This window comes from Alicyclobacillus sp. SO9 (assembly GCF_016406125.1).
GTDB lineage: Bacteria > Bacillota > Bacilli > Alicyclobacillales > Alicyclobacillaceae > SO9.
Window position 1 is genome coordinate 4,152,114 of sequence record NZ_CP066339.1, and the last position, 57,671, is coordinate 4,209,784.

A 57,671-nucleotide genomic window follows, 5' to 3' on the forward strand; every position below is an offset into this window, starting at 1 on the left:
GGGTCTAGAGATGTGAGAGGCAGTCTGCAGTTGGAGAACACTGCAGAGAACAAAAAAAGGGTGGGGATGTTCCCCACCACAAATTGGCTCGAATAGCATGTAGTTGTTACAGAGATTAGAGTGTGAGTCTAGAGCGAGCGATACAACAGTCTTACAGATAGGTAGTTAATGTTACGAATGAACCGGTTGCTGGGTCTTGGTAGATTCCTGCAGTTCCTGTACGACATAACCCCCAGTTAAGTTGTACACATTCTGGAATCCCAGACCCTGAAGCATTTTTGTTGCAAAGTAGCTCCGATGTCCACTTCTGCAATACACCACCCAGTGCGCTGCCTTATCCAGTTTCTCCGCATGATCACGAAGCTGGTCAAGCGGGATGTTCACCGCATTTTCAATCATACCACCGTCCAGCTCATTCGCGTTGCGAACATCCAGCACCCGAACGTTTTCTGCCTGCACGTCACTAACGCGGGCTACTGTTTGGATTTCGCCGCGTTGCCGATTTTCTGCAGCCATGCCGGCCATAATAACGGGATCTTTGGCGGAAGAAAAAGGCGGTGCGTAGGCCAAGTCCAGAGATGCGAGATCTTCCACCGTCATGTTGCCGTAGATAGCTGTGGCGAGCACGTCAATACGCTTATCTACACCAGTACCTCCCACCACTTGAGCACCTAGAAGCCTTCCGTCTTCTGGGTCTACCACGAGTTTTATCGTAAGGTCCTCAGCTCCAGGATAGTATCCCGCATGATGTCCCACTGTGTTATAAGAAACAAAGTACGGTTGACCGGCCTGCTTCGCCGATTTCTCGGTAAAACCAGTTAACCCAAGTGTGACCTTGCCAACGCGAACGATAGAGGTGCCCTGCGCTCCACGGAACTTCTCTTTAGCGCCAAACAGGTTTTTGCCGATGATGCGCCCCTGCTTGTTTGCAGCACCAGCTAACGGGATCCAACGCTTCTCCCCATTCACCAAATAAGGCAATTCAGCCAAGTCCCCGCCGCTGTATATGTCAGCATCGCTTGTTTGCAGGTATTCATTGACACGCAGCGCGCCTGCAAACCCTGTTTCCAAACCAGCTTCCTGTGCAATGGATGTGTCAGGACGAACACCCAGTCCCATAATCACCATGTCGGCTTTAATATCTTTCCCGCTCTCCAGCGTCAGGCCGCTCACTCTGTCGACACCGCTGAAGCTCGCAATGCCGTCGCCGACAATGACATTCACGCCCATCCTATTCAGCTCTTTCAGGACTGGCGTTGTAATTTCTGCGTCAAAAGGCGGCAAGACTTGCGGAGCCTTTTCCACCAAGGTCACGTTGAGCCCCAAGTGTACCAGGTTTTCTACTGCTTCTAGTCCAATGAATCCCGCACCAATTACAGCTACGTCTTTCACGCTTCCTGCTTCAATCCAGGTCTTCATCCGATCAACATCGGGAACGGTTCTCATGTTGAAGATACCATCCAATTCTTTGCCGGGCAGGTTTGGAAAGATAGGACGAGCACCCATGGCCAGAACGAGCTTGTCATAGCTTTCCTCGTACTCTTCCCCCGTGTCGACGAGACGAACAGTGACCACTTTCTTATCACGGTCTATCTTCGTCACTTCCTGCTTCACACGCACATCAATATCAAACCTGGATTTCAAAGACTCCGGTGTATGGAGTAACAGCTTGCTCCGGTCTTTAATCACTCCACCCAAATAATAGGGCAGTCCACAATTGGCAAAGGATACATACGGGCCTCGTTCAATAAGAACGATTTCCGCCTGTTCACTCATTCTCCTCGACTTTGCAGCAACTCCCGCACCTAATGCGACACCGCCGACAACCACAACTTTCTTCGCGGCTTCTGAAGGATTCATGATGATCCTCTCCTTTAGCGCTACATTTTCTCAGTTCGGAGCCCTGTACTATTATGTCGCACAAATCTGTTTTATAACACGCCTATGCAGCGACTGGACAGGTCCTCTTGCTGTAGCATTAGTTTGTTTTTATACCCTGTAGGGTATCTCTACACTCAGGATTATAACACAGTATTTTTTGGTTCAATCCCCTAAACGTGTCCATTATGTGTCGATTAACAAGTAAAACTAATATGTGTTATAAGCAATTTCTATATATAGACTATAGTAAGCTCGCGAACTCCTTGCCCTGACTGGATTGGCAGGCTCTCACGAACCGCTTTACAGATACTGAACTGACTGTTTGACTGAACTTTGACAATTGAGACAAAGACGACCGGGCAGCCGCCTCGCGGAATACCCGGCATTTCCTATTTGACTCTCTAGTTACCCTGCTTACTTGGCTGGTTGCTGTTTTGTTGAAGCTGTGGATTGTATCCTGCATCATGGGTGCTCATATAATTCTCGATGTTGTGCCAGTGTTTCAGAAACAACTGTGCTCTTTCTGTATTGGTGACAATATCAAAATAATTGTCTTCCTTACTGGCGGTTTCACTAAAATTCCAAGAACCTGCCAAAACAGATTCTCCGTCAATTACAGCAAACTTGTGATGCATAATCTCATCCTCTTGACTAGTACCTTCTATGACTGGGATGCCTGCTGCTCGCAGTTTCTTTATTTCCGGGTGTTCGTATCTGCCGTGTGCCTCCCGGTGATCGATGACCATCCTTACCTCGAGTCCTTCTTTGTGTTTTTCCAACAGTATTTTCATGGCCAAAGGCAAATGGAAGGCAAAAATAGCAATATGGATGGTTTTTTTGGCTGATTGAAGAAAATTAAGAAACGCTTGCGTCGTATCATCTTCCGGTGAAAAATACGTTTTCATCGTCAATCCACTTTCAAATGCCATAGTTTCATTCCCTCTTTCAAGTTATTACGACTCTCACTGATTCACATATGAATTTTGATTCTGTTGTGAGACGGCTCTGTGATGGGCAACGGAAAGCAACCTCAGACCGCTAGAGCAGGACATGAAAGGGTCAAAGCGCAGTTTTGTGTGGTCTCGTAGATCGTATTGCGAAGATGTACAAACATGAGCAGCGTCTTGCTCAACCTGAACATACTCTATCTACATGACAAACAGATGACGTAATACTTGATTTCTCGTAAAGGATTTAGCAACTTGAAAAGCCTGTAAATGAGCAAAACTCGAATAGTCTGTTCCATAAAATCTATATTTTGGCTGTGAATTTGTAACATGAGCAGGATTTTGAGGTTATTTTGAGGAAATAGTTCCCTGCATTACATGCAATCACATTTCAGACCGTCGGAGTCACTCGAATTAGGACCTGTCTTTGTGACATAGTGTCTGAAAGGTAGAAAAGGAGGAGTTTCATGAAGGTAGCATCTATGGTTTTAGGAATTGTAGGGTCGGTCTTCGGAATCATCGCAGCCATTATGGCAATGATAGCCGGCGGAATTGGCGGTGCATTCGGCGCAAGTGGAGCCAGTACAGTCACCGGTTTGGGATGGGGCGCCTTAGCAGCTTCGGTCGTTGGTCTTATCGGTTCAATACTGGTTAGTGGAAAGCCAAAAGCTGCAGCTGTATTGATGCTAATCGGGGGTATCGCAGGTATCATCTTTGTGTCCTATTTCTACATACTGCCTGGCATTCTCCTGATTATCCCTGGAATCATGAGTTTCTTTATCAAACCGAAAACAGACAAATCTTCTCAGTCCGTTTCCATGTAACGGCCCTGTACCAGAATCATAATGGCCGGATACCAAAGTCGGCTGTGCCGAAGGAGCCCTGCGAGGCTCCTTTTTCAATTTATCCATTGATAGAGGAGGCTGGCCGAATCCGCAATGAACACAACAGCCCTCCTTCAGATCAAGGGTCTCGGGTTTTTCAGACACTTCGCATCTCTGCAAATTAAGAGAGCCCGCTGCAACGGAGTTCCAAATGCACAGCATTCCTTAGTGTTTCAGTTCAAAATCTGTCTTCCACTGGTTTTGTTTGATCCATTGGAAAAGCTCCTGTGATTTCAGATAAACCAGGTGTTGCTTATCGCCATAGGCAACAACGTTCTTCACATACTGTGTAGAAATTTGGTTTTTCGATTTGCTCACAATGAAGTATGCTGGTCGAATCAGTAATGGGTTCTTGCTATTGCTCAGATTTAGATATAAGAGCGGCGGGCCGAGATGCGCATGGAGTGTTCCACGAAATAAGTTTTTTGGCGCCTTGACTTGAGTCTGTTTCGCCGATTGCAGCCATTTCAACAGATTGGAAATGACTTGTTGTTGGTCTTGCTTGTTTTTTGAAACGTACAACAGGCTGGCTGGTCCACTAACAACTGTTACCGATGAAACATCACTTGCCTTCGGAAATCGGAGTTCTGGATGAGTACTGTGGCCAGGGACTGAAGTCGTGTTCGTCACAGCAGCCTGTGTAGCAGCACCGCAACCGCTCATTGCAACGAGCAGTACACCTGTCGCCAGACAGTACGAAGCAAAACGATGCATTGTGATCCCTCCTTCACATGTAGACGTTTCTTACTTAATTTTGTTAACACGCAATTGGGAATCACTTGATCGTCTGATTACCCATCGACTTCCAGCATCCACTAGATTTTGAACAACACACCGGTTAGTCCAATCCAAGTGTCGCAATAACACTCCGACCCCGACGGTATATTGCACCAATGCTGCAACCTGAAGCGGACACTTACTGAAAGCTCCGTGTTAATACGGTAAATTGCCATGCCTGCGAGAACGGGTTCGATTCTTTTTCATTTTCGCGAGAAGAGCTGCTGACAAATCCAGGTTATCCGCGGCACATTCGTCTAAGATTCGAATAATGACATCCGCCAACTCCTCAGCTATGACCTCACTTCCATAACTTTTTCTATGAGCTTCCAGTCCCATCATACCTGTTCTCTCGTACTTACAATAGTAACGGTAAGCCAGTCTCATGACTTCGGCCTAGCGAGCCAATATGCCGTGCTAAGTACGAAATGACAAGTGTGTTGCGTTTGGATTTTCTCGATCGGCACACGGTACCTTCTCCATCTATCCCTTCTGCATCACAGGTGGTTCATAAATCCACTTTGGGCCTGCCCAAGTTTGAATTTCATACCAGTTACCAGTACCTTTTAAAACGTTCACTGACTGCGGGCTAATCGTGCCGTAGGTTACGGAGGAACGATCCGCACTGCCATACAATGTCGTTCGTGATGTGACGGTTAGTTCATTGCGCAACTGCGGTAAGAATAGCCACTTCGGCCCCAACCATGTCTGAATCTCTACCCAGTCGATATCGCTCTTTATGACATGAACAGTCTGGGGGCTCACCCCGCCTCCGACTGCTGATAATAAGGTAGGGTTAGTATACAATTGAGAATAATGACTCAGTGTTAAGGTGTGATTCACATACGGAGTTTGAATCCACCGCGGACCCAACGTTGTTTGAATCTGATACCAGTTTCCGGTTTGCCGGTAGACATTCACCCATTGCGGATCGATGTACTGGTGAGAACCGTCGTTCCACTTATGTGTATGTAAGGTCACTTTGTGGTCAACGTACACCAAATGCGTTTTCATAACTTGAAAAGTGCCCTGTGCTACCACTACGCCTGTTTGGCTATAAGCTGTAATTGTGATTGGCTGTGTTGGACTGACCTGTGTAAAATCAATCTGTAAATTCCAAGGGGGCTCTGTTGTCGACGCAAGAACAGAGCCGTTTTGAGTAAATACAACCTTGGCAGGTGGCTGCATCTCCTTGGTTGTGATATATGGACTCACAGTATGTACACCGCTGGTGATTCCTGACTTACTTAGGGGAATGAAAGACCGACCGTTTGGCGCACTGTTGTCCTTCGCATTTATAGTAGACAGGTAATCACTGTCTGAGATTGAGTTTTTAAAGGCCGCCATTGTATTCTTGTGTTCATTTACGTTGTAAGTGATGTTTTTATCATTGGGCGAAGCATCTGCCAAGACAGTGCTTTCATTAAAATAAGTAACGGCCTTTACTAATGGCATTGCCTTCGGAATGATATTCATCATATTGCTAATTTGCATTGTTGCCCAGTCGCTATAATTCTTTTGAGGCAAAAGTATCGATCCGCCCGGTTTCCAAGGATCCGGCATTGCCGAAACAGCGGCTCCCTCACTAATCATGAATGGCTTTTTGTGAGACCGAAATAGGTCATAGACCCCTTCCGCCTGATAAACAATGTTATCCCCCAAGGTTTCAGACTGAATTGCAGGGTTATAAGGAAATGTGTAAACTGACTCCCCAATCCAGTCGACATATTTATCACCAGGATAGAACTTCATAATTTCTTGATTTCGACTTGGTCCACTCACAATAGAGGTTGGCGAAAATACCATTACGACGTTGCTAGCTTTTTGGGCTTGAATTTCATTCCACACTTCCACCCAAGCTTTTTTAAACAATGTGTAGTCCGGCGAACCATCCGCTGCTTTGGAGTGCCATGGCGTCCAGGGCCCGTTCATCTCCGAAGCAAAACGGAGAAATACAGGTACCCCTGATGCCTTAGCATCAGCTATAAATTGACGAATATAGCTTTTCGTTTGTTTTGGGTTCTGAGTAAACAAATAATCCAAGCTTTTCGTCTGTCCATTGATTTGTATTTCTGGTTGCCATCCGATTTGTACCGCTCCATGCAGAGATTTCACCTCGTTTGCAAATTGCGTCGGAAATGATTCATAGAAGTTCCGATACGTCAGATAAATAGCCGGCTTCTTCCCATAGGCTTGTCCCGCGTACGCCAAACGCGCATCTCGACTTGTATCTCCATCCTGAGCCGCGAGCTTCTTCGTTAAGCTATCTTTGACAAACATTCCAAGATAGACGCCGGATGACGGTTCGTATTTTTCTGTAACGGGTGACTGATGTGATACAGACACGAAAGCCTGATAAATGGGACTAAATCTCGTTGCTGCATGCGCTATAGGTGTGGACATTGAAGCTGCAAGCCACCCGCATAAAAGTCCTATTGAGATAATTCGCTTCTTCATATGCATAACTTGATAACCCCGCTCTATGTACTGCTACAAATTAGGTATACTAAACATCCTAATACATGTCAATTCAGTGGACTACGGGGCACCCCACTGAATCGCATGGAAGTACGCTCGAAAATCGCGTCCGGTGGCGCAATGAGTCTATCCAGATTGTCGTGATTCCGATGACCAATTCAGACTGGCGTTGATCTTAAGCAAGTGAGTCAGCGCCTTGGTCATTCTTCTATTACAGTTACTGTCTATGTCTATGGTCATGTCACTCAGAGAATGACTTTTGCATCTGTCTACGGGTCATTGCGTCGACTGGACGTCGTCTCGTCCAACCACTGTAGCGTGGCCTCGCGCATGGTCTGACTGGTACTCTCCATGACATTGTGTGGGGCGCCGGCAACAGTTCTGTCGCCACCTTCATCGGTTGCAGCCCACCAACGGGTTGCAATGCGGTACCCGCTTTTGTCATTCTCGTACCGATTCTTGACGTTTTGGTCACTGGTAAGTTATAGACATGACCAAAGTTTTCTTGGTACCAGGGACTTTCAATCAGGCGCCGGCACTTGAGACTGTCACGGGTTGGACAGCGTTGCAGCGTACGACGAATACAGCCAGCGCATATGTGGATTCGTGATCCATTGATACCCTAGTCTCTAATGTGATGGTCGCACAAACCGAAGAACTGATATCTAAACAATAAAATGAAAGCCTATAAATATCGAAGTGATTCGCGCACCATGGAGGGCGCGGCATTCGGTCGCTCCGGAGTCGATAGTTCCCGCAGGGTTCACCGCGTCCACTTGCGCGATCTGGATCTCCATCATGTGCCCTCTATGATGAGCAAACAAAAAAGACCCGATAATACGGATCTTCATATGTAAAGTATTTACTTGAAAAATAAATGGGTGTAAAAGACCAACCTCATCCACAGATAGAACATCCCAAGCGCCAGTACGCCGTATATGAATCCTCGTAACCCCCGCAGTCTCTGAGGAACAACCAGAGTCACAGGAATTGCAGGTGCGGCCAAAAATACAATCAGAAGTATCAACGGCATGATCGGTATTCCCCAGTTAAGATGGGATGGGATAACTTTCATAGATGTCCTCCTAACCAGAAGGAAATACGACAGTGATGAAGATGATTCCTCCATCGGTAATTCAATACTTGCAATCGTTGTCTATTGACTGTCCGTCTCATCACACTAGGCTTGAAGAGTCTCCAAGTTCTAGTTCATCCATACAGTGTCATGTGCCCAGCCTTCGACCGCGGCAAGCTTCGGCTCAACATGCGAATAATACTTGCCTCGGGCCTATGCTCACCTCGTTTGTGTACAAATAAAAAAACCGCCTTAGCGGGTGTGGGAAAGAAGTTCAAGAAGATTAGCCGCCAATTGCTGAGCGGCAAGTTCATTGAGTGACTCCTCGTTGATGTCTGGCAGTCCCAGTAGTTCTCCGGCCACACTCAGCGCAAGCCGTCCTGACAGCCACTTCAGTACATCTTTGAAAGACATATCCTGTTCCGCTGCATATTCCTGAATCATTGATTCAAAGGCAATGCGGCCATCACCAAAGTGTTGCATTTTTAAAGTAATCACCTCTTCCTCAGTCGAAGTAGTTCAATGCGTTCCGCAGCGTCTTTTAGCTTCCTGAAATCTTCCGATTCACCGCCTGCATGCGGATGCATCTGTTTTGCCTGCGTCCTATATCTGTCTCGAACATCTGCATCTGCTGTCAAAATTTAAGTGAAGAAAACCTCTTAAGAGCTTGATCTATCTGTGTAAAGCCTCCTAAGCTCTTTTTGCTCAGGAAGGGAGGGGATTTCATGCATGCCATTATTGTCACCGGTCTAATTTCCGGCAGTACCGAGTTTGTGCTACACATTGCCGTCCAGTCTCTAATACGGTGCAGACGGAGGTAGATAGCGTTACAGGGGGATAGCTCCCCCTCATACATAGAGCAATGTTTGACTTGAGACTGCGGCCTCATGCTTGGCTTTCGCCGCATCCGGTCCGCCTTCTGCGTTCCATGTGCTTAAGACCCTGCGCATGTATTTGAGCGATCGCTTGTTGTACTCGACTGCTTCCGTCATCGCTTGTCTGACCCAGGCGTAGGAATAGGTTGTCACTAGGTCGTCCAACTGCTCTTCGATGATTTGGGACAGCTGACCAAAACCATTCGCCTCGAATTCGTCGCACAACTTTGCGAGCTGCTTCACCTCGTCTCCCCCGCGCTGGGATGAAGAGGAAGATGGGTTAGTTTCGCTTACTCTAGTTTCTTTTAAATAATATGCTACCACTGTGCCTACTTTTTAACACTCACAAGGGATAAGGCGGTATTGACCTGCTTGGTACCCGCTGCCCTTCTTGTAGCTGATGCGTCCTGTTTGACTGAGCTTAAGTCTGGCGCGATCCAGCCCTTGGCGAGACAATCCTATCATGAGTTGAAGCGTTTGATTGGCCATAGTAAACTCATCAACCCAGCCGGCCATGGTGTCTACGGACATAAATGAGTACCATAACGCAACTTCGCCAGTTGACGGACGATTTAGGAGCGACTAATCACGGAACGCGTTCAACTCCAGGATGTAATTCATAAGGTCCACTCTCCAATAGACTCTGATTCACCGGTCGCCTGACTCATCAGTTCATGTGACCTGCGTGCAGTAAAGGCGCATCAAATGTATTTCCTGCACCCGCGACAGCGTCCTTCCCCTCCTTTTTGTCCCGAATTGTTCTATATCTGCCACTGTGTCCCGCTGTACATTAAAAGCAATGTAAGTACTGCCCCACCGGATTGTTCTTCGGGCATCCCCGCAAGTGGCCGTCATCCTCGGCGGCCCTTTTGTCTGTTAGGCGAAGATGTTAATGGCTTCGATCCCGACAATCACGATGTATGCAACAAGAAGCGCTGCAGCTATCGACAGCCACCCGACCGGTGGTATTTGCTTCACGACATCACCTCCCACTATAAATTAATGTTTTCTCCTATTTACTCTCTTATTCTCACGATTACGCACCTTGACTATTTGAGAGAGATTACCAGAATGCTAGATGAGCGAATTTTCAAACGGGTACTCCGTAGCAGGAACAGAGATTGGTGCTGTTTTACCAATACATGGAACATAAATCTGTTCGCACATTTGGATGTCCACACGTTCCCTTGCGGTTTACCCTCCCATGTCACACTGGGTCTATGCCCTCACATTCCTTCGTACTACCTCTCAAGGGGTGGATGCCGTTTCTTGCTCCTTTACTGGGTCGTTGCCCTTATGGTGTGGATACTACGGCTTATCCGTGCTTCTGTTTGTCTTGGCGATTCATCGTGTACAAGCGAGTAAATCGAACTGACGAGTTTGATTCAAATCGGTTAAGCTGCCACCTGTAGTTGGGACCTCCGAAGTGGCCCCAGTAAATCCTCAGCGTTGTACTGAACTTGCTTTGTCCCCAATGTGTGTAGAACACGAATGAGTTTTCCACATAGTGCAATGAGCGACTGTTTCTTCTTCAAGGGATTATGTGCCCGTGTCGTGTAATACTCGTGCAGTGCCTTGAATTCAGCGTTCTTAGCTACCATCGGTAATATTGCCCGAAATAGTAATGCCCTCAGCCGAGAACGACCTCGTTTGGTAATGCCTGTTTTTCCTTTTCTTACCCCAGAACTGTTCTCTTTGAGATTCAGTCCAGCAAGCCGAATGATCTGTTGTCCATGCTCATATCCCTGTAGCTCACCGACTTCAGCCAAGAATCCAGCAAGTGTCGTAAAACCCATTCCTGGCACACTGAGCATTTCTTCTGTGCCTGGAATTTGGTTCAGTAGTTGCTCTACCTGAGCCATGATTTCATCACGCTGCCGTGTGAACATGTCGTACTGTTCCAGCAAAGCTTTCATCTCTATCCTGGCAGCTGTGAGCCCCTCTTTCAGACCAATGGACCTTTCAGCGGTACTGACAAGCCGTATGGCTCGCTTCATACCGACAGCCCGCTTCACACCATCCTTTTTCCACTGCCTCACAACCTCACTGGCGCCTAGCGAGAGTATGTCCTGCGGAAACGGAGACGTACGCAGTGTAATGAGTGACGCCTTGCCTTCCCAGTCCTTAAACACCTGGGTGTATTCCGGAAAGAAGCGATCAAGCCAGTTCTGAATCCGCATTTGCACTTGCCCCAAATTCACCATGACCTTCTCTCTGAGGTTCATGAGGATTCTTAAATCCGCATAAACACCAGTCGGGAGTTTGGGCTCGGTGTACTTGCCGTCTTTCACGAGATTGGCAATGACCTTAGCATCCTTGTAGTCGTTTTTCGTCGGTGAGTTATCCTCTAAATCTTTGCTCTTGTTGACGTGATGTGGGTTCACAAGCACGAATCGAACATTCAAGTCTTGTATGAAGGCACCTAACGGGAACCAGTAGTGTCCGGTCGGCTCGACGCCAAACACAACATCGGTTTTGCTGTGCAGTTGTTGCAACTCCTTCATCCACGTTACAAGTTTCGTTAGGCCCTCATCATCGTTACTGAACACACATTCTTTACCAAGCTCAATTCCACGAAAGTCAATGGCTCTTGCAACATGGGTGTGCTTTGCAATATCAGCACCCACAATGATGGTACAATCGGTAATTTGTTGAATTCGTTGATTTTGTTTCTGCTGCATCTTATACTTCATGTTGAGCGTCCTCCTCAATTAGGGAATGAATGTCCTGCATTCGGAACCCAGCATACAGGAGGCGCTCTTTTTTGTTCAAACCCGAAATTAATTCATTACAGGAATAGCTCCTTAACTAATTGAAAGGATGTTTCCAATGACTGTTCGTGCAGAAAACCTCATTGAGTTCTTACAGGAAGTCATCACCGACCTGGCTGATGAACTGGTTCGTCAATATGTCAGTGTCACGATTGCTGTCACCATCAAAGCTGAATAGCTTACACGGCCTGTCGTTCAAGCCAATCCAGAAAGTCCTCACGTCGAATCCGGTATCGTCTCGGACTAATGACTGTGACCTTAAAATCTTCGCGGGCCATAATGCGCCTCGCTTGGCTCTCGGCAATTCCCAATAGTTCGGCCAGCTTCTCTGCACCGAACAGCATCGGAATGTCGTCCGGGTTGTAGACTGGCGCTGTTATCGCGCGAATCAGCTCATTTCATGTCGCTTCATTACAAGGAATTCCTTCTTCTTCCGTGGAAGTTATTCGGTTCCAACCATCAAACTACAGAAGGAGGTGAAGGAGATTGAATGTGCTTATCGTTGCGTATGACTTACATGAGAAACCAGAATCGGCCTACGAAACTCTCATCTCAGGAATTAGACAGTACTCAAATACTTTCGAATTCCAGAAATCTGTTTGGATAATTGCAACAGAACGTGAGCGTGCAAATGTCCGCGACTACTTGAAACAATTTATCCAGTCAGATGACAAACTCTTTGTCGGCACATTGACCAATGGCTCATGGACAGGTGGTCAAACAGAATTAACCAACTTCTTGTCCAACTACTGGACAATAGAATAGTTATCACGGAGCTCCACCTGGATCTCCGGAGACTCCATCACGTTCCAAGTGCTCGGTAGCCGTTGTCGGATCAGCGGCTTCCTGCAGCCCTACAAAACCGCGACGCTCCATAGCCAAGGCAGTCGTGCTTCTAAATCTCCGGGAGGACAGCCAACTCCTCAACAGAGCACCTATCTTCAACCTTTGAGCGAATCCATTTAAGAAGACTGGAAAGTGTTGTATCGAATACCGTCATGTCCATCACCTCCATCGACTTGAAATATCACGCAGATTCTGGATCTGTGGTAAAATCATGAACAGAAAGGTCGTCTATTGTAACGCCAGAATAGCGGCCAATTCAAACGCTTTTTCTAATCTGGGACTGCGGTCGCCGCTCTCGTAGTGCCGGAACGCACGCACGGTAATACCGAGTCGTTCTGCGACTTGTTATTGAGTCAAGCCACTCTGCTTTCGGAAGGCCTTGAGCTTGGCTCCAATCGGATTCAACTTTTATCACCACCTTTCAGTAAACGTCGTTGTCAGAGGCCCTTTTACGGAGCAATCCGTAAATGAGCATCGGGTGAACTCAAGGAACCCTAAATCCCTTCGGGACATGGGAATCTTGAGCCAAGCCGAGGGAAATCGGCCACTGTACCTCGGAAGGTGCAACGCACAGGCGGTGAGGACGATTACCAATAAACCGCCCACGAGCGCCCGACATCCCTCGTGGATGATGAAATGTGCTGATCTGTGGAGAAATCCACAGATGCAAGAGATAGAAAACTCTTGCGATAACAATTAGCTCGATTCGTCTGCTCTCAAGTCGGTTGCGGATCTAAACAAATCACTGGGTGGTGTTACCGAATCCATGAACAAATCTGTTGGAAAAGCCACCAGCCAGCTCGCAGGAATTAACGGATCACTTGCCTTGAAGTCACTAGCAGACGGAATGCCAAAGTCACTTGGTTTCGGTGAGAACGACGACGCATACATCCTTTGTAGCCGGCGAACAAACGAGCTCAAGAAGCAACTCAAGTTTCATTTGCATAGGAGTGACGCTTCGTTGAAAAGTAATGTGCCTCTTCACCTAATTACAGTTGTGAAGGAAACTCAGTTAGAACGAGAAGCAAACAGTCTTCTGTCCGATGGGTGGATTCTCATTGGAACTTTTACGAGTACCTATGATCCCATGGTGGCTCCACAACATCAGGCGATGAATTACGTACTCGGGAAACTGAAATCCGATGAAGATACGTGATTAAATTTATATTTACCACCTCACTCATATGTGAACTATGAGGGCATGTCAAGCGTAAGGAGTATAACTATGGCCAATTTTCCTGAACGCCTGTCTACCTTGATCAAATCGAAAGGCGTACAGAAGAAGGAACTTGCCGAGAAGCTTGGCATTTCATATAGAAACTTGAGACATTACGAACTTGGAGAGCGCAAGCCGGACTTTGATGGTCTGACTAAATTAGCCGATTTTTTCGACGTGTCTGTAGATTATCTTGTTGGTCGATCTGACGATCCGAACCCAGATAAAGAGACGGACCCAGAGCAAGCCGAGTTCCTTCGATGGGTCGAAGAGAACCTGGAGGGCAGCTTTTACTACGACTTCAAGAGCTCACCTGACGATGCCAAGCGGCACATGATGGAGACATTACGACTTGTGTGGGAACGAGAGAAAGGGCGTAAGCCTAGGCAGAAGCAGGGGGAGTGAGACAGTGGAAGGTTACGAAGTCGCCAAGAAGTGGGTTGATGAGCTCCTTCCGTTTGGACGAGGCCTTTTAGGGGGCGAGACCGAAATTCAGATGAAACTGGATTATCTCCGGTCTGAGAACGCATCACCGCAGGAATGCATTTGGTATATGCAGTCTAGTGTACCAGTCCGCGAGATTGATTTGTCGACAGGACGCTTCTTTTTGGTTTGGCTTTTCCCTCAGTCTCTCCATATGAGCGCGCAACCTTAATGGATGACCTTATTGCGAATCGAGGTAATATGTGCGAACAAGATTGGGGGGTCGCTGCCCTTGCGTAAGTTAGAGGAACTCATTGAAGTAGCGACTTCGGTTGTAGATGACATTGCTGTGAACTGTGAACGAAATGGGCATTTATACCGGGAACAGAGGGACCATGCTCCCCTTCTCAGTCAACTCATTGGATTCCTTCGCATATCATCCGATAGTACGCATCTGGAAAAATATCTTGACCTCTACATAAAATACGGAAATGAGCGTCCATATGAGAAAAGAATGCGCTACTTAAGGCAGTCTGTTTTTAATGAGGTATCACACAGTCCAGGAATTAAACAAACGGATTTGTACAAGCTTCTGCCAGATTATGAACAATGGGAGATTCGCGAAACCATTGCATCGTATAGTCAAATCCAGCGCGAGAAAGCCGGCCGAACGTACGCTTTACGCTTGAGGGCCGAGGAAGTTTGAAGATTACTGGGAACGAGACAAAGACAGTAAGCCTGGGCAGAAACAAGGAGAATGATACATAGATGTGCCTAAATGCGGCGAATTATATTCTGTGGAATATAATCCCTTGTAGAAATATCACAAAAAGAGAAGGATTTTGATGTTCCTTTGAGGAAATGTTTGGCTGTAGTACAGACAAACAAACTTCAGGGGGTAAGGACGATGAAAACAAAGCTAGTTCTTCTATCCGTTGCACTGCCGGTTTTACTAGTTGCGGGTTGTGGAACGGCCAAAAATGCCGCAACGACAGGGAGCACCAAAACAACGACTAATTCTGCAAAGAAAAAAACAACGGAGCCGAAAAAGACAGCGGTGAAGATGGGGCAGTGGGCAACTGCTGGCAAGCTCACATTTAAGGTAAATTCAATGAAGTACGAATCAAAGCTGCCTGAATCCTCCATGGGCGCTCCGAGCGCGAACGGCGGAAAATGGCTCATCTTGAACGTGAGTATTAAAAACAAGGATTCCAAAACACGTACCATCGACACAACCATGTTTAAACTATTTAAAGGGAAGACAAGTTATAACGCTAGTTCCGAAGCTGATATCTTTATAAATAAAAATAGTTCGTTCTTTCTCAAACAATTGAACTCGGGTCTGTCTGCAAAAGGGAACATAGCGTTTAACGTCCCCAAAAAGGAGACATACCAACTGCAGGTAGGAAGTGGCATGTTTGAAAGCACGACCAAGATGATTGAATTAAAGAAATAAGGCACTTCGTGTATCAACGGGTAAAGGAGGACCTACATGAAAGTCGCATCAATGGTCTTGGGAATTGTTGGGTCCGTATTTGGAGTGATTGCAGCAATTACCGCAATGTTTATTGGAGGAGTCGGAGGCGCGTTCGGAGCCAATGGCGCCAGTACAATCACAAGTCTAGGATGGGGTGCCTTATTTGCTTCAATTGTAGGCCTTATAGGTTCAATTCTAGTTAGTGGAAAGCCTAAAGTTGCTGCTGTCTTAATGCTCATTGGAGGAATTGCAGGGATTATCTCTGTGTCCTACTTCTACATACTCCCTGGCATACTCCTGATTATTCCCGGAATCATGAGCTTCTTTGTGAAACCAAAGACAAGCAAATCTTCTCAGTCAGCCTCGATGTAAAGTTGACTCATTTTAAGGGGCCTTCAGAGGCTCCTTCTTAATTTAGTTTATTTTGAACGCTGACTTAAATGGAAAAAGGCAGGAAGCCTGGGCAGAAGCAAGGGGAGTGAATTAGAGGCTTTGTTCAGAAGTGATTGGGTTGCTATTATAACTATCTTTCTTATCTTAATCCTAGTACTTCTAGTGGCCGTTGGGCGGCGAAATCCTCAATGGGTACTGCCTTCTAGGTTCAGGAGAGCGCAGTCTGTAGTGTATTTTTGGTATGGCGGACTAATCCTTACGTTTGTGTTTGTACTACTCGTCGATATCCGAAATGCTATCGCGACAAAATTGGGCATTTCCTTTCTATCTCTAGTTCTTCCTGGTGTGTCTTTGGGCATATTCTCCGCTCTTCCCCAGACTGCAAATGTCCCGTATCTGCTTGAAACCGGGAAGCAGACTAACCAACGAGTTGAGTGTGGATTCACAAATCCTTACATATCTACAAAAGACATAAATCATTATAGGAAAGTATTTGTAGACATGAGTTTCCAACAGCGATGCAACAACGAAGTTTTTCTCCAATCCAATCTGAAATTTGCATCTCATATTAGCGGTACTTCTTTTGCAATTGCTGCGTCTGTCTTCGGAGCTATCGTGGCATTTATGCTGGGAAACATAAGAGCAGGCATTAACACTTTTACTTTCACGGTAGAATTGTACATTTTGATGCTTATGATTGGTATAGCAGTTATATTTATCCTGCGAAAAATCTTCCCTATATCAATACGTGTTGCCCACTGGGCAGCAATGCTGAGAATCATTGAAGAAGTTGCAAGAAGCGAAGAGCTAGATGCCGAAAGATAGAACCATATCTCTAGAATATTTGTAGAAAATAACGAATGCAGGAGGGAATTGTAAGATTACAACGAACAGATAGTACGGGAGAATATTTTTCTAATTTATACAGAAACAAAGACTTAGAGCGTTTGTTGCCGGTCGCGGATGGCGGCATTGAGAAAATTAAAGCAGGGATCCCAAAAGACGTCGCGGTTCGTATCGGAGAGAGAACGGGCGTATACCTGGGCACAAACAAGGGGGACTGACTAATTGCCTATTGATGTGGAAGTTCTGCCAATATTATTTTGGCGTTGTCCGCTATGCCATGTAACAGACAACCTTCGTCCGGAGCGGCGATTATTTAAAAAAGATCGCTTGCAAATGTGAATGTCGTTGACGTATCTCAAAGCCTATTACACATTGCCAGTGGACAAAGAATGCATCTATTCGGTGACCTGAGGAACAGCCTATTTAAATGGGAAACGTATGTGAATTCCCTCGTCACAGGTGAATCTTGAGGCAAACAAAAAGGAAATACGCACGAGTAGATAGTGCCTTCCATTGTTAAACATACACGGCAGGGGGTCGAATTGATGCAGTTGACTATACCAGATAGTATCAAAGAAAACATATTTAAGTACCGATTCGTGGAATTACTAAGGCGTCACAAGAAACCATTCAGCGGGAAGCCAAGTATATGGGAACGTCTAGAACAGGCCGTTAACGACGATGATAACTTTTACGGAGCGTTACAGCAATTCATTGTGGACGAGATTAGTAACGGTAAGAATCGTCAAGTGTTTTGGTGTGATATTTCTATAGAAAGTTTAAACATTCTGAGCAACTATAGTATGCTTCAGTCCAATCTCGCTGCACAGAATTTACCACTTGAAAATTTCAATTCTTTTCTATCTTCCAACACTCCAACGGGGAATATGGTTTATCTGAATATTGAGCGGGACAGTTCCAATACAAATAAGGTGCACCAAATATCATTCTGCTACCTCCAAGACTCCGTAGCTCAAATCAATGATGATGATGGAGTAGAGATGACTGTACCAGGTTATGTTTGGATAGACATATTTCCTGATGCTCGCTACCTTCAGATCAAAGTTCGACCGTACTCCTATAACTACATTGTAAATTTGGAAGAGTCGAAAAAAGTGTTTGATCACTACTGGGAGTTTCTACGAAAGACCTTTGAGATTGTGTACACTGACATGTCAGATACTAAACTTACACTCTACGAAATTTTTAAAGAACTCACTGAAAAAGCTGAGGCACCCTTTAGACGGGCTGTAGAAGAAAAGGAGCCCAGGATCTCTGCGGCAATGCTAGACATCGCAAAAGAATTGGAACTTGAGAATATTTCCACTCCAGTAGACTTAACAAATCGAGTTTCTCGATTGTTTGAAAGGGCGCTCATCCTTAATGATCTCAAGCAGTATAAGGGGTATAATCAAGGGAAGCTAGGGATTGTAGACCGTATTGACTTCTCCGATCAATCTGGAGCTCGGGTAAACGCTCTTTCTGGAGAGCAGGGTATGGAAGTGGCGGATATTTACTTCGATACACGGGAAACTTTAGACGAGTTAAAGATGCTCAACAAGCTATGGGTCACATGGTTTAGACCGACTAAAGACGAAGAGGGCTATGATGACATCGACCGGATTGAAACTCGACTAGAAGTTTACGACAACAGAATAGTGTTTTATTTCTTGAATACCCAACACGCACCAAAGGAGGTGCAAGACTATGTACTTTCCGTGTTTAGAAAATTTAAGGAAGGTGAAATTCCCTCAACAATCGATTGAATTGTTGGACTGGTGGTTAGGTACTCGTCGTCCAAATACTTTAAAGTCCCTAAACCCCCTACAATTTTCTATTGATTGCGACTTGAACGTGTCACATTCGGTAAAGATGTTTGCACATTGTTCCTTTGATGACGATATAAAGCTACTTAAAAGACACTATACAATACATTGCCCTAACTGTATGCATCGGGTACAGGCGTTTGAAGATAAACTCGACTACAGGCGGTTACACTGCTCGAATTGCGGTACAGAGATAACGAGAAGAATTTTGGAGGATTGTACAGAAGTCGCTTTTGAATTATTAGCTTCTCCTAATCAATCGGACGACCCTAGAGCGCCAAGGTCGCTACCGCGAGGGGGATCCCCGGGAAAAGTATCAAGCCTTCGAATGTCAGATCTTGATGGATATAAGAATGAAGATGACCACATTCGAAGGCTTTTCGATTGTTTCTAGACGGAGGTACAAATTTGCACAATGAGGATTAATATATCTCTAAAAACCCTGCTTTTACTTCTGGCTGCTGGGGTAATACTTGGTCTCCTAATCTCCATCACGGGACGGCTAATCGACGTCTTAGCATCGACACGCGTTGATTATATTAAATCACTAATACCTACCCTAGGGAGCCTCATCGGCAGCGTAATCGGCTTGATGGGAGCTGTCCTCGTAGCGACGTTTCAAATCCGAAAGACCTTTGAGTTAGAAAGAGGCAAAGGAGTAGCCAGTAACTCGGCCATTTTACGATTAATCAAGACTGAGTTGCAAACAAACCTTCGAATAGTTCAACAGTTTCGTGATGACTATTTGAACGGAGATAATTCATTTGTAGTACACATAGGAACTGATAATTGGGACAAATGTCTCCTAAATATAGGGTTAGAGATCAGTGATGAAACCCTCTCTCATACAACTTCCTCGTACAATAAACTTAAACTCTTAAAATCTGATACGAGATTAAACGAAACAACTTACGATATGCTAGTTTCAGATATATCGAATACCATCCAAAAGGTACAGACTGATTTAAACAATTTAGTGTCGAGTACATAACCATTTGAAAATACATATTTCTGCCTATTCACATCGGTGGTGATGTGTTCTGCAATACGAACATACGTTCTCTTCCCTGGAGGTAATCAGTATGTTCAAACTGCTCAGCACCTATATCCCAACTCCGCTTGAAGATGCTGTCGTTCAATTTTACCGACGCCATCTTATTAAGTCACCACAGGACATTGACCTTGAGATGTTCGCCTACGAGGCGAGCATCTGGGTGCATTACGTCCCTCATCCATCGAACAACTTTCATTTCCGCGATAGTATCTACACCATTGCTGTAGACAATCGCATTCCCTGGGAACAACAGCGCGTAGGACTTGCCCACGAGCTCGGACATGTACTTCTGCATTCTGGCAGTCAAGAATTTATGAATGACGATTTTCGAGCATTGCAGGAATTTCAGGCTGACCGGTTCGCCATGTTCGCACTCGCCCCCACTTTCATGCTTGCAAACTACATCACCCAAGCATCCAGTCGGCAGCAATTGGTCTCGCAGCTGGCATATTCGTTTGATGTGCCTGAAATATTTATGGATGCACGTATCGATTTGTTGGAGCAAAGGCTGAAAGACATTGCGATGCAGCGCCAAATGGAAGAGGTCGTCAAGGAACAAGCCGCCTCATATGATTACAGCTATCGTCATCCACTCAACGACAAAATTGAATACCTAGTCCGTGACGGAGCCATTGTCGGACGCAGACGCCGTGCAGGTTACTAAGGAGGAACACACGTGTCAGACGTTTATCGCATCCCAACCTTCGGCTCTATCCCTTCGCTCTCTACAGCAGCCTTAGAACCGCCGGAGAACGCTCCTGATTTGGTAGTGAGGTTATGCCCCATACAAACGCTTTGGCGCGCAGGTGGAGGATATCGGCCTTGATACGTTTGGATTGTTCCCAGGGGACTGGGTCGTCTTTCGTGAACAGCGGTGGCCCAACATGGAATGCCAGATTGTACTGGCTGCTTTTGGAGGTGAGGGGACACTGCGCCTCTTCGAAGGAACGAATGAAACAGAGCCGATATTGCGAGCGTCTGGTGATCAGATTCCGAAGGAACGTCATCACAGAAATGATTTCATCATGTGCTGGACGGTATCATCAAAGCGGAATTTGCGCAATTGTCCTATCCCGAGCCGATTTGGGACTGGGGATTATAGTATCCTTACTCCAAAATCGAAATTAGATTGAAAGGAACTCCAATTATGGGCTTCCTTATCAAATGTATGTTGTTCCCGCTATACCTCATACCGTTACGGCAGTCAGCGACGTATTGTGGTGACAAAGATGGTCGTTGAGGAAATGAAAACATGGCGCACATTACAGAAGGAGATTCAAGGTGAATCATGGACCGAAGATTCTTTCGTCATAGTTACGGCTGATGGCGCCGTTCCGGCTCCAGCTGCATGGGCCTCAGCCATCCGAGTGGCCAGGAAAGAGTTGCAGTTGCCACCGGTTACCTTTCATGACTTGCGACACACACATGCCACCTGGTTACTTGAGAGTGGTGTAGACCTCAAAACAGTGAGTCAGAGACTTGGCCATTCTTCCATCACCATCACGGCCGATTTATACGCCCACGTGACCGATTCGATGCAGCGAGCAGCCATGGAGAAATTGGACTCCATGATGCAAAAAAACGCCCCTTCAGAAAGAGACTTGTAACTTCCTTGTCACTTTCCCATCGATCCAAAAGAAAAAACCCTTTTATATCAAGGGTTTTCGGGCTTTCGTTATTGCTATGTGGTGGGCCCACTAGGACTCGAACCTAGGACCAACCGGTTATGAGCCGGCCGCTCTGACCAACTGAGCTATGGGCCCGCAGGTTATGCGGAAGACGGTCTGTCCTGTCAGTCACCTTATAAGTACTTCTGGAGCGGAAGACGGGATTCCGACGCTGAAACCGTAGGTTTGAGCTAGTCCCTGAGGGTGCCTTTCCCGAAGGGGGAACCCTTGGGTGAGAATCTGGTCTTTCCGTACCTTTAATCTTTAAAGTACTTACTTACTGGAGCGGAAGACGGGATTCCGACGCTGAAACCGTAGGTTTGAGCTAGTCCCTGAGGGGCCTTTCCCGAAGGGGGAACCCTTGGGTGAGAATCTGGTCTTTCCGTACCTTTAATCTTTAAAGTACTTATTTACTGGAGCGGAAGACGGGATTCCGACGCTGAAACCGAAGGTTTGAGCTAGTCCCTGAGGGTGCCTTTCCCGAAAGGGGGAACCCTTGGGTGAGAATCTGGTCTTTCCGTACCTTTAATCTTTAAAGTACTTATTTACTGGAGCGGAAGACGGGATTCCGACGCTGAAACCGAAGGTTTGAGCTAGTCCCTGAGGGTGCCTTTCCCGAAAGGGGGAACCCTTGGGTGAGAATCTGGTCTTTCCTTACCTTTAATCTTTAAAGTACTTACTTACTGGAGCGGAAGACGGGATTCCGACGCTGAAACCGAAGGTTTGAGCTAGTCCCTGAGGGTGCCTTTCCCGAAAGGGGGAACCCTTGGGTGAGAATCCGGTCTGTCCGTACCTTTAATCTTTAAAGTACTTACTTACTGGAGCGGAAGACGGGATTCGAACCCGCGACCCTCGCCTTGGCAAGGCGATGCTCTACCCCTGAGCCACTTCCGCGCGACACGCTAAAAGGGAACAAGAGACATTGTACACGTTCCCTGCGCAAATTTCAATCACTATTTCGCGTCCCATTTTCTGGCGAATTGGGGCCTCTCGTAAGCCTCCAGCTTTTGCAGCAGCGATTCTGGATTGCTATCAGAGACAATAAGGTCTCTGTGACTGGAGTGCACAAATCCAGAGACTTCTGCGTGTTGAATCATCTTAAGAAAAGGAGTGAAATAATCTGCGACATTCAAGATGCCAATGGGTTTATTATGAATGCCAAGTTGGCCCCAACTGATAACCTCAAACAACTCTTCGAAGGTACCATACCCTCCAGGAAGCGCGACGTAGGCATCAGATAAGTTCCCCATCATGGCTTTTCTTTCGTGCATATCGTGAACTTCTATTAACCGTGTTAAGTTTGTATGGACAATCTCTCCATCAAAAAGTCCTATCGGCATGACTCCTGTTACCTCGCCGCCTTGTTCCAGGACTGCGTTGGCCACTTCCCCCATCAAACCTGTTTTTGAGCCTCCGTATACAACACCAATGTTGCTCTTTGCAATCACTTGTCCTAAGGTGCGAGCCGCGTCTGCAAACTCTCTGGAATTCCCTCTGCTCGATCCCGCAAATACACAAACATGTTCCACGTTTACTCTCCTCGCTAACATTTCTAACTCACCTTAGCCACCTTTTGATTGGGTTAGTACCCCTCAACCAATCAGGATTGTCTACACGTCTTGTTCAGCTTATGCGCGACACCTATGCAACTGCTACAATACACCTATGAGTATTTACAAGGTCTCGTATCTTTCTCAAGAATACAGAGTCATGGGGTATTTGGGAATCCCTCACGATCTCGCTAGTGACATGGTTCTAGACAAACTCCAAAAAACCTGTAATGATGTACACGTTGTCGAGGAAATCGCTGTTTCGCTGCCATCTCTAAACCATACTTCCTCAGACCATATTGGTGAAGGCAGCTCTCGGCAGCCAGACTCTGATGCATCTGTTCCACTACACTTGGCTGAGCCAAACCAACCACGGGGTGCTTTCATATATTGCCGAGGCGGCATTAACCGTGTCGGAAAAGTACGAACATGGTGGATTGAACAGTTTCTGCGTCACGGAGACTTTGTTTTCGCTCCTTGCTATCGAGGCAGTGAAGGTAGTGAAGGACGTGACTTGTTCGGCGGAGACGATGTTGAGGACGTCACATCAATGCTTACCATTTTGAGCCGATTTCCACTGGTTCATCCTGCGAAAATTTCAGTCATGGGCTTTTCCAGAGGATCCGTTAATGCCACCCAGGCCGCAGTCCAATTCCCCTCACTTCGTGCGCTTGTGCTGTGGGGCGGTGTCTCTGACTTGGCTCAAACTTACGCCGACAGGGTCGATCTGCGACGAATGCTGCGTCGTGTTGTCGGGGGTACGCCAAGGAGGGTACCGGAGGCTTTTGCAGCGCGATCGCCCATTGAATTAGCCGCGGACCTCACCTGCCCAGTACTTATCATCCATGGGACAGACGATGTCCAGGTAGGTGTATGGCACGGCAAAAACATGGCAGAAAAACTAAGAGCATTGAATAAGCCTGTCTCGTTCCACCAATACAATGGTCAGGGCCACCATCTTCATCCGCTGGTTTTTGAAGCCATTGTGGACAGGATGTTTGACTGGATTCGCGGCTACCATTAAGTTCTCACGTGCATTAGAGACTAGAGAGAAACAGAAACGGGAGGATACATCGAGTGAAAGAAGCCATTATTTTTGATTTTGACGGTACATTAGCAGATACGCTGCCTTTGGTATTTGTGTGCTTTCGGACTGTTTTTGAAAAATATGCTGGGAAATCTGTGACCGATGACGACGTCCTTGGATTGTTTGGCCCGACTGAATTTGAGATTCTCCGGAACGAGGTAGGACAAGAGACCTACACACAAGCCATGGATGAATTTCTCCATCTGTACAGTACACTTCACAGCCAGTACGTAAGGCACTATCCTGAAATCGAAGCAATGCTCAATCAGTTTCACGCTTCTGACCTGAAAATCGGCCTCTTTACCGGTAAAGGGAGAGCGACATTTGATATCTCTGCGGACAAGTTGAACATGAAGAAATTCTTTGAAGTGACTATCACAGGAGACGATGTGGATAAGCAAAAACCGAATCCTGAGGGGCTTCTGAAGGTACTAGCTGGATTGGGTGTCTCTGCTGATAAAGCGGTAATGGTGGGAGACAGCGACGACGACCTCTCGGCAGCACGCGCCGCAGGAGTAGATGCCGTCTCAGTGAACTGGCTCAGTACGTCGCAAACAAAAAAATTCAAGAACAACCCTCGTTTTATTGCTCGCAGCGTGGAGGAATTCTTGGACTGGATGGAGAGTGAACACAGGATTGTGCTAACATGACGTATCAGCCTGCCCCCGTGTTTCCCTGTCCCTCTGTCTCTTTGTCTTGTCAAGGCTTACGTCTGTTTTCCAAGTTTTTCTGAGCCTTCGCAACTGCCCTCTTTACATATAGACGTTCGTCACCAGAAAAAAGCGCTAGAATGGACGCTGCTTCGGTAGACACGTTAGCTGCAGCCGCAGTCGTAAAGGCCATAGCTACATTCCACCGAACCTGTTCATTCTCGCTTTCAGACCACTTTCTGAGCCATTGCAAGACTTCACTTGGGCAGGATTTCAAAAGTCCAGCCCCTATGGCAAAAGGGCCCAGATTATCGCGCACGTATCTCGATGGGTCAGACAGAAGAGGACCAAGACACTCCAGCATGAATACAACTTCATTGCAGTTTTGTCGTCCTCCTGCACCCATCATTGCCAGAACTGCCGCTCTACGTACATTTTCACTGTCATCCTGTGTCCAATTCACCATCACTGGAAAGTATGTTTCGAAGTTGTTCATCAAAATTTCTCCCGACGATCCCGCAGCCCACTCCCGAACCTCCCAATTCTGACTGTCGGCCAGTGAATAGAGAGTCTCTGTGACTTCGTGTTCGTTTTGAGGGTAGAACTCCGGGATGCACAGGCATCCCACCTCCTGTGCCGTAGGACTCTCATGTCTGCACATTGCCAGAACAAGAGGATACAACTCATCTAGATCCAACTTCTGTAGTGCCTTCGCAGCAGCGTATTTTATCTTGGCCGGAGCCGTACCAGCATGCTTCGTGGCCTGCGAATCGAGTACTTGAATCATGCTCTTAAGCGAGTTTTGTTCTAATGCGTACTGAAACTCCAATTTCCAATTCCCTTGATTAATCGCTACCAGCCCCCTCCAGTTCATAGCATCTCAGCCCATCCGAAACGTGCGTAAAGACTCATCTCTAGTTTACTATGTTTTTGGGGGATGGGGATGGTAGAGGATGGAGATGGTAGGCTTAGTTCTATAGAATTCTCCTCTAGTGCACATAGTCACTTTGTATGCAACGTTTTCCCTTTGTATCGAACACTCTCCATTTGTAGGGAATGTTCTCGATTTGTATGGAACTTTCTCTGTTTGTATCGAACATACGGGATAGGCAGCTATTTAACCTGTGTGAGCTCTTCTTCGTCAAAAGGCACAAGCAGCGCGTTCTGACATGCCGTGTGCAAATCCCTGTATACACAATTGATTACGTTGTGCTCCAAGACAACACTGGTGCCTAAAAACGGAAAGAGAGCATGGCCACAGTCCAACGCGACACGAGCTGCTGTTCTGCAAGTTTTGCTAACGAGATCCCACTCTTCTCTCGCGATGTCAGCTCCCTCAATGTGCCTTGTCCAATTAGAGTCCACAGTATGGTAGAAATTCAAAATCGCCTCTTCTAAGGTTTCTTGCTTACGTTCAATGCGATCCATGACAAATTCATAACGATTGAGGTGCGAACTTTCCCACGCTTCCCGGTTTTCTTCTGCAATAGCCTTCGCCTCATCAATCAAATGTCGTGCAATACCGATAGCAATTGCGGCAAACGAGGTTTCGGAAAGTACTTTATAAGGGTATGAATAGATATCACCCAGCACCTTTTGATTCGTATTGAACATAATGAAGGTCATGTCAGCTTCCACAAACTGATTTTCGACTGTCACTGAATGACTTCCTGTCGCTCGCAGTCCGAATGCATCCCAATCCTTCGTGATAGTCACTTGAGTCGGTCGCAAAATAAAGGTGCGGATCTCTGTCACAGTGGGATTGTCTTCAACCGGCACTTCTGAATTAAAAGTAAAGAGAGTAGCGTGGTCCGATCCGCTGCAATACTTCCAGCTACCAGATAACTCATACCCCCCAGGTACGCGTTTGGCCGAACCAGATGTAAACCCACTCCCCGCTAGGAGAGCATCTCTGCCATCATAGATTTCCTGGAGCCGATGAGGTTCAACATAAGCAGCTAAATACCCGGCCTTACTTCCAATAGTGACAACCCAGCCAAAATTGCCGTCTATTCTTGAGGCGTCTTCAAAGACGCGCAAGACTTCCGGCAACGGTGTCATACGTCCCGTTGAAGCATTGGGCATAAAGCATTTGAACAAGCTGCGTTGATAAATGATTTCCAGTACATCCGCAGGCATAGTTCCTGTCTTATCCATTTGGACGGTCCGACGACGAATCTGATGCACAACTTCTTGGTCGAACAATAGCGGATAGTTCATGAGCACACGGAGCCCCCTAAGGTCATATGTGCAGGCCGCACGTGAAGCACCGCCTTGCTGCAGCACGAGACTGGCATGCAAAGGGTTGAAGGTTAGTTCCCATTTTTAATACGTTCCAGAGCGGACTCGTGAGAACGGGCTCGCAGGTACAGAGATTCACATTATTATAATTGTAGGTTAAATACAGGAGTATTAAGTGGCGAATTAGGCGCATTTATTGACACTATTGGTACATTAGTTATTTCCTTTGGCATGGACCCACCAACGAATCACGGCACATGCAAGGTTTGGGAATAGGGGGCAGGCCAGGGGGGGGCAGGTCCGGGGCTCGGGCAGTCGGCGCCAGGGCCAAATAGAGATCCGAGAAGCGCTTATTCGCCGAAACGGAGGCCCAAGAGAGGAAATAAGCGCTTCAGACGAGCTTACTTGCCGTTCAGACCCCATTTTCGTTGGTTTTCCGGCCTTTAAGCACTTCTCAGGAGCTTATTTTGTACACGGCGATAGCCACGTTCCAAATAAGCACTTGTGGGATCTCTATTTTCTGCACCCCTCCCCCTCATCGGGTCTTTGGACACAGTTCCGCCACATCTGAGGCATGTCAACGGGCTGTTTGTGTCCGCCTTGTGAACACAACGTCGCCAGGGAACATGTTTTGGCACTGCCCCCCCCTCTTTTGCCCTCAAGCAGACACAATTCCGCCATAAACGCCAGCTCTGCTTCCATGCATTCAAGGAACTTCAGACGGTAAATAAACGGGTTTCCCCGTTTATCTTCCTTCTCCTCTTTCTCTCTTTGTCTCATTCGTCCACTTGTACCTACAGTCACACACGAAAAGACGCTACACCACATCGGGTGCAACGCCTCTCTCTTCCTGCTCTCTCGCCTGGCAATGTCCTACTTTCCCAGGAGCTCGCGCTCCAAGTATCATCGGCGCTGGAGGTCTTAACGGTCGTGTTCGGGATGGGTACGCGTGTGGCCCCTCCGCTCTCGTCACCAGACTGGGAGATGAAGGGCGTCTGCTTCGTTCGTGCTGCGCAAGCCACTGCGCACACACCCTTCATTCCCCTATGTAATTGGTACCTCTTCTTCCCAGACAGCGAGTCGTCTGTCGTTTCCCTGTTCCTCTGGTGAAGCCCTCGACCGATTCGTATCCGTCAGCTCCACGTATCACTACGCTTCCACTCCGGACCGATCTACCTCGTCTTCTTCAAGGGGTCTTACTCCATAAATGGATGGGACACGTTATCTTGAGGGGGGCTTCGCGCTTAGATGCTTTCAGCGCTTATCCCTTCCAGACTTAGCTACCCAGCTATGCTCTTGGCAGAACAACTGGGACACCAGCGGTCTGTTCATCCCGGTCCTCTCGTACTAAGGACGATTCCTCTCACGTATCCTGCGCCCGCGGCAGATAGGGACCGAACTGTCTCACGACGTTCTGAACCCAGCTCGCGTACCGCTTTAATGGGCGAACAGCCCAACCCTTGGGACCGACTTCAGCCCCAGGATGCGATGAGCCGACATCGAGGTGCCAAACCTCCCCGTCGATGTGAACTCTTGGGGGAGATCAGCCTGTTATCCCCGGGGTAGCTTTTATCCGTTGAGCGACGGCCCTTCCACTCGGGGCCGCCGGGTCACTAAGCCCGACTTTCGTCCCTGCTCGACCTGTCCGTCTCGCAGTCAAGCTCCCTTTTGCCTTTACACGCACTGCGCGATTTCCATCCGCGCTGAGGGAACCTTTGGGCGCCTCCGTTACCTTTTTGGAGGCGACCGCCCCAGTCAAACTGCCCGCCTGACACTGTCCCCACGCCAGTTTCATGGCGCCAGGTTAGAAGATTGGCATCTCAAGGGTGGTATCCCAACACCGACTCCACATTGGCTTGCGCCCCTGCTTCTCTGTCTCCCACCTATCCTGTACATGACATACCCATCTCCCATATCAAGCTGCAGTCAAGCTCCACGGGGTCTTTCCGTCTAGCCGCGGGTAACCTGCATCTTCACAGGTATTACAATTTCACCGGGTCTCTCGTTGAGACAGCGCCCAAGTCGTTGCGCCTTTCGTGCGGGTCGGAACTTACCCGACAAGGAATTTCGCTACCTTAGGACCGTTATAGTTACGGCCGCCGTTTACTGGGGCTTCAATTCAGACCTTCGGGTTTACACCCTAAGCCCTCCTCTTAACCTTCCAGCACCGGGCAGGCGTCAGCCCCTATACTTCGCCTTTCGGCTTGGCAGAGACCTGTGTTTTTGATAAACAGTCGCTTGGGCCTTTTCACTGCGGCTCATCTCTCGATGAGCGCCCCTTCTCCCGAAGTTACGGGGCCATTTTGCCGAGTTCCTTAACGAGAGTTTTCCCGCGCGCCTTCGTGTTCTCCACGCGCCCACCTGTGTCGGTTTTCGGTACGGGCACTCCTTTCCTCACTAGAGGCTTTTCTCGGCAGTGTGATCCTCAGGACTTCGGTACTGTTCTTCCCTCCCCATCACAGCTTGAGGTTAATAGAACCGGGATTTGCCTCGATTCCCCTCTTGCTGCTTGGACGGCCTCTTCCATCCGGCCGCTTCCCTGGACCTCCTGCGTCACCCCTTCGCTCAAACAGTCTGGAGTGGTACTGGAATTTCCACCAGTTGTCCTTCGACTACGCCTTTCGGCCTCGCCTTAGGTCCCGACTAACCCTGGGCGGACGATCCTTCCCCAGGAACCCTTGGGCTTTCGGCGGACAAGATTCTCACTTGTCTTTTCGCTACTTATACCGGCATTCTCACTTCCATGACCTCCACCAAGCCTCTCAGCTCAACTTCGCCGCTCATGGAACGCTCCCCTACCACGCACATCTCTGTGCATCCAAAGCTTCGGTGTCCAGTTTAGCCCCGTTACATTTTCCGCGCAGCGTCACTCGACCAGTGAGCTATTACGCACTCTTTCAATGGTGGCTGCTTCTAAGCCAACATCCTGGTTGTCTGTGCACCGCCACATCGTTTCCCACTGAACTGGTACTTTGGGACCTTAGCTGTTGGTCTGGGCTGTTTCCCTTTTGACCACGGATCTTAGCATTCGTAGTCTGACTGCCCGGGTTAATATTGCGGCATTCGGAGTTTGACTGAGCTTGGTAACCCTGGACGGGCCCCGCACCCAATCAGTGCTCTACCTCCGCAACTCATCCCCGGACGCTAGCCCTAAAGCTATTTCGGGGAGAACCAGCTATCTCCGAGTTCGATTGGAATTTCTCCCCTACCCCCAGTTCATCCCCTGGCTTTTCAACGCCAGTGGGTTCGGGCCTCCATGCGGTGTTACCCGCACTTCACCCTGACCAGGGGTAGATCACCCGGTTTCGGGTCGAGGACTGCCAACTTATCGCCCTTTTCAGACTCGCTTTCGCTTCGGCTCCGGCTTCTCACCTTAACCTTGCTCGCCGCCCTCACTCGCCGGTTCATTCTACAAAAGGCACGCCGTCACACCTCTATGGATGCTTCGACTGATTGTAGGCACACGGTTTCAGGTTCTCTTTCACTCCGCTCCCGCGGTGCTTTTCACCTTTCCCTCACGGTACTCATCACTATCGGTCGCCAGGGAGTATTTAGCCTTAGGAGGTGGTCCTCCCAGATTCCCACGGGGTTTCTCGTGTCCCGCGGTACTTGGGGTCATGCGACAAAGTCGCGTCCGTTTCGAGTACGGGGCTCTCACCCTCTTCGACAGGCCTTCCCAGACCTTTCCTCTACGAACATCGTTTTCTCACTCTGTGAACCGGTTGCAGCCCGTTCTTCGCTTGCCCCGCTACCCCGTCTACGCATCCCCTGCAAGGTTTCCCGCGTATCCGGTTTAGGCTCTTCCGCTTTCGCTCGCCACTACTGACGGAATCACTCTTGTTTTCTCTTCCTCGGGGTACTGAGATGTTTCAGTTCTCCCGGTTGCCTCTACAGACCTATGGATTCAGCCTGCAGTCCTGGCCCATCACGACCAGGGGGTTCCCCCATTCGGACATCCACGGATCAAGGCTCGCTTACAGCTCCCCGTGGCATTTCGGTGTTCGCCCCGTCCTTCTTCGGCTCCTGGCGCCTAGGCATCCCCCGTGCGCCCTTTCTACCTTCACCACATTCGGTCCGCATTGCTGCTTCCCGATTTTCGGTATTTCATACTATCACTTTCATTCACATCCCTGTGAACGAAGTGCAGTTACCCATTTCTTACTTGTGAACAGGAAAATTCACTTCTCGCTATCTGGTTGTCAAGGTACACACCTCTGTGTCCGTAGACACAAAAGTTGAAGATACACTTCCCTGCATTCCTGCAGGCAGGGCACCTTCAAAACTAAACACACTCACTAACTCCAGTTTCCACAATGGGACTTGCAGTTAGTTCAGAGACGCTTGCGTTCTGACAGACTCTCGCGGTCTGTCTAGTACTCCATAGAAAGGAGGTGATCCAGCCGCACCTTCCGATACGGCTACCTTGTTACGACTTCACCCCAATCATCAGCCCCACCTTCGGCGGCTAGTCCCCCTAAGGGTTACCCCACCGACTTCGGGTGTTGCCAACTCTCGTGGTGTGACGGGCGGTGTGTACAAGGCCCGGGAACGGATTCACCGCGGCATGCTGATCCGCGATTACTAGCAATTCCGGCTTCATGCAGGCGGGTTGCAGCCTGCAATCCGAACTACGAACGGTTTTCTGGGTTTTGCTCCACCTCGCGGTCTCGCTTCCCTTTGTTCCGCCCATTGTAGCACGTGTGTTGCCCAGGACATAAAGGGCATGATGATTTGACGTCATCCCCACCTTCCTCCGACTTGCGTCGGCTGTCACCTGTGAGTCCCCATCTTTACATGCTGGTAACACAGATTAAGGGTTGCGCTCGTTGCGGGACTTAACCCAACATCTCACGACACGAGCTGACGACAACCATGCACCACCTGTCTCCCCTGCCCGAAGGGAAGGTGTATCTCTACACCGGTCAGGGGGATGTCAAGCCCTGGTAAGGTTCTTCGCGTTGCTTCGAATTAAACCACATGCTCCACTGCTTGTGCGGGCCCCCGTCAATTCCTTTGAGTTTCAGTCTTGCGACCGTACTCCCCAGGCGGAGTGCTTATCGGGTTTCCTTCGGCACTGAGGGCGGTAACCCCCAACACCTAGCACTCATCGTTTACGGCGTGGACTACCAGGGTATCTAATCCTGTTCGCTCCCCACGCTTTCGTGCCTCAGCGTCAGTCACTGTCCAGCAAGGCGCCTTCGCCACTGGTATTCCTCCACATCTCTACGCATTTCACCGCTACACGTGGAATTCCCCTTGCCTCTCCAGTACTCAAGCCTCACAGTTTCCAAGGCATTCTCAGGGTTGAGCCCTGAGTTTTCACCCCAGACTTACAAGGCCGCCTACGCACGCTTTACGCCCAGTGATTCCGGACAACGCTTGCCCCCTACGTATTACCGCGGCTGCTGGCACGTAGTTAGCCGGGGCTTCCTCTTCCGGTACCGTCTCGACAGGAGCATTCCCTCTCCTGTCCGCTCTTCCCGATTGACTGAGCTTTACAACCCGAAGGCCTTCTTCGCTCACGCGGCGTTGCTCCGTCAGGCTTTCGCCCATTGCGGAAGATTCCCTACTGCTGCCTCCCGTAGGAGTCTGGGCCGTGTCTCAGTCCCAGTGTGGCCGGTCACCCTCTCAGGTCGGCTACGCATCGTTGCCTTGGTAGGCCGTTACCCCACCAACGAGCTAATGCGCCGCGGGCTCCTCTGTCAGTACTGCCGTAGCAGCTTTCAAAGCAGGAAGATGCCTTCCCGCTGTCTATCCGGCATTAGCACCCGTTTCCGGATGTTATTCCAGTCTGACAGGCAGATTGCCCACGTGTTACTCACCCGTCCGCCGCTAACCTCTGGGAGCAAGCTCCCATCAGTCCGCTCGACTTGCATGTATTAGGCACGCCGCCAGCGTTCGTCCTGAGCCAGGATCAAACTCTCAAATTTGGTCTTGCTTATATCCTGTACTGCTCTTCTCTCAAAGAACAGACGAAGCTCATTTCTTACACAAGCGTCTCTTTCGTGTGTTTAGTTTTCAAGGAACCCTTTGCTTCAAATCCCGATGAACCATTCTGCTGTCAATCCACTGGGTTGGCGGTCTGCATTTCTCCGCTCATCCACTTGTCAATCTCGGCTGAATCATCCCGCCTGAAGTCCTTCATGATGTCTGAAAAATGCTGTTATGGCGCGGGTTTTAAAGGCTTTGTTGTCCGGCCCGCTCTCGCGGCGACATCGACTAATATACCACGCCCAGAAGTCTTCGTCAAATGTTTTTATACACTTTTTTCAGTTCCAAATTCTGACCCCTGTTCAAGCTCAGATTCAGACTCAAATTCGCTTACTCATTCAGACCTCCATTTCACCTTCAAGCCTGGATGCGGACATAAGGTTTTCTAAGCCTCATCCTAGTTGAAACTTGCCTCCTTCCCATCCTCCTTCCCATCCCAAGCCTCCTTCCTTCATTCAGTGTGAAGTATGTCTGTGTTAAGCACGTCTCTGTCTCTAAGTTAATTCAGAAACCATCGCTGCGTGCGAAGGGATGTCCTTTTGACTGGCAACCAACCCGTGATTAGTTGGGATGCTGTAGCGTGTAGCCGTGATATTTACAGCAAAGTCCGCCAGCGCGGACGATACCCGCGTAGAGGGTCTCCAGGAAAGCTGAACCCACAACTTCACCACTGAACTTGCGTGAGGCGCACAACGCCTCAGAATGGCAGAGCGATCACGTCGCCATCACGTGTAGAGAGGATTTCATCGTGCAAGTTGTCACAAGATTTATGCTGCGACGAATACCAAGCAGGACTTATCGGCCCCTTCGTTGAAAGGTTTTCGTTCAAAGATTGGTTGGAAGGTCTTGAAAAATCATGGAATTCAAGGAGAATTGCAAGAAGGGCCGATACAAGGGTCTGAACATTACCTACCCAGGAGAGGTGCTATGGTGTTTTCCCACAAAGTCAACGAAGACATTGCTCTAAAGTTGCTGACACAACAGGACGCTGATGAAGTATTTCGCCTGACTGACGAATCACGCGAATACTTGAGAGAGTGGCTGCCATGGGTTGATTTCACGAAGAGTGTTTCTGATTCTCGCAACTTCCTACTCAGCGTTCAAGAACAGTGGGCGGCAAACAATGGATTTCAGGCTGGTATCTGCTACCGCAATGAATTAGCGGGAGTCATTGGGTTTCACGAGGTGAATTGGGCGAATAAATCGTCGAGCCTCGGTTATTGGCTTGCAGAAGGCTTTCAGGGAAAAGGAATTATGACAGAAGCTTGCCGGGCAATGGTTTCCATCGCATTTGAGCAGTATGGGCTAAACCGCGTCGAGATACGAGCTGCCGCAGAAAACCACAAGAGTCGCGCCATACCGGAACGGCTTGGTTTCAAGGAGGAAGGCAGGGTGCGTCAGAGCGAGTGGGTGAACAATCACTTTGTCGATCACGTTATCTACGGCATCCTGAAAGAAGAATGGGCTACCTGAAGCATTCCTTCAAGTAGCCCATCTTAACCTGTCTTCCACCGGGTTGCTGTGCTCGATTACTCGTCCCCGTGCGAACCCGCTTCAGCGCGACTTTGCTCAAGGGCAAGCTGCCACCGCAGATAGGCGTCAATAAACGGATTCAAATCCCCGTCCACAACAGCCTGAACGTTGCCGATTTCATGGTTTGTTCGGTGGTCTTTAACCATAGAGTACGGGTGAAACACATACGATCGAATCTGGCTTCCCCAAGCGATATCTTTTTGCTCACCGCGAAGTTTCGCCATTTCTTCTTCCTGCTCTTGTCGTTTCTTCTCTGCGAGCCTTGCCTTCAACAAGTTCATGGCAACGGCTCGGTTTTGAATCTGCGATCGCTCACTTTGACAAGTCACCACAGTATTCGTCGGAATGTGTGTAATACGCACTGCCGAATCAGTGGTATTTACGTGCTGACCGCCGGCACCGCTGGAACGGTAAGTATCGATACGGAGTTCATCTGGTTTAAGTTCGATCCCCGTCTCCTCGTCTGTAATTTCGGGAATTACATCTACAGATGTAAAAGATGTATGTCTGCGACCGGCAGCATCAAATGGCGAAATCCTGACCAACCGATGTACACCCTTTTCGGCCTTCAAATAGCCATAGGCATTGTGACCTTTGATTAGGAGCGTAACACTCTTGACACCAGCTTCGTCACCCGGGAGATAATCCACTGTTTCAACCTTGTATCCCTGTGATTCCGCCCAACGAGTGTACATCCGCAACAAGATGGATGCCCAGTCTTGCGACTCAGTGCCACCGGCACCAGGATGGATTTCGAGAATAGCGTTGTTTTTGTCATAGGGATCGGACAGCATGAGTTGAAGTTCAAAGTTCTCAATGGCTTTCTGCTGCTTTGCAATGGTTTCCTCAGCTTCAGCAAACATCTCTGAGTCGTCTTCTTCCGAAGCCAAATCTAACATGACTTCAATGTCATCCTGTGCAGACTCAAGTTTTTTCATTTGTCCTACAATTTCACGAAGCCCGTTGGCTTCATTAATGATACTCTGCGCTGCTGCCTGATTGTCCCAAAAATCAGGGTATGTCATCTTTTCTTCTAAGAGTGCAATGCGGCTCTCTTTGACAGCGACGTCAAAGAGACCTCCCGATATCCGCTAATCGCTTAGCCATAGTCACAAGTTCTCCGCGAAGCTCTCCAATTGTCTCAGCCAAACTTATCACCTCTGTTCAAAATCAGACCCGCCGAAAAGGCGGGCAACTCGGTTCGTCCCATGCAACTGCTTTTCAAAGCCTGCGTGTCATTTACATTCTGCTTCAGACCTGCTTCAATTCTCCTTCAATTCTGCTTCAGGCCTGCTTCAATCCTCACAACTGCTTTATCTATGGTCGTTTTGACTCACAGTTGTTTCAGCCCAGTGGTCATCAACCGCCCTGAATAGGAGCTGAATCGTACATCGGCATGGGTTCTGGTGCTGTTGAAACAGTCGCTTTGAACACGTACATGACCACTTCTTCTTCGATGCTGTGAATCATGGATTCAAACATCTCGTAGCCTTCCTTCTGGTAGATGACCAGGGGATCGGCTTGACCGTAGGACCGCAGGTGAACACCTTGACGGAACTGGTCCATGGCATCAATGTGATCCATCCACTTCTCATCGACAGTCCGTAACAGCACTGCACGCTCCAGGTCACGCAGGAATGTTTCCAGTTCCTCTTCCCTGCCGTCATAGTTTTGGACGAGAAGTGCTTGGAGTTTATCGCGAAGTTCATCTCGCTCCATAAGGCGCAACTCTTCTTCTGTCACCTGACCCTCAAGCAGAAAGTGGTTTTCACCGTAAGTAATTAATTCTGGAATGTCCCAGTCCTCAGGTACCTGTTCCGTCGAACAATATACATCAAGCATATGCTCAATTAAGTCTCGGCCCATACCTTCCACAATGTTGCGCAGATTTTCTTGTTCGAGGATTTCTCGGCGCTGCTTGTAAATAACTTCACGTTGCTTGTTCATAACGTCATCGTAGCGCAGAACGTGCTTTCGAATGTCGTAGTTATTTCCTTCAACTTTCTTCTGGGCACGTTCCATTGCACCCGTGAGCATCTTGTTTTCAATGGGTTGGTCCTCTTCGAGCCCGAGTCGGTCCATCATCTTCTTGATGTTTTCCGAACCGAACAACCGCAGCAAATCGTCCTCGAGAGAGAGGAAGAATTGGGAGGCACCGGGATCGCCTTGACGACCGGAACGGCCTCGGAGCTGGTTATCAATACGCCGGCTCTCGTGACGCTCTGTTCCGAGAATAAACAAGCCGCCCTTATCTGCAACACCTTCCCCAAGGATGATATCCGTACCGCGTCCAGCCATGTTCGTCGCAATGGTTACCGTGTTTGGTTGACCAGCCTGCGCTACAATTTGCGCCTCGCGTTGATGCTGTTTTGCATTCAGCACTTGGTGCGAAATACCTCTTCGCTGAAGCAACTCCGACACGACTTCGGACTTATCAATAGATGTAGTTCCAACAAGAACCGGCTGTCCCTCTTTATGTCGATTCACGATTTCTTCCACAACCGCGTTAAACTTAGCCCGCTCTGACTTGTAAATTACATCACTCATATCTTTGCGAACCATCGCTCGATTAGTAGGAACTACAATAACGTCCATGCCGTAGATTTCCTGAAATTCTTTCTCTTCCGTCTTTGCAGTACCCGTCATACCAGACAGTTTTTCATACATACGGAAGTAGTTCTGCAGAGTGATGGTCGCAAGTGTCTTTGACTCATTCTGAACCACAACGCCTTCTTTGGCCTCAATCGCTTGATGGAGTCCTTCACTATAGCGGCGGCCCTGCATCAGACGACCTGTGAACTCATCAACGATGACGATTTCTCCGTCGTGTACTACGTAATCCTTGTCCCGATGCATCAAGCCATGAGCTTTCAGGCCCTGCGTAATGTGGTGCATCAAAGTGACATTAGACGGGTCAAACATGTTTTTTGTGGAAAAGAATTTTTCCGCTTTCGTAACACCAGTGTCCGTAAGGTTGGCTGTGCGCATTTTTTCGTCCACGTCGTAGTCTTTTTTAGACAATGAACGAACGAAAACGTCTGCGCGAAAATACAAGTCCGCTGATTTTTCAGCTGGACCCGAAATAATGAGAGGCGTTCTTGCCTCGTCAATCAGGATAGAGTCAACTTCGTCGACAATGGTAAAGTTTAAAGGCCTTTGTACCATTTCTTCGATACTCATCACCATGTTGTCACGCAGGTAATCGAAACCAAATTCATTGTTGGTGCCGTATGTGATGTCCGCGTTGTAGGCTTCCTGCTTCTGTGCATGATCCATGCCGTTCACATTTAACCCAACGGTCAGGCCCAAAAACTGATGCAGCTGGCCAACAAACTGACTGTCGCGCTGTGCCAAATAATCATTGACAGTTACAACGTGTACGCCTTTCCCTGTTAATCCATTTAAGTAGGAAGGCAGGGTTGCCACCAAGGTTTTACCTTCACCAGTCTTCATTTCAGCGACTTGGCCCTCATGCAGCACAATGCCGCCCATCAATTGAACGTCAAAATGACGTTGTCCTAACACCCGCTTGGAACCTTCGCGAACGACCGCAAATGCCTCTGTCAGCAGATTGTCCAACTTCTCGCCCTGGGCAAGTCGTTCACGGAATTCAACTGTCTTGCCGCGTAGCTCATCGTCAGACAGCTTTTCGTAATCGGATTCCAGTGCATTAATCCGATTGACCATTCTGCGTAAGCGGGCGATTTCACGTTCGTTCGCATCGAACATTCGTGCCAGGAGTCCCACCTGAAAATCACGCCCCTTTTTAGACAGGTCGTTATACTGTGCACTTCTCGACTACAAACAGTCCCTGTGCACAGTCGACCCAATGTCTCCTAGTTTACGATTGTACAGATTGGGGCGAAATATCACAACTGCAATGAGGCTCCCTTTTTTACCATACTGAATTCTAATTGCAATTCTAACCGCAGAACTTTGCCTTCACACAAAGAATCATCGGTTTTTACTCGCGTGATGTTTAGTTTTGACACACATTTTGGACACACGTTGTATTCAGCGGGATCGAGCCAACAACATCCCTGTTTCAATGCCGAATAAGGCCCCAATCAAGAGCATCAGCCACCACAGAGAAGTGATATTGGCAACAAAGATTAGCAGCGCCACGGCGAGGACGAGATTCACTACCAGTTCCGTCAGCACAGTCAGGTTTCCGGTAAGGATTTTTCCTGTAAGCCAGTGAAACAGTCGCCAGAAAATCAGAAAGACTAAAATTTCGCCAATCCATGCTAAAACCATCACGGCAGACCACTCCTCGTCAAGTTCAGAGTCATGGGCGGCTGGTTGCCAGTGGGCTTTTGCCCATGTATAAATACCCTATGCAAAGTGGACAGTTTGGGTGCATGGTCAAGAAAAAACCTAAAAAGGCGCCCATAATGGGCGCCTGTCATTTTCGATTTCAGTGTGAAGTGACTTGCATCGACTACTGCTGTGAGGCAGCAACCCTGCTACATTTTTCCCGGAGTCAATTCATTCGAAAGTCAAGCCGTCGCTCCCACAGCGTCAACTTGGCTCAATCAATCCGTAGTTTCCTTCCCGTCTCCGGTAAATAACGTTGACTTCATCGGTTTCCGCATTTGTAAACATGAAGAAGTCATGACCAAGCAGATCCATTTGCAGCATTGCTTCTTCTACATCCATAGGTTTCATGGAAAAGCGCTTCATACGGACCACCTTGTGCTCCAATTCGTCGTCGTTGAAGGACCGAGCAAAAGCACCATTTTCAGCAGAGGCTTTGATGCGAGTGCGGAGCCCCTGGTCTCGAAAGCGATCGTTCAACTTATTCTTATGTCTTGCAATTTGCTGTTCCAACTTGTCCACTACCAAATCAATGGAGGCATACATATCCTCCGACTGTTCCTCTGCACGAAAGATCACACCGTGCAGCAAAACGGTCACCTCAATTCGATGTAACCCGCCAACCACTGACATTGTGACTGCGACATCTTTTTCAGGTGGAGCATCAAAGTACCGTTCCAAGCGACCAAGCTTTTTTTGTGCGTAGTCCTCTAGTGCATCTGTTACTTCCATGTGGTCACCGCGTACTTGAATCTGCATATACATCACTCCTCCTTCGTAGTTTCATTATACACCTTGAAGGAGAAAGTATAACTATGAACCCAAGGAATCCATCATATCTTTGAATCGACAACTACTATAGAATATAGATTAGTACGTCCATGAGGCCGAGCTAACAAAACGTGGGTATTCGGCTCTTGACAATAGATGCTTCACAGACGTCTTGGAAGGAGTCACTCTCTATGGCTTCGATTGGCCTAGCAATGATTGTAAGAAACGAAGCACAGGTAATTGAAGATTGTCTACGGTCAGCCGCAGGTGTCGACCAAATGGCAGTAGTTGATACAGGCTCCACTGACGAGACCCGAACCATCGTCCGAAGAATGGGTGTAACTGTCACTGAGTTGGAGTGGCGTGACGATTTCTCCTTGGCGAGAAATCAGTCCTTGGAATTGCTCTCTACCGACTATATTCTTGTGCTAGATGCTGATGAACGAATTGAAGAGGGGTTTCTCTCGAAATTAAAAACATTTATTGATAAACACGCTGACAATCTCGGTGTCGTAACGATACGCAGCCCTTGGCAAACCCCCTCTGGAGAACTGCAGACAGTGCGCAGTCAGAATACCAGGTTCTTCCCTAGGAGCCCTGAGATACGTTATCAAGGCCGCATCCACGAACAGGTCGTAGATGCGGCGAAAACGCGTTTGCGCTACCATACTGGCGTTCGTATCTGGCATGAGGGTTACCGTCAGCAACGCGATTGGCTCGAAAAGAAAACCAAGCGCAATATTGATATCCTTCTGGCAGAGTTACGAGATTACCCTAACAATGGATACTATCTCTATCAATTAGGAAAGAGCTATGGTCAACTTGGCCATCTCAATTACGCGCGCAAATACTACGAAGCCAGCATTCAAGTATCCACCGCTTGCCAGGGGTACCATCCGGATTTGTTGCTGGCTGCACTGTACAACTACAAGTCATTGGGGCTGGAGCAGGAGACATGGTCTTTACTGGAACAGACAGTTCAACAGTACCCCAAGATTGTCGACTTTTATTTCTTCTTAGGACGAGCACTCATCGAGTTTCGCATTCCTAATTTTGACCTGATACAGAGCGCTTTCGAGACATGCCTCGAGCTAGGCAAAGACCCCGACAGTACAGTCATTGTCGAGGGCGTCAGCTCCTATTTGGCGCTTTACAATTTAGGTGTATTTTACGAGAGCCTGTCAGACGAGTCTCACGCGAAACACTGTTACCTCCAGGCAGCGAATATGGGATACGAACCCGCCGTAATCAGTTACAACAGAATGAACAGTCTTACCACACCCACATCGTAGGTCAGCCGCGAATCCCAGAAGGAACCTTTTTCCATGTCTGAGCCCATGATTCCCAAAAAGCAACTGCGTCGTCATAGTCTTCAAGGACCTTGTTGGGTTCCAGGAACCAGTTGACCGACAAACGGTAGTAGTATGAGTAGACTTGATCGGTCATGGATGCTGCTTCGATTTCCGTATCCAAAGAAGTACGTAAAAAGGTGATAATGTTCTGGAGTTCTTCAATGTATTTCCTCATTGCATTGACGTTCTGTGATTCAGCCTGCTCTTTAATGAACTGTGTTAATACCCCTGCTCTTTCGTGCAGTTGCGCCAATTGTACGTTCAGTGGCATGGTTAATACAGATTTTCGATAAGCATCAAATGGATTCATTTCACCATCACCCGCCAAGTATAATTCAGCCTTTGTCAACGATTCCGGATTAATCCCCAGGTTCTGTGTTATAATCTTCAGCACTTCTGAATCAGGAAAGAACAACAAGCCCTGACGCAGTACGGAAAACACATGCAATTTGTTCGAATGAGCCAATGCTATGTCGCATTCAATCAAAACTTTGGATACTGTCGGTTCGTGAACCATCGCCTTTTCCAGCCAGTCTGCTGCACTTTCCCAGTTTTTCTGCCGAAACAATCTCGTGCTGTTCTGTTCACATTGCAGACCCGTCAAGCCATCCCAGTCTATTGATGTGAGCACAGGTGACAAAGGGGAATACTTGACATACAGCCAAATCTCATCTAAATCACGAGCATGGGGTAACAGACGAGCAAGCACATTCTCTGCTCGCATCGCAATAAGGTCAAAGATGTATGGTTGCAAATCGCATTGCATCAATTGATTCTGGCTGGCTTCAGTCCAAACCCTAAAAAGCTGCTCACCTGCTGGTCCTGACTTCACAAAAGCGGACTGCGCGGCCGTTTCGTCTCCCCGATTTAACAGATGGAGTCCAACAAGGTAATTTGCATACCCAGAATCATAGTGTTCGCTCGTAAACGCCTCTTCGCCCGATTCCGTCATCTTTTGCACCATCAGTGCTCGCTGATAGTAAGCAGAGTGTCGAAGGTCTTCGTCAACCAATGACAGGAGACGTGGAGCCTGAGGCAATCCTAAAATGCTTGAAGCTTCAGCGTACAGCAGAATCGACATCGGGTCTGAGAACAGAGATTCCAGTTTGCCCGCATACGCCGCGTTATCTTCTTGTTGCAGGAGATACAGCAACGGAAGGAGCGAGTCCTGTACGGCGGGGTTCTCGTAGGCAGCAGTAAGGTACCAGGTGCGAGCCAATACATCATCGCCAAGTTTGCCCCATGCCTCAGCCAAACGTGCGGCCGCCTTGTAGCTTCCAAAGCCTGTCTGCGTATCCAGCCAGTTCTCATTCGGTTCACCGAGGTCCCGACAATAGTTAAACTGCTTTACGGCTTCGTCCAACTTGCCGACACCCAAGAGAGATTCACCGAAGCGATAGGCAATCTCAATGTAATTTGGAAAGGAGTGAAACGCTTCTCTAGAGATTTCGAGAGCCTCTTTCTTATTACCCGTCTCCTTTAATGCAATAATATAGATAATAAAGGCTCGGGCTTCAATATGTGACCAAGACTCCGGTTTTTGCCGTTTCAACCTCGTATATGTTTCCCTTGCAAGGGACAAACACTTCTCAAAATCATCAGCCCGGATAAACTCCATCATTTTATTCGTATCATGAAAAATCTGCTTCTCTGAACTGACCTCTTCTTCATCCAGAATCTTCATGTTTCTGGAGATTTTATTGCGAGAATGGACTATTTCCGTTAAGTATCCTACGTGATGAATGGTCAGGTTGTACTTTACAAGACTCTTTCCGGTCTCCAAAATGGAGTCAAGGATTTGTTCATGAATAGCACCTTGAAAATGATGACCTCTGCGAAAGACCCGTACCAGAGAAACAGGGACTGCCGGTACGATACGCGGAGGCGACCCGTTGTAGTTTTGCAGGGACACAATGATACCTTCTGCATCTGTGGTCTGCAAAAATGACCGCAAGCCTGTCCGTTGAGAAGCATCAAGGTATTCATCGCCGTCTATTACCAAGACGAAATCTCCTTGGGCCTGGTCCAAAGAGTAGTTTCGAGCGTTTGCAAAATTATCGTCCCAATCATAATGAAAAACTCTAGCACCATAGGACTCCGCTATGGACACTGTGGAATCGGTGGAACCCGTGTCTACCAGGACAATCTCATCGACCACATCAGTTAATGAATCCAAGCACTTTGAGAGAGTCAATTCCTCATTTCTTACAATTAAGCAGGCCGACAATAGCAATGTGCTCTTCCTTTCTACTTGGACTTACTGGAGATTTCCGCTAGTTTGTATGCCTTTGTCGCCGTTGCAGAATCAACATAAGACTGCAGAAGTTCTTGTGTCGTGTGAGTACAGGCTTGTATCTGATTCTGAAGAATTACGGTTTGACCTAACATCTCTTGAACGTCATCCGATGCCATGGTCTCATCTTCAGAGAACAGTTGTTGAATGCAGTTCGTCCGCTCTTCCATCAGGCTCAGTGCAGTTTCATAGTCACCCGCGTCAATGGCCTGTGAGGCCCTTTGAAAGAGGTGTCTCGCGTTCTTCACGACGTCCGCTTTCATCCATTACCCTCCTGGTTTAGGGCATCCCTGAACTTGTTCCTGAACTTCCGCTTGAACTTGACGTACTTTGTCCGCCGCCCATCAACCCCGACAACATACTCATCTGGGCCTGGGATTGCTGCATGGCTTGGTTCAGTGCATCCAGTTGTTTCCGAAAATCGGAAACTCTTGTTTGTATTTGTTTATTAATTAAATCTAAGTAGTTATTAATGTTTTGTTTCTGAGAATCTATTGACTTGATATCAGACTGTATCGCACCCTGCGATCCATTACTTCCAATTAAGTAGGTATTCAGTTGATTATTCAAGTCCCCTAAAATTCCGGATGTTGGTATCGCAGAAGCTGAGCTTGTCTGTACCGTTCCAAAAACCTGGCGAACGTTTGAGGGATTGGACGCCAGGGCATTCTCAAACATTGTTTTACCGTCCTGCAAAGTGCCAGAGAATGAACTGCCATACCCTGACGAACTCTGAAATTCAAGGTGACCATTGCTTGGATTGGTGACAATGCCTAACGAAGCTAGAGATGCGTACGTCCCGCTTCCGCTTTGTGCACTCGCTATCATGGGCAGTTGTGACAAAAGGCTGTTGGCATTGACGTCTGTGAACAGCGGCCCCGCCTGTCCCTGTGAACTGCTTCCCGAACCGCTGCTCTTCGTGTATGCAGTGTCCTTGTGTAATAAGTCAAGTAAAGAATTGTATGCTGACATCCAGGTCTGAACAGCCTTCACAACGCTGGACGAATCTGTCGAAATTGTGAGTGTCCCTGAACCGACCTGTGCCGCGTTTATCGTCAAATTCGGAATGGGATTCTTAAATGTATTGGTAGAGGAAGACAGTCCTACACCGTCAATCGTCATGTTTGCGTCTTGTGCCGCTTGTGTTTGGTTAAACTTCAAGGATGAATTGTTCGTCATAAACGTTCCTGATAAGGAAAATGCACTTGCACTGCCTGTATTGACTGAAGACAGAGCCAAATAATAGGGGTTTGTACTGTTCCCAGTGCTGATAACTTGCGCCTGAACTCCGGTTGTAGAAGACTTTGCATTAATCTGATTGACAATACTGTTAAGACTCTCTCCAGCGGTAATGCTGAGGGATGCTTTCGCTGTACCGCCTACATTAATAGCAAGGGTCCCTGCAGCAAAATTGGAAGCACCTGTTGCTGTTGATTGGAAACCTCCAGCCTGAATGTCTGTCTGTCGCTGTGCCAACTGCGATACGCTAATGGAATAACTTCCGGCCTGGGCACCCGCCGCAGTCGTTGCACTAAACACGTTTGAATTGCTGGACTGTGCTGTCACCGAATCCCAGTTTTGTGAGCTTGCAAGAGTCTGCGTCGCACTTTGAAAAGTACTTAATGCCTTTGACAGAGCATTTAAAGCGGTCTCTTGTGAATTTAGTGTGTCTAGCTGTTGATTGGGGGCTGTGGTCAATTGAAGTTGAAGCGCCTTCTGCATTTGAGTCGTGTACTGAACAACAGGCAAACCAATACCGTTTGGATTGGAAATCGTATTCAATTGCTGTAGATAGTTTGTACTATTAATCGACATGTTCCAGCCACCTATCTAAACTAGAGTCTCCCGTATGCAAAGTACGCATACGGGAGTTTTACATTACTACTGAAGCAACTTCAAGATAGCAGAAGGCTGTTGTTGAGCGTGGCCCAGCATGGACAGACCCACTTGCTGCAGTACCTGTTCCTGACTAAATTGCGTGTATTCTTTAGCCATATTGGTATTGGTAATCGTAGCTTTTGCGTTTTGCAGGTTCTCCGACGCATTTTGCAGGTTCGAGACTGTGTAATTCAGTCTGTCTTGTACAGCACCAGCATTGGCCTGGTAGCCGGACAGCGTTTTGATTGCAGCCTGGATTGACGTCATGGCAGCTTGGGCACCTGTAGTCGAACCGATATTCAAGCCACTGATTGAAAGTGAAGCCAAGCTGAGAGATTTGAAAGATACTCCAAGGGTTTGCGACGCTTGAGCGCCAACCTGAAGCGCAATGGTTTGTCCGGTGAAGAGGCTGGTATTATTAAAGGTCGTGTCATTGTTAATGCTCGTAATCTGACTTGTCAGCGCAGTTAGCTCTTTGTTCAAATTGGTCTGGTCAGTGGTATTTTGTGTGCCGTTGGCAGCTTCTGTTGCAAGTGTATTCATGGTTTGCAAAATGGACTCGACCTGGTTCATTGCACCCGTGGCGGTTTGAATCATGCTGACACCATTTTGGGCGTTTTGGGTCGCCTGATTCAGTCCGTTAATTTCTTGCTGCATTTGCTGCGAAATGGCATAGCCTGCCGGGTCATTAGCGGCTGAATTCACACGATTTCCTGATGAAAGCTGTTGGTACGAATTGTTCATTTCATTTTGCACGTTATTTAAGTTCGCAAGAATATTGCTAGCAGAAGCGTTATTATTTACACTGAAAGCGATAGACATAGTGTTTCCCCTTTCTTATTTGAGAAATGAATGATGCCGCACCTCATGATTTATCCATTGGGCAGGAAGCTCATGAGAGTAGGCAGAAGAACCTTTGACCCCATTTTCAGGGCGGCCGTGAACACGTTTTGATCCGTGTTGAACTGCGTGATGACTTTCGCCATGTCCGCCCCCTCTATCACCCCCTTTTGATTTGTCATGGTCGTCGCGTACTGCGTAAATTGGTTTTGCAGCGCCGTTGCGCGCCGAATTCGAGCACCAACACCGGCATTCAGATTTGTAACGTGCTTCATGTTGCTCTGCAGATTTGCCAAGTCTCCTTGCAAATTGCTAAGATTAGGAGCTTTCATGTCAGCAAGGATACTGTTCAAAGTATCCTTCAAAGATGCAGACTGAGCATTTGGCGGTTGAAGCATAATAGAGTAAGCCGTCACATTAATTGACAGCGTAGTGCTGCTGGCCACTTGGTACTTGATTGTCCCTTGCGAAGCGGTGCCAGCCTTAGCTGACACGGAAGGTTGTGTACTGGTGTCTGTTCCGCCAAACAAATACTGCGACCCCTGCCTTGTATCCAAGGTTTGATATACACGCGAAATGGACTGCTTCACATTTTGATATAGAGCTTGAATTGTACCTGTGCTCTTTGAAGTACCATTCAAGGCTTCCAGAACATTACTTTGAATGGATTGCAAAGCCGAACTAATCTGCTGCATAGCTCCCGAGGTATTGTTCATCCAAGAAAGCGCTGAGGAAATGGTGTTTTGATAGCCTTGGGTTTCCGAAATAATACTGCGAATCGCCATGTCGTTGGATACCTGCACCGGATTGTCCGAAGGCTTGTTCAAGGACTTTCCAGTCGACAGTTCCATTTCCAGAGACTGCAGCCTTTGGTGGATATTCGTGATGTTATATAAAAACTGCTGTGTCATCATACCGTCAGTAACTCTCAAGCCAAGTCACCTCCTTCATACTGATAAGGCCCGTCGCCGGAACACCTATACGTTAGTAATCAGCGTTTGCAACATTTGATTAAAAACACTAATGAATTTTGCGGCTGCATTGTATGTATTCTGATACTGAATCATCTTGGCAGCCTGTGCGTCCTGATTGACACCTGAAATCGATTGCCTCAGGTTGGCTGACTGCTGAGCTAATGCACCAGCTGTCTTGACTTCAGAATTGACCCCTGACGCTTCGACCCCAATTTGTGAAACAGTACTGCCAATGAATTGGTCAAAGGTCCCATTCCCATTAAAGCCCGTTGTCAGTGTCGTGTTATTGAACAAACTGGCATAGCTCGTATTCCACCCGCTTGTGTGGGATACCGCATTCTGCAACTGAAGCATGTTGAGAGCGTTCCCATTGTCTCCAGGTTGTCCGGTCGAAGACGCTGCCAACAGGTCTGTACCTCCCTGTTGTAGAAAGGCATTGTTGACATGCAGCACCGTGTTCCCGGAAGCTGTCACAGTACTCGTGAAAAGCACGGGTGCGAGGTTGTTTCCATTGAGGTCATAGGCGTTTTTATTGTGCTGAACCTGGTTCACTTGGCTCTGAAACGCTTTTAAGAATGAATCAAGATTCCCCAAAAGTTTACTTGCATCATCTAAACTGTGTACATTCCCAGCTATGGACCCTGACTTTATCTGTGATAGGTTAAAACCAGACGACGGGTACGGTGCCGCCGCGCTTGAACCGTTTTGCACCAAGGTCCCTGGGACTAACCCGGATGTCGACAGTTGCGTAAAGCTGGAGCCACTGACGACTTGGGTTTTGTTTGATCCAACCGAGACCGAAACGGAACCATCATTCTGCTGCTGATAAGTAACATCCGCCAGTTGGCTCATTTTGTCGAGGAGAAGCCCCCGTTGGTCTTGCAATGCGTTTGGACTCTGGCCCTGGTTTTTAACAGAGACAATTTGCTTGTTCAAGTTGGCTACTTCTTGCGCGTATTGATTGAATTGTCCAACCTGTTTCGTGACCGTCTGACCCAGATTTGATTGCATTGCTTCCAACTGGCCTGTGATTGTCTGGAAGGTTTGGCCTAAGGTCTGGGCCTCTGAAATGACTGACTGCCGAGCAGCCGTATCGGTTGGATTCGTGGAAAGCGTCTGCCAGGATTGAAAAAACTGGTCGACGGCGTTTTGCATGCTGTTTGAGCTGGGTTCGTTTAATATGGATTGAATCTGGGACAGATTTTGCTGCCAGACATTGTACATTTGGTAGTTACTCTGATTGGCACGGTCCTGTCGATTGACAAATTGGTTCGTCACGCGCTGAATCGATTCGACTGTAACACCCTGACCAACCCTGCCTGCAACACCAGCGTTACCCGTTGTAGTCAGAGCAACTTGCTCCTGCATAACAGACCGCTCTCTGACGTAACCCGGCGTGCTTGCATTCGCCATATTGTTGCCAACTACGCTTTGTGCCTGTTTCATCGCCTCAAGCGTGGACAATCCTAGATTCAATCCATAAAACGTTGATAATCCCATGTTTTCACCACTCAACCTTCATAAGTAAAAGAGTTTTGTTGGCTCAGGTTACTAAGAAAATGTTCGGTTACCTGCAATGCTTGCTCAACGAGCTTCTGCTGGGTTACGACCTTGTCCTTAATCACGAACAGCCTGTCCAGGTCACTCCCAGTAAGCACGACGCCTGACAACAACCTAAGGCAGTCACATTGCCCCACCACCAGTGAAGCAACATCGGATGCATCGCCCTCAAGAAGTTTTTTCTCAAGCACTGCTGTCAGTTCCTCGAGTTGGGTCAAGACTGCATGTGATTCAGATTGCGCAATCATCTATTTCAAGGTTCCGCTGGAAAGAATTTTTGAAGCCAGGCTTTCTAGGTTTGGCTGATATTGACCGTTCTGTATTTGACTCTTCAGTTCAGCTAGAAACTCAGTTCGTGTCTTCTTAGCTGTTTTGTTGTTGTAAGTCCCATTTACCGACTTGTCGTTTGCAATTGGGTTATTGTGTGATGGGTTGATATTGGATGACATCATTTGGCTCTCGCCTGCCCTTCTACTATATATAACGGTCATTTTTCATCATTTTTTGCATTGATAACAAAAAAACTTACAAGTTTTTTCGAAGTGTGTCGATAGACTTCTGATAGGCACGGGTAACCGTTGATACAGAGACATCCAAGACCTGAGCTATTTCAGTAAAATTGAGGCCTTGTTCAAAGTACAGAGACAGAATCAGTTGTTCCCTTTCAGGTAGTCTTCGCAACTCGTTCAACACGTCCATCCATAACTCTCTGTCGTGTTCGGTGTCTACTGCTCGAACGTCTATGACATGGTCGAGCGTCACCGTGGACGGTCGCTGATATGCTTTCATCTTTGCCTGCATAGTTCTAGTCACTTTGACCGGCGCGGAGTCTCGCACAACATCCCTCATGGCTCCTTTCACTTGTTGATAAAAGCAAATTTGGCGAGTCTTTTCATCTACAACCTCAGGATGTCGTGTTCTAAACCTCCACCAACGAATCATTGCGGCAGATTTAAGGTCATCTCTATCTATGGCTGCACTCTTTCGATATTGGGTATAGCGCGTCGCTAGCCTTTCAACATATTGGGCTTCTTCTTCGGACCAGTCTATCTGCATTAAATCACCCTCTCAATTTCAACAAGGAATGCGTCCTGAGTTCAGGACGCATCAGTCTCTATTGTGAATTTGGCGCAAAACTGCACAATTATCGATGACGTGACAAATCAATGGTGTGCATTTTTATCTGTGCATTTTAATGCTTAGAATAATAACCGGGATATCGTCGCTCCTTTGATTCACCGGTTTGACGCTGTTTCAGACCTTCTGAAGCCACCGAAAATGCACCGCTCATTTCCCGAGCACAGACGTGACAGTATTTGCCCGACTGGGTGGGAGCTCCACAGTTCTCACACGAATAAAATAAATTGGGGTTGTTCCCCAAAATCAAGCGACCGTCTCTTATCATTTCAACAACCAAGTCCTCATCCACACCCGTGTCTTCCGTAAGCTGAGCCATATATGTATTCGGATGCTGTCTCAAATAAGGCCGAACGACCTGATAAGCTGCGTCTTCTTCCTTTAGGCATTCAGGACACAGGTCCCGACCAATTTTGTTATAAATTCCGCCGCAGCGTCGGCAGTTTGTAATGGACACTGTTACACCTCCGTACGAACGAACTGCTTCTAATTTATCCTTCACCTTACTAGTTTCGACAGAGCCATCCACAAATCTTGCTTTTTCCCGGGAAATTATCTCGAAACGTGCCATAATCCGCTCATTCAGACTGCATCGGGTTCAGAGAGGAAGTTTATCGAATTGGCCCGAATCATTTGACTCGGGGGCAAAACATGTACAAAATTGGTGTGTTTCTCTTACTTGTTACTCTATTGTCAATCTGGCAACTCCGCGTTTTCCAGCGAGAAGGTTTTCAATATGCCATATGGGGATATACAATCCTGATGAGTATCGCAGCGATTGTTGGGAGCTTGGAACTCGCAAGAATTACGATACCATCCCCGTTAGCTCCCTTGGAGAGTGTTTTTGAGCCCATCGGGAAAATGTTGCTTCCGTGAGGTGGCACAAACGAAAACAGATTGGCTACAATGAACGATACTGAGGTGAAGAGTTATGGAAGGTAAATCATCAGCTGAATCAAGAATTACAAAAACCAGCAACGTGTTTCCCAACGATCTAAATAACAACAACACTCTATTTGGCGGGAAGCTGATGTCGTACATTGACGATGTTGCTTCGCTGTCTGCAATTCGCCATGCCAGATCGTCTGTGGTAACAGCATCGATGGACTCCGTGGATTTTCTACTGCCCATTCGACAAGAAGACAGCGTCTGTCTCGAAGGTGTAGTTACATGGACCGGCAAGACATCCATGGAGGTGTTCGTTAAGGTTGTAGCGGAGAACCTGTATACGGGGGACCGACGCATTGCTGCCACGTCTTTTAGCACGTTCGTGGCCCTTGACGAAAACGGAAGACCCAAGACAGTTCCTCCGGTTCTTCCCGAAAATGATGAGGAAAAATCTCTGTATAATACTGCTCCCGACAGAGCGAAGACGCGCAGGGAGAAGCGCCGGCAAAGCCAGGAGTTAGCCGGAAAACTGACGACAAAAAAGCGATGGGAATAGGGAATTAAAGGGTAAATTGGCACCGAGAATCATCACTGCACGTGGGCAATGGCGATACACAGGAGTCGGCTTGCACCCGCATCCATCAAGACTTTGGTGCAAGCCTCTAGTGTAGCTCCCGTTGTCACGACATCGTCGATTATAAGGATGTTTTTACCGTGCAAGGGTCTGGTGCTGCTTTCGAACTGAAGTGTCCCCTCCTCGGTACCTGTCCATTTCTCACAGGTGTGCGAGGGGGGCAGATGACAGGACTGTAACGCATCAGCTTTGTTCTCGTCTCGAAGCATAAACTGCCCTTGCAGACTCTGCCTTCGTTGTCTCGCACTCTTTGCAGTTTGGGACTGGGTAAAAGCCGCGGCATTGACACCATCGGGGGTACCCGAGGCAGAGAACCGCCGAGACAATAGTTCCTTAAATGGAGTTTCGAAGTGCTTGGAGAGTTCCTCCGCCAACAGACCAACATGGTGATACCCGCGTTTCTTTAGCCTGTCTGGTGAGGTCGGCACGCAGGTTATCACATCCCAATCTGTTCCGGCATGTATTTCAGACTCTTGCACAGCGGCAGCAATCAGGTAAGCCAAATATCCTGTAAATTCAACACGTCCATCGTACTTCCAATGGCGAATGGTATCGCGGATGATGCCTTCGTAGGTTGCTGCACAGAAAATCGGTACAGCCGCAAACTCATCATGCCTGTTGTAGATATGTAGACTGCCGTTCCATCTCTGATAGGAGAACATCCGAGCATCCTGTAAACAAAAGAGGCACACACCTTGCAAAGTGTGTGCCCTTTCAGCTTCCTCGCTATCTCTCTGCTCCGTTCGCCGCTCCTGATGTTCACCGATGGGGCGTTGGCAGAGTGCGCAAGCAACACGTGAATCCGGATAGACCACGTTGAGAAGTTGCTGCCAGCGGCGTTTAAGACGAAAGATGACCGTATACAGCCTTACTGGCGGAACTGTCCGGCGAGTCATCCATTGCACAGCGCGTCGGAGACCTGTTCGCCGTCTTGTTCGTCTCTGTGTCATTGACGATTTATAAGCCTGTCAGGGTAATAGACGATAGCAATCAGGCCGGGCCCGGTGTGCGTACCAATGACTGGCCCCAATTCACTGATCTCCGTCTTCACGTTCGGATATTTTTCTGTGATTTCGCTGCGAAACGTCTTCGCTTCATCCAACCGGCCAGAGTGCACAACGCAGAGGTTAATCGGGTCTCCAGAAGCTGCATCATTATGCAACAACTGTCTAACCCGTTCCATGGCTCGGCGATGCGTACGGACCTTCTCAAACAGGTCAATGCGCCCGTCTATGACGGTGAGAATTGGCTTTATTTGAAGCAATGCGCCGAACACAGCCGCAGCACCGCCAATGCGTCCTCCCTTATGAAGGTATTCAAGCGTATCAACAACAAAGAAGGCTCGTTGTCCAGCCAATTCTTCTTCCCACATGGCGACGATTTCTTCAACCGTTCCACCGCTCCGAGCCAACTTGACGCCATCCATTAAAGGACCTGCGATTCCATAGCTTGCAATGCCCGAGTCAACGACCGTAATTCGATTTCCACTTACCATTTCGGCGGCCGTCTTTGCGGATTGGTAAGTACCGCTGAGTTTTGAGGAAAGCATGAGACACACTACGTGATCGGAAGTTTCCAACAACTCCTCAAACACCTTTGCAAATTCTCCGACAGGAGGCTGAGAGGTAGTTGGAAGCTGCTTTTCTTTGGGCAAGCGCTGATAAAATTCTTCGGCACTGATTTCCGTTCCTTCACGGTATGCCTCACTCCCGAAAATAACAGACAAAGGCACAACTTTGATGTCATATTCCTCTGCCTGTGACTGTGTCAAGTTTGCAGTGCTGTCTGTAACAAAACTAATTTTCTGCATAATATCCCTCATTCTTTTGCTTTATCTGATGTACCGAGTCGGGGAAGCGTAAACCAAAAATCACTTCCTTCACCGCTTCGACTGTCTACGCCCACCTCGCCGCCGTGGGCTCCAATAATGTGTTTTACGATGGCCAGTCCGAGTCCTGTCCCGCCGGTGCTGCGGCTCCTGTCGCGGTTTACCCGGTAAAATCGCTCAAACACGCGCAACTGATTTTCAGGAGATATGCCAATACCTGTATCCTGTACGTGCACCCGTACATCCTCTGCCAGAGCCTCACACCAGAGTGTAACGCTTCCTCCTTCCGGGGTATAGTTAATCGCATTGGTGAGGAGATTTAGAAGCACCTGAAGCAATTTGTCTTCATCTGCCCAAACCGTCATTTTGGTGTCTTTTATGTTCAGTAAGATAGACCTCTTTGCCGCTGCTTGCCGCACTCTGGAAACCGCGCTGTCTACGACTTCACCCAACTGGACCTTGTCTGGCTGGACGGCTTGCTGCGTACCTTCAAGCCGAGATAATTCAAGGAGATCAGACACAAGGTTGCCCATTCGATAGGCCTCATCGTAGATTGTTTGAAGAAACGTCCGATGAACATCCGGATTGTCCACTTCATTTTCCAGCAATGTCTCGGCAAACCCGCGAATTGCGGCAACGGGAGTCTTGAGTTCGTGGGATACATTGGCAACAAACTCGGTTCGCATGCGCTCCAAACGATAAAACTCAGAGACATCATTGCAAATCACAAGAACATCGCTGGTCTGTGCACCAAAAAAAGCCGAACTTGGAGAATTCACGGGAATCAATTGGACATCCAGGATTTGTCCATCTTTTAGCTGAATCTCCTTATGTGCCCCTACACCGTTGAGACTGGTCTCATCAATATATGCGCCTAATTGATACTGGCGAAACACTGTCCAGTGCTCATGCCCGAGCCACTGTTCCTCAGGCCGCTTAAACATTCGCTCGGCTGCGGCATTCACCATCGTAATACGGCCCCTGTTGCTGACGTACACGACTCCAGTAGTCATGGCTCGCAAAATATGGCGGAGTACGTCCCGTTCATTGGACAGGTTCACGAACTGCTGTTCCAAGTTGCGCGCCATTTCGTTAAACGCGTCCATCAGGCTGTCGTAGTCTCGCGACCGAATTTTGTTGACCATCCGTGTCTCGAACTCTCCAGTTGCCAATTTGTTGAGGTTTTCCTTCAATTGTCTGCCCGCGTCTAGACGTGCCCTTCCCCATACTCGCCAGCCAATGAGAAGTCCGGCAAGCAGGCCCACGACGGCTGCAATGAATGCAACCATCAGGTACTCGTACCTTCTACAAACTTATAGCCTATGCCGCGAACCGTTTTCAAATGAATAGGGTTCTTCGGATCACGTTCCAGTTTCTCACGAAGATGCGACATATGCACGTCCACAATTCTTGTATCCGTGGCAATATCATAGCCCCAGACGCGGTCGAGTAACTGATCACGAGAAAGCACTCTCCCTTTGTGTTCCATCAGTTGCCTCAGCAGTTCAAATTCTCGGGGCGTCAAATCAATTTGAAGCTGGTTGACCGTCACTTCATGTCGTTCTAAATCCATCCGTATCAGACCAGCCCGTAACTCCTCGCTGTTTGCTGACTCCTGCTCAGGTTGGTCCGCTTCGGCGGCGTTATCTGTCCGTCGAAGGACCGCCTTCGCCCTTGCGACAAGCTCTCGCGGACTAAAAGGCTTCGTGACATAGTCGTCAGCACCAATTTCCAGTCCGAGTACCAAATCTATCTCCTGGTCTCGAGCCGTCAACAGGATAATTGGCGTTTTAATTCCTTGTTGTCGAAGTTTCTTGCAGACTTCTAGGCCATCCATTCCCGGCAGCATCCAGTCCAGCACGAGCAAGTCATATGCATCTGGATTAGCTGCCACGCGTTGATACGCATCGTCTCCGTCATGGCTGACGGACACTGAAAAACCGGCTCGTTCAAAATTGTATGCAACCAATGTAGCAATAGATGTTTCATCGTCTATGACTAAAACCTCTGTCACATTGGCACCTCCCGAATTGGTTGTCATTGGCAAGCTGTCGCCTGCTTCTGCAGATCTGAAACTTTTGTGAACAGTCCACTGCACGGGGCAGGTTTAGCAATGCACAATTCCAACTTTCGTGGTAATATTAACCTGCTATTACTGAGAATCACACCAGTTCAGAGGCGGAGTCAACTGTTTCACAACTTTCATTGCCTTTAACGTAGCATACTTACACCATTTAGCGCACAAATTCCTGCTTAACCCACAGGGGAATCGGTGCAATATCCCACCTCCACAGAGAAACGAGTGTAAAACATGCCATCAATTGGTGAGAAAATTCGACAAATCAGGCGACAAAGAGGATTGACACAGGCTGAGTTAAGTGACGGCATTGTGTCACCCAGTATGATTAGCCAGATTGAATCGGATAAAACACGACCATCCTATTCGCTCATCAAATCTATAGCGAACAGACTTGGGATGCCCGTTGAACACTTCCTGAATGAGTTTGAAGACCATTTTGCCATTTCTGCTCAGCTCCAACTGGCTCAATTCTGGTTTTTAATTGGAGATTACAAACAGGTTCATCAAATACTGGAGCGTCTGACCATCCCCGACACACCAGGGCACGATTTTTTTGAATACAGATTACTGCTTGCACGTCTTAATCGCGTCAACCAAGAGTACTCTTCGGCCGCGAAAATTTTGGAAGAATTGCGTGAGGCCTCGCTGACAAATCAAGACAAGCGTTTGCTGTTCTTTGTGATGAAAGAATCAGGACAAGTTGAGTATGCCACGAAGAACCTTGAGGGCGCTATACATGAATGGACAATTGCATTGGAAATTGTAGAATCTCTTCACGAAAACAGTCAACTCTCCACTCCAGAAGTAAATTACGAGATGGCCGATATGTGTCTGCGATTGCAAGAGTTGCATCAAGAACGAGGCGATTCAGCGCTGGCAAACCAGTGTCTGAACCAGGCAAGGCAACATGTGGAAGGCGCACGAAAACTGTCCGTCATTGCAAAGACACTGGTTCTGGACGGCATGCATGCCATGAAGGAGGATTCAAGCCGAGCAAAAGCATTGATTGAAAGCGGTGTAAATCTGTTGGAATTCACTCTGATGGTTGAGCAGTACATCTACACTCAGACTAAGCTGGATAAGGACGTAAATGCGCCTCTTGACATGAAAGACCTCGCTGCAAAATCAACAACTTTTTTGAATCTGGAACAGTTCATTGCGGGCGAAACAGAGAAAATTGAGCAATTCGTTCAAGCAGGAGAATTCACATCTGCCCAGTCAAGAATCAGACGGTGCAGAGAAATTATTGACGATTACAGCGGTGAAATTCCCGCGTTCAGCGAACAGGTTATTCCACTTTCCATCCGTCTGGGAATTGCTGAAGCTAGGACCCTCTATCAAAGCAACAACTACGAGAAGGCAATTGGCCTCTTGGAAGAAATGAGCTTGAATAAGAGTTATCGGTCATATAAGGTATACATTCTTAAGATCTATCAAATTCTGCTCAAATGGGTGGAGGAAACAAAGGGCACACGTTCTGCGGCTCACCTGGCAGGAAGAGTAAAAAAGCTACTGCAGGAGGAAATCGGTATGAGGGCTGAGCCGCCGTTGTAACAGGCGGCAAATGATGCTCCAACACCTAATACAGGACAGACTCAATATCCTGAATGAAAGCCTCTGCTACACCCGGTTCACGCAAATCGTAAATGTACCCCACAAAGGTTTCATTGAGACAGTGATTGCTGAGTTCCGCTGCCAATTCGGCTTCCGTACGTACCGCCCCATATGTCAACCCCGAATGCAATGCTGCCAGCCTTTGCACAATGCGTCCTGTTTCTTCACCGCTGGACATATCAATCACTCGAATGGAAGGTACTTTTTCCACGAACATCGACTTTAACATGACGTCGCGCAACAATCCCTCTATGCTGGACTCTGCATCGCGTACGATTAATAGCAACGACACTGGGTGAATACGGTTCTGATTCCGAGCTTGGAGTTTACGTACGACTTGCACAACAATCATTAGCGCCCCGTACAATGCAAGAGCCCAAAAAATCAGGACGTCTATCATAAGCCCCTCACCCCTTACTGCAACTATATGCAGAAAAAGGGCCAAAGGACTCATGGTCATTCAAAGTTGCCACCACTCCAGGGATACAGAAGGGATATATTCTGATTTTTGCCATATTTTCAATTAAAAAAAACGTTGGACATTGTCAAGCAGGCAGCCAATGATTACGTAATGCCAAAATTACCGCTTGTGTCCTATCTGAGACTTCAAGTTTTGACAGGATATTGGACACGTGGCTTTTTACCGTTTTTGTTGTAATACCCAGTGCCGCGGAAATATCCTCGTTGGATTTTCCCAAAGCCAGTTCCTGCAACACTTCCATCTCACGATTTGTTAAAACTTCACGCCATGAGTCGTTCATTACACTGTTACCGTAAAACTGTGATAACACTGTCTGGGTCACCTGAGGATGGACAATAGCCCGCCCGGCTGCAACTTCTCTCACAGCACGTATCACCTCTACGGCAGACCCGTCCTTCACCAAATACCCTGATGCACCTGAGCGCAGTGTCTCCAGAACGTAGCCTTCGTCATCGTGCATACTCAAAATAATAATTTTAACTTTGGGATACTTTTCCTGCAATTGCTTCGTCGTTTCTACACCATTAAGAAAAGGC

Annotated in this window: 53 protein-coding genes, 2 tRNA genes, 3 rRNA genes and 1 pseudogene (1 of these 59 only partly in view); 19 read left to right on the forward strand and 40 right to left on the reverse strand. The window is 47.9% G+C overall.

What is annotated here, in order from left to right; genetic code table 11:
• Positions 1 to 171: 171 nt before the first annotated feature.
• Positions 172 to 1,860 (reverse strand): FAD-dependent oxidoreductase, encoded by a 1,689-nt coding sequence (locus GI364_RS19450; protein WP_198850854.1) that lies wholly within the window; start codon positions 1,858 to 1,860, stop codon positions 172 to 174.
• 422 nt (positions 1,861 to 2,282) lie between these two features.
• Positions 2,283 to 2,810, reverse strand: coding sequence for a phospholipase D-like domain-containing protein (locus GI364_RS19455; RefSeq protein ID WP_198850855.1), 528 nt, complete (start codon positions 2,808 to 2,810; stop codon positions 2,283 to 2,285).
• Positions 2,811 to 3,295: 485 nt separating this feature from the next.
• Here GI364_RS19455 and GI364_RS19460 point away from each other — a divergent pair, with 485 nt between their 5' ends.
• Positions 3,296 to 3,652 (forward strand): DUF4064 domain-containing protein, encoded by a 357-nt coding sequence (locus GI364_RS19460; protein WP_198850856.1) that lies wholly within the window; start codon positions 3,296 to 3,298, stop codon positions 3,650 to 3,652.
• A 225-nt stretch (positions 3,653 to 3,877) separates the two neighbouring features.
• Here GI364_RS19460 and GI364_RS19465 read toward each other — a convergent pair whose 3' ends face one another.
• The 9 genes from GI364_RS19465 to GI364_RS19505 all read right to left on the reverse strand — a co-directional run bounded on the left by GI364_RS19465 (position 3,878) and on the right by GI364_RS19505 (position 12,032).
• A complete protein-coding gene (locus GI364_RS19465) occupies positions 3,878 to 4,426 on the reverse strand; it encodes a hypothetical protein (RefSeq protein ID WP_198850857.1) in 549 nt (182 codons plus the stop codon).
• Between the two features lie 219 nt (positions 4,427 to 4,645).
• Complete coding sequence (locus GI364_RS19470) at positions 4,646 to 4,831, reverse strand: nucleoside triphosphate pyrophosphohydrolase family protein (RefSeq protein WP_198850858.1); 186 nt, start codon at positions 4,829 to 4,831, stop codon at positions 4,646 to 4,648.
• A gap of 141 nt (positions 4,832 to 4,972) precedes the next feature.
• Positions 4,973 to 6,892, reverse strand: a complete 1,920-nt coding sequence (locus GI364_RS19475) for a glycosyl hydrolase (RefSeq protein ID WP_198850859.1) — start codon at positions 6,890 to 6,892, stop codon at positions 4,973 to 4,975.
• Positions 6,893 to 7,829: 937 nt separating this feature from the next.
• Positions 7,830 to 8,042 (reverse strand): hypothetical protein, encoded by a 213-nt coding sequence (locus GI364_RS19480; RefSeq protein WP_198850860.1) that lies wholly within the window; start codon positions 8,040 to 8,042, stop codon positions 7,830 to 7,832.
• A 252-nt stretch (positions 8,043 to 8,294) separates the two neighbouring features.
• Positions 8,295 to 8,525 carry a hypothetical protein gene (locus tag GI364_RS19485; RefSeq protein WP_198850861.1) on the reverse strand — a complete coding sequence of 77 codons (231 nt, stop codon included), beginning with the start codon at positions 8,523 to 8,525 and terminating at the stop codon, positions 8,295 to 8,297.
• A gap of 365 nt (positions 8,526 to 8,890) precedes the next feature.
• Entirely contained in the window at positions 8,891 to 9,160 is a 270-nt protein-coding gene (locus GI364_RS19490) for a DnaD domain-containing protein (RefSeq protein WP_198850862.1), read from the reverse strand.
• Positions 9,161 to 9,253: 93 nt separating this feature from the next.
• The gene (locus GI364_RS19495; protein WP_198850863.1) at positions 9,254 to 9,448 is read right to left on the reverse strand and encodes a hypothetical protein; all 195 of its coding nucleotides are present in this window, start codon (positions 9,446 to 9,448) and stop codon (positions 9,254 to 9,256) included.
• 863 nt (positions 9,449 to 10,311) lie between these two features.
• Positions 10,312 to 11,598, reverse strand: a complete 1,287-nt coding sequence (locus tag GI364_RS19500) for an IS110 family RNA-guided transposase (protein ID WP_198853839.1) — start codon at positions 11,596 to 11,598, stop codon at positions 10,312 to 10,314.
• A 269-nt stretch (positions 11,599 to 11,867) separates the two neighbouring features.
• The gene (locus GI364_RS19505) at positions 11,868 to 12,032 is read right to left on the reverse strand and encodes a helix-turn-helix domain-containing protein (RefSeq protein ID WP_198850864.1); all 165 of its coding nucleotides are present in this window, start codon (positions 12,030 to 12,032) and stop codon (positions 11,868 to 11,870) included.
• Positions 12,033 to 12,174: 142 nt separating this feature from the next.
• On the opposite strand from GI364_RS19505, the gene GI364_RS19510 reads away from it, so the two are divergent.
• Positions 12,175 to 12,453 (forward strand): CRISPR-associated protein Cas2, encoded by a 279-nt coding sequence (locus GI364_RS19510; RefSeq protein WP_198850865.1) that lies wholly within the window; start codon positions 12,175 to 12,177, stop codon positions 12,451 to 12,453.
• Positions 12,454 to 12,762: 309 nt separating this feature from the next.
• Here GI364_RS19510 and GI364_RS25495 read toward each other — a convergent pair.
• Positions 12,763 to 12,867: pseudogene (locus tag GI364_RS25495) on the reverse strand (hypothetical protein); the annotation flags it as partial.
• A 433-nt stretch (positions 12,868 to 13,300) separates the two neighbouring features.
• On the opposite strand from GI364_RS25495, the gene GI364_RS19520 reads away from it, so the two are divergent.
• The 10 genes from GI364_RS19520 (at position 13,301) to GI364_RS19565 (ending at position 21,376) form a co-directional block, all read left to right on the forward strand.
• Entirely contained in the window at positions 13,301 to 13,690 is a 390-nt protein-coding gene (locus tag GI364_RS19520) for a hypothetical protein (protein ID WP_198850867.1), read from the forward strand.
• Between the two features lie 69 nt (positions 13,691 to 13,759).
• On the forward strand, positions 13,760 to 14,155 hold the full coding sequence (locus GI364_RS19525) for a helix-turn-helix domain-containing protein (RefSeq protein ID WP_198850868.1): 396 nt from the start codon (positions 13,760 to 13,762) through the stop codon (positions 14,153 to 14,155).
• 4 nt (positions 14,156 to 14,159) lie between these two features.
• Complete coding sequence (locus GI364_RS19530) at positions 14,160 to 14,405, forward strand: hypothetical protein (protein ID WP_198850869.1); 246 nt, start codon at positions 14,160 to 14,162, stop codon at positions 14,403 to 14,405.
• 60 nt (positions 14,406 to 14,465) lie between these two features.
• The gene (locus GI364_RS19535; RefSeq protein ID WP_198850870.1) at positions 14,466 to 14,879 is read left to right on the forward strand and encodes a hypothetical protein; all 414 of its coding nucleotides are present in this window, start codon (positions 14,466 to 14,468) and stop codon (positions 14,877 to 14,879) included.
• Between the two features lie 201 nt (positions 14,880 to 15,080).
• Complete coding sequence (locus tag GI364_RS19540) at positions 15,081 to 15,629, forward strand: DUF4352 domain-containing protein (protein WP_198850871.1); 549 nt, start codon at positions 15,081 to 15,083, stop codon at positions 15,627 to 15,629.
• A 36-nt stretch (positions 15,630 to 15,665) separates the two neighbouring features.
• A complete protein-coding gene (locus GI364_RS19545; protein ID WP_198850872.1) occupies positions 15,666 to 16,022 on the forward strand; it encodes a DUF4064 domain-containing protein in 357 nt (118 codons plus the stop codon).
• A gap of 249 nt (positions 16,023 to 16,271) precedes the next feature.
• Complete coding sequence (locus GI364_RS19550; protein ID WP_198850873.1) at positions 16,272 to 16,868, forward strand: hypothetical protein; 597 nt, start codon at positions 16,272 to 16,274, stop codon at positions 16,866 to 16,868.
• Between the two features lie 566 nt (positions 16,869 to 17,434).
• Entirely contained in the window at positions 17,435 to 18,655 is a 1,221-nt protein-coding gene (locus tag GI364_RS19555; RefSeq protein ID WP_198850874.1) for a hypothetical protein, read from the forward strand.
• Between the two features lie 1,142 nt (positions 18,656 to 19,797).
• The gene (locus GI364_RS19560; protein WP_198850875.1) at positions 19,798 to 20,433 is read left to right on the forward strand and encodes an ImmA/IrrE family metallo-endopeptidase; all 636 of its coding nucleotides are present in this window, start codon (positions 19,798 to 19,800) and stop codon (positions 20,431 to 20,433) included.
• Positions 20,434 to 20,983: 550 nt separating this feature from the next.
• A complete protein-coding gene (locus GI364_RS19565; RefSeq protein ID WP_370541870.1) occupies positions 20,984 to 21,376 on the forward strand; it encodes a tyrosine-type recombinase/integrase in 393 nt (130 codons plus the stop codon).
• Between the two features lie 79 nt (positions 21,377 to 21,455).
• Here GI364_RS19565 and GI364_RS19570 read toward each other — a convergent pair.
• The 3 genes from GI364_RS19570 to GI364_RS19580 form a co-directional block, all read right to left on the reverse strand.
• Positions 21,456 to 21,532 (reverse strand) — tRNA-Ile (locus tag GI364_RS19570).
• Between the two features lie 723 nt (positions 21,533 to 22,255).
• Positions 22,256 to 22,330 (reverse strand) — tRNA-Gly (locus GI364_RS19575).
• Positions 22,331 to 22,389: 59 nt separating this feature from the next.
• The gene (locus GI364_RS19580) at positions 22,390 to 22,965 is read right to left on the reverse strand and encodes an LOG family protein (protein WP_198850877.1); all 576 of its coding nucleotides are present in this window, start codon (positions 22,963 to 22,965) and stop codon (positions 22,390 to 22,392) included.
• A gap of 181 nt (positions 22,966 to 23,146) precedes the next feature.
• On the opposite strand from GI364_RS19580, the gene GI364_RS19585 reads away from it, so the two are divergent.
• Both GI364_RS19585 and GI364_RS19590 read left to right on the forward strand, forming a co-directional pair.
• Entirely contained in the window at positions 23,147 to 24,010 is an 864-nt protein-coding gene (locus GI364_RS19585; RefSeq protein ID WP_198850878.1) for an alpha/beta hydrolase family protein, read from the forward strand.
• Between the two features lie 53 nt (positions 24,011 to 24,063).
• Entirely contained in the window at positions 24,064 to 24,723 is a 660-nt protein-coding gene (locus GI364_RS19590; protein ID WP_198850879.1) for an HAD family hydrolase, read from the forward strand.
• Positions 24,724 to 24,772: 49 nt separating this feature from the next.
• On the opposite strand, the gene GI364_RS19595 is transcribed toward GI364_RS19590, so the two are convergent.
• From GI364_RS19595 to GI364_RS19615, 5 genes are all read right to left on the reverse strand, one after another.
• A complete protein-coding gene (locus tag GI364_RS19595) occupies positions 24,773 to 25,597 on the reverse strand; it encodes a HEAT repeat domain-containing protein (protein WP_198850880.1) in 825 nt (274 codons plus the stop codon).
• Between the two features lie 239 nt (positions 25,598 to 25,836).
• On the reverse strand, positions 25,837 to 26,943 hold the full coding sequence (locus GI364_RS19600) for an acyl-CoA dehydrogenase family protein (protein ID WP_198850881.1): 1,107 nt from the start codon (positions 26,941 to 26,943) through the stop codon (positions 25,837 to 25,839).
• A gap of 881 nt (positions 26,944 to 27,824) precedes the next feature.
• Positions 27,825 to 27,941: ribosomal RNA gene (gene rrf / locus GI364_RS19605) — 5S ribosomal RNA — on the reverse strand.
• Positions 27,942 to 28,067: 126 nt separating this feature from the next.
• A 23S ribosomal RNA gene (locus GI364_RS19610) occupies positions 28,068 to 31,029 on the reverse strand.
• Between the two features lie 319 nt (positions 31,030 to 31,348).
• Positions 31,349 to 32,894 (reverse strand): 16S ribosomal RNA (locus tag GI364_RS19615).
• The 16S, 23S and 5S rRNA genes sit together here, the layout of an rRNA operon.
• A 991-nt stretch (positions 32,895 to 33,885) precedes the next feature.
• Here GI364_RS19615 and GI364_RS19620 point away from each other — a divergent pair.
• Positions 33,886 to 34,428, forward strand: a complete 543-nt coding sequence (locus GI364_RS19620) for a GNAT family N-acetyltransferase (RefSeq protein ID WP_198854128.1) — start codon at positions 33,886 to 33,888, stop codon at positions 34,426 to 34,428.
• 56 nt (positions 34,429 to 34,484) lie between these two features.
• On the opposite strand, the gene prfB is transcribed toward GI364_RS19620, so the two are convergent.
• The 4 genes from prfB to hpf all read right to left on the reverse strand — a co-directional run bounded on the left by prfB (position 34,485) and on the right by hpf (position 39,564).
• Positions 34,485 to 35,637 (reverse strand): peptide chain release factor 2 gene (gene prfB / locus GI364_RS19625; protein WP_198850882.1). Its coding sequence is split into 2 segments (ribosomal slippage): positions 34,485 to 35,558 and positions 35,560 to 35,637, totalling 1,152 coding nucleotides; the frame shifts between segments, so codons are not numbered across the junction.
• A 210-nt stretch (positions 35,638 to 35,847) separates the two neighbouring features.
• The gene (gene secA / locus GI364_RS19630; protein WP_304503166.1) at positions 35,848 to 38,235 is read right to left on the reverse strand and encodes a preprotein translocase subunit SecA; all 2,388 of its coding nucleotides are present in this window, start codon (positions 38,233 to 38,235) and stop codon (positions 35,848 to 35,850) included.
• Between the two features lie 267 nt (positions 38,236 to 38,502).
• Positions 38,503 to 38,748, reverse strand: a complete 246-nt coding sequence (locus GI364_RS19635) for a hypothetical protein (protein WP_198850883.1) — start codon at positions 38,746 to 38,748, stop codon at positions 38,503 to 38,505.
• A gap of 261 nt (positions 38,749 to 39,009) precedes the next feature.
• On the reverse strand, positions 39,010 to 39,564 hold the full coding sequence (gene hpf / locus GI364_RS19640; RefSeq protein WP_198850884.1) for a ribosome hibernation-promoting factor, HPF/YfiA family: 555 nt from the start codon (positions 39,562 to 39,564) through the stop codon (positions 39,010 to 39,012).
• A 203-nt stretch (positions 39,565 to 39,767) separates the two neighbouring features.
• On the opposite strand from hpf, the gene GI364_RS19645 reads away from it, so the two are divergent.
• On the forward strand, positions 39,768 to 40,868 hold the full coding sequence (locus GI364_RS19645) for a tetratricopeptide repeat-containing glycosyltransferase family 2 protein (RefSeq protein ID WP_198850885.1): 1,101 nt from the start codon (positions 39,768 to 39,770) through the stop codon (positions 40,866 to 40,868).
• A 1-nt stretch (position 40,869) separates the two neighbouring features.
• Here GI364_RS19645 and GI364_RS19650 read toward each other — a convergent pair whose 3' ends face one another.
• From GI364_RS19650 to GI364_RS19695, 10 genes are all read right to left on the reverse strand, one after another.
• Positions 40,870 to 43,161: a glycosyltransferase family 2 protein gene (locus tag GI364_RS19650; protein WP_198850886.1), complete on the reverse strand. Its 2,292-nt coding sequence runs from the start codon at positions 43,159 to 43,161 to the stop codon at positions 40,870 to 40,872.
• Between the two features lie 14 nt (positions 43,162 to 43,175).
• A complete protein-coding gene (locus GI364_RS19655; protein ID WP_198850887.1) occupies positions 43,176 to 43,484 on the reverse strand; it encodes a hypothetical protein in 309 nt (102 codons plus the stop codon).
• 16 nt (positions 43,485 to 43,500) lie between these two features.
• Complete coding sequence (gene fliD, locus GI364_RS19660; RefSeq protein WP_198850888.1) at positions 43,501 to 45,036, reverse strand: flagellar filament capping protein FliD; 1,536 nt, start codon at positions 45,034 to 45,036, stop codon at positions 43,501 to 43,503.
• 66 nt (positions 45,037 to 45,102) lie between these two features.
• Positions 45,103 to 45,921, reverse strand: coding sequence for a flagellin N-terminal helical domain-containing protein (locus tag GI364_RS19665; RefSeq protein ID WP_198850889.1), 819 nt, complete (start codon positions 45,919 to 45,921; stop codon positions 45,103 to 45,105).
• 50 nt (positions 45,922 to 45,971) lie between these two features.
• Entirely contained in the window at positions 45,972 to 46,871 is a 900-nt protein-coding gene (locus GI364_RS19670; protein ID WP_198850890.1) for a flagellin N-terminal helical domain-containing protein, read from the reverse strand.
• A 45-nt stretch (positions 46,872 to 46,916) separates the two neighbouring features.
• On the reverse strand, positions 46,917 to 48,413 hold the full coding sequence (gene flgK, locus GI364_RS19675; RefSeq protein ID WP_198850891.1) for a flagellar hook-associated protein FlgK: 1,497 nt from the start codon (positions 48,411 to 48,413) through the stop codon (positions 46,917 to 46,919).
• Positions 48,414 to 48,424: 11 nt separating this feature from the next.
• The gene (locus tag GI364_RS19680; RefSeq protein ID WP_198850892.1) at positions 48,425 to 48,721 is read right to left on the reverse strand and encodes a hypothetical protein; all 297 of its coding nucleotides are present in this window, start codon (positions 48,719 to 48,721) and stop codon (positions 48,425 to 48,427) included.
• Complete coding sequence (locus GI364_RS19685; protein WP_198850893.1) at positions 48,722 to 48,925, reverse strand: flagellar biosynthesis anti-sigma factor FlgM; 204 nt, start codon at positions 48,923 to 48,925, stop codon at positions 48,722 to 48,724.
• Between the two features lie 73 nt (positions 48,926 to 48,998).
• Positions 48,999 to 49,529: a sigma-70 family RNA polymerase sigma factor gene (locus GI364_RS19690; protein ID WP_198850894.1), complete on the reverse strand. Its 531-nt coding sequence runs from the start codon at positions 49,527 to 49,529 to the stop codon at positions 48,999 to 49,001.
• Positions 49,530 to 49,665: 136 nt separating this feature from the next.
• The gene (locus GI364_RS19695; protein WP_198850895.1) at positions 49,666 to 50,067 is read right to left on the reverse strand and encodes a TIGR03826 family flagellar region protein; all 402 of its coding nucleotides are present in this window, start codon (positions 50,065 to 50,067) and stop codon (positions 49,666 to 49,668) included.
• Positions 50,068 to 50,261: 194 nt separating this feature from the next.
• Between GI364_RS19695 and GI364_RS19700 the strand changes: the two genes are divergently transcribed.
• Positions 50,262 to 50,486 (forward strand): hypothetical protein, encoded by a 225-nt coding sequence (locus tag GI364_RS19700; RefSeq protein WP_198850896.1) that lies wholly within the window; start codon positions 50,262 to 50,264, stop codon positions 50,484 to 50,486.
• Between the two features lie 55 nt (positions 50,487 to 50,541).
• Complete coding sequence (locus GI364_RS19705; RefSeq protein WP_198850897.1) at positions 50,542 to 51,054, forward strand: acyl-CoA thioesterase; 513 nt, start codon at positions 50,542 to 50,544, stop codon at positions 51,052 to 51,054.
• A 32-nt stretch (positions 51,055 to 51,086) separates the two neighbouring features.
• Here the strand turns inward: GI364_RS19705 and GI364_RS19710 are convergent, their stop codons facing one another.
• Genes GI364_RS19710 through GI364_RS19725 form a run of 4 tightly spaced genes read right to left on the reverse strand, consistent with a single transcriptional unit; the run spans position 51,087 to position 55,001 of the window.
• Complete coding sequence (locus GI364_RS19710; protein ID WP_198850898.1) at positions 51,087 to 52,082, reverse strand: ComF family protein; 996 nt, start codon at positions 52,080 to 52,082, stop codon at positions 51,087 to 51,089.
• Positions 52,079 to 52,942 carry a DegV family protein gene (locus tag GI364_RS19715; RefSeq protein ID WP_198850899.1) on the reverse strand — a complete coding sequence of 288 codons (864 nt, stop codon included), beginning with the start codon at positions 52,940 to 52,942 and terminating at the stop codon, positions 52,079 to 52,081. The genes GI364_RS19710 and GI364_RS19715 overlap by 4 nt, the downstream gene beginning before the upstream one ends.
• Positions 52,943 to 52,950: 8 nt before the next feature.
• Positions 52,951 to 54,249 carry a two-component system histidine kinase PnpS gene (gene pnpS, locus GI364_RS19720; RefSeq protein ID WP_198850900.1) on the reverse strand — a complete coding sequence of 433 codons (1,299 nt, stop codon included), beginning with the start codon at positions 54,247 to 54,249 and terminating at the stop codon, positions 52,951 to 52,953.
• Positions 54,249 to 55,001: a response regulator transcription factor gene (locus GI364_RS19725; RefSeq protein ID WP_304503183.1), complete on the reverse strand. Its 753-nt coding sequence runs from the start codon at positions 54,999 to 55,001 to the stop codon at positions 54,249 to 54,251. The genes pnpS and GI364_RS19725 overlap by 1 nt, the downstream gene beginning before the upstream one ends.
• A 270-nt stretch (positions 55,002 to 55,271) precedes the next feature.
• On the opposite strand from GI364_RS19725, the gene GI364_RS19730 reads away from it, so the two are divergent.
• A complete protein-coding gene (locus GI364_RS19730) occupies positions 55,272 to 56,594 on the forward strand; it encodes a helix-turn-helix domain-containing protein (protein WP_198850902.1) in 1,323 nt (440 codons plus the stop codon).
• Between the two features lie 25 nt (positions 56,595 to 56,619).
• Here the strand turns inward: GI364_RS19730 and GI364_RS19735 are convergent, their stop codons facing one another.
• Positions 56,620 to 57,054: a hypothetical protein gene (locus GI364_RS19735; protein ID WP_198850903.1), complete on the reverse strand. Its 435-nt coding sequence runs from the start codon at positions 57,052 to 57,054 to the stop codon at positions 56,620 to 56,622.
• A 145-nt stretch (positions 57,055 to 57,199) separates the two neighbouring features.
• Positions 57,200 to 57,671: the 3' portion of a response regulator gene (locus GI364_RS19740; RefSeq protein WP_233095884.1), read on the reverse strand. Its footprint extends 185 nt past the window's final position; 472 of the gene's 657 nt are visible here — the last part of the coding sequence; its start codon lies off the right edge, out of view — the gene reads right to left on this strand; the stop codon is at positions 57,200 to 57,202.

Excerpts from the sequence above, each read along its gene's own strand:
- GI364_RS19700 (WP_198850896.1), top strand. The coding sequence starts at position 50,262 with ATGTACAAAATTGGTGTGTTTCTCTTACTTGTTACTCTATTGTCAATC.
- GI364_RS19595 (WP_198850880.1), bottom strand. The coding sequence starts at position 25,597 with ATGAACTGGAGGGGGCTGGTAGCGATTAATCAAGGGAATTGGAAATTG.
- GI364_RS19680 (WP_198850892.1), bottom strand. The coding sequence starts at position 48,721 with ATGATTGCGCAATCTGAATCACATGCAGTCTTGACCCAACTCGAGGAA.
- GI364_RS19655 (WP_198850887.1), bottom strand. The coding sequence starts at position 43,484 with ATGAAAGCGGACGTCGTGAAGAACGCGAGACACCTCTTTCAAAGGGCC.
- GI364_RS19525 (WP_198850868.1), top strand. The coding sequence starts at position 13,760 with ATGGCCAATTTTCCTGAACGCCTGTCTACCTTGATCAAATCGAAAGGC.
- GI364_RS19475 (WP_198850859.1), bottom strand. The coding sequence starts at position 6,892 with ATGTCCACACCTATAGCGCATGCAGCAACGAGATTTAGTCCCATTTAT.
- GI364_RS19665 (WP_198850889.1), bottom strand. The coding sequence starts at position 45,921 with ATGTCTATCGCTTTCAGTGTAAATAATAACGCTTCTGCTAGCAATATT.
- GI364_RS19645 (WP_198850885.1), top strand. The coding sequence starts at position 39,768 with ATGGCTTCGATTGGCCTAGCAATGATTGTAAGAAACGAAGCACAGGTA.
- GI364_RS19600 (WP_198850881.1), bottom strand. The coding sequence starts at position 26,943 with ATGAACTATCCGCTATTGTTCGACCAAGAAGTTGTGCATCAGATTCGT.
- pnpS (WP_198850900.1), bottom strand. The coding sequence starts at position 54,249 with ATGGTTGCATTCATTGCAGCCGTCGTGGGCCTGCTTGCCGGACTTCTC.
- GI364_RS19545 (WP_198850872.1), top strand. The coding sequence starts at position 15,666 with ATGAAAGTCGCATCAATGGTCTTGGGAATTGTTGGGTCCGTATTTGGA.
- GI364_RS19480 (WP_198850860.1), bottom strand. The coding sequence starts at position 8,042 with ATGAAAGTTATCCCATCCCATCTTAACTGGGGAATACCGATCATGCCG.
- hpf (WP_198850884.1), bottom strand. The coding sequence starts at position 39,564 with ATGCAGATTCAAGTACGCGGTGACCACATGGAAGTAACAGATGCACTA.
- GI364_RS19690 (WP_198850894.1), bottom strand. The coding sequence starts at position 49,529 with ATGCAGATAGACTGGTCCGAAGAAGAAGCCCAATATGTTGAAAGGCTA.
- GI364_RS19465 (WP_198850857.1), bottom strand. The coding sequence starts at position 4,426 with ATGCATCGTTTTGCTTCGTACTGTCTGGCGACAGGTGTACTGCTCGTT.
- GI364_RS19505 (WP_198850864.1), bottom strand. The coding sequence starts at position 12,032 with ATGCTGTTCGGTGCAGAGAAGCTGGCCGAACTATTGGGAATTGCCGAG.
- GI364_RS19470 (WP_198850858.1), bottom strand. The coding sequence starts at position 4,831 with ATGATGGGACTGGAAGCTCATAGAAAAAGTTATGGAAGTGAGGTCATA.
- GI364_RS19585 (WP_198850878.1), top strand. The coding sequence starts at position 23,147 with ATGGGGTATTTGGGAATCCCTCACGATCTCGCTAGTGACATGGTTCTA.
- GI364_RS19560 (WP_198850875.1), top strand. The coding sequence starts at position 19,798 with ATGTTCAAACTGCTCAGCACCTATATCCCAACTCCGCTTGAAGATGCT.
- flgK (WP_198850891.1), bottom strand. The coding sequence starts at position 48,413 with ATGGGATTATCAACGTTTTATGGATTGAATCTAGGATTGTCCACGCTT.
- GI364_RS19685 (WP_198850893.1), bottom strand. The coding sequence starts at position 48,925 with ATGATGTCATCCAATATCAACCCATCACACAATAACCCAATTGCAAAC.
- GI364_RS19460 (WP_198850856.1), top strand. The coding sequence starts at position 3,296 with ATGAAGGTAGCATCTATGGTTTTAGGAATTGTAGGGTCGGTCTTCGGA.
- GI364_RS19715 (WP_198850899.1), bottom strand. The coding sequence starts at position 52,942 with ATGCAGAAAATTAGTTTTGTTACAGACAGCACTGCAAACTTGACACAG.
- fliD (WP_198850888.1), bottom strand. The coding sequence starts at position 45,036 with ATGTCGATTAATAGTACAAACTATCTACAGCAATTGAATACGATTTCC.
- GI364_RS19500 (WP_198853839.1), bottom strand. The coding sequence starts at position 11,598 with ATGCAGCAGAAACAAAATCAACGAATTCAACAAATTACCGATTGTACC.
- GI364_RS19485 (WP_198850861.1), bottom strand. The coding sequence starts at position 8,525 with ATGCAACACTTTGGTGATGGCCGCATTGCCTTTGAATCAATGATTCAG.
- GI364_RS19455 (WP_198850855.1), bottom strand. The coding sequence starts at position 2,810 with ATGGCATTTGAAAGTGGATTGACGATGAAAACGTATTTTTCACCGGAA.
- GI364_RS19730 (WP_198850902.1), top strand. The coding sequence starts at position 55,272 with ATGCCATCAATTGGTGAGAAAATTCGACAAATCAGGCGACAAAGAGGA.
- GI364_RS19495 (WP_198850863.1), bottom strand. The coding sequence starts at position 9,448 with ATGTCCGTAGACACCATGGCCGGCTGGGTTGATGAGTTTACTATGGCC.
- GI364_RS19555 (WP_198850874.1), top strand. The coding sequence starts at position 17,435 with ATGCAGTTGACTATACCAGATAGTATCAAAGAAAACATATTTAAGTAC.
- GI364_RS19710 (WP_198850898.1), bottom strand. The coding sequence starts at position 52,082 with ATGACACAGAGACGAACAAGACGGCGAACAGGTCTCCGACGCGCTGTG.
- GI364_RS19725 (WP_304503183.1), bottom strand. The coding sequence starts at position 55,001 with ATGACAACCAATTCGGGAGGTGCCAATGTGACAGAGGTTTTAGTCATA.
- GI364_RS19540 (WP_198850871.1), top strand. The coding sequence starts at position 15,081 with ATGAAAACAAAGCTAGTTCTTCTATCCGTTGCACTGCCGGTTTTACTA.
- GI364_RS19705 (WP_198850897.1), top strand. The coding sequence starts at position 50,542 with ATGGAAGGTAAATCATCAGCTGAATCAAGAATTACAAAAACCAGCAAC.
- GI364_RS19735 (WP_198850903.1), bottom strand. The coding sequence starts at position 57,054 with ATGATAGACGTCCTGATTTTTTGGGCTCTTGCATTGTACGGGGCGCTA.
- GI364_RS19520 (WP_198850867.1), top strand. The coding sequence starts at position 13,301 with ATGAACAAATCTGTTGGAAAAGCCACCAGCCAGCTCGCAGGAATTAAC.
- GI364_RS19450 (WP_198850854.1), bottom strand. The coding sequence starts at position 1,860 with ATGAATCCTTCAGAAGCCGCGAAGAAAGTTGTGGTTGTCGGCGGTGTC.